59 protein-coding genes (1 of these 59 cut by a window edge) are annotated in these 57,103 nt (G+C 64.5%); 27 read left to right on the forward strand and 32 right to left on the reverse strand.

The genetic code is table 11. From position 1 onward, the window contains the following. From CH271_RS20745 to CH271_RS29125, 6 genes are all read right to left on the reverse strand, one after another. The coding region (locus CH271_RS20745) for a heavy metal translocating P-type ATPase (protein ID WP_094634687.1) at positions 1-2,073 on the reverse strand (2,073 nt) is incomplete at its 3' end. A gap of 34 nt (positions 2,074-2,107) precedes the next feature. Continuing rightward, positions 2,108-2,338, reverse strand: coding sequence for a heavy-metal-associated domain-containing protein (locus CH271_RS20750; protein ID WP_063216977.1), 231 nt, complete (start codon positions 2,336-2,338; stop codon positions 2,108-2,110). 156 nt (positions 2,339-2,494) lie between these two features. Continuing rightward, the gene (locus CH271_RS20755) at positions 2,495-3,400 is read right to left on the reverse strand and encodes a hypothetical protein (protein ID WP_094634688.1); all 906 of its coding nucleotides are present in this window, start codon (positions 3,398-3,400) and stop codon (positions 2,495-2,497) included. A 26-nt stretch (positions 3,401-3,426) separates the two neighbouring features. Continuing rightward, positions 3,427-3,759 (reverse strand): helix-turn-helix domain-containing protein, encoded by a 333-nt coding sequence (locus tag CH271_RS20760; protein ID WP_170945395.1) that lies wholly within the window; start codon positions 3,757-3,759, stop codon positions 3,427-3,429. A 3-nt stretch (positions 3,760-3,762) separates the two neighbouring features. Then, entirely contained in the window at positions 3,763-4,692 is a 930-nt protein-coding gene (locus CH271_RS20765; RefSeq protein ID WP_218828542.1) for a tyrosine-type recombinase/integrase, read from the reverse strand. Next, positions 4,689-4,919, reverse strand: a complete 231-nt coding sequence (locus tag CH271_RS29125; RefSeq protein ID WP_217901379.1) for a hypothetical protein — start codon at positions 4,917-4,919, stop codon at positions 4,689-4,691. Before CH271_RS29125 ends, CH271_RS20765 begins: the two co-directional genes overlap by 4 nt. A gap of 118 nt (positions 4,920-5,037) precedes the next feature. On the opposite strand from CH271_RS29125, the gene CH271_RS20770 reads away from it, so the two are divergent. Next, positions 5,038-5,946 (forward strand): ATP-dependent DNA ligase, encoded by a 909-nt coding sequence (locus CH271_RS20770; RefSeq protein WP_094629920.1) that lies wholly within the window; start codon positions 5,038-5,040, stop codon positions 5,944-5,946. An 89-nt stretch (positions 5,947-6,035) separates the two neighbouring features. Beyond that, positions 6,036-6,398 carry a histone-like nucleoid-structuring protein Lsr2 gene (locus tag CH271_RS20775; protein ID WP_094634689.1) on the forward strand — a complete coding sequence of 121 codons (363 nt, stop codon included), beginning with the start codon at positions 6,036-6,038 and terminating at the stop codon, positions 6,396-6,398. 151 nt (positions 6,399-6,549) lie between these two features. Here CH271_RS20775 and CH271_RS20780 read toward each other — a convergent pair whose 3' ends face one another. The 10 genes from CH271_RS20780 to CH271_RS20815 form a co-directional block, all read right to left on the reverse strand. After that, entirely contained in the window at positions 6,550-8,259 is a 1,710-nt protein-coding gene (locus CH271_RS20780) for a ParB/RepB/Spo0J family partition protein (RefSeq protein WP_094629922.1), read from the reverse strand. A gap of 102 nt (positions 8,260-8,361) precedes the next feature. Continuing rightward, the gene (locus CH271_RS20785; protein ID WP_094629923.1) at positions 8,362-8,649 is read right to left on the reverse strand and encodes a hypothetical protein; all 288 of its coding nucleotides are present in this window, start codon (positions 8,647-8,649) and stop codon (positions 8,362-8,364) included. 447 nt (positions 8,650-9,096) lie between these two features. After that, positions 9,097-10,431, reverse strand: coding sequence for a pentapeptide repeat-containing protein (locus CH271_RS20790; RefSeq protein ID WP_141214654.1), 1,335 nt, complete (start codon positions 10,429-10,431; stop codon positions 9,097-9,099). Continuing rightward, a complete protein-coding gene (locus tag CH271_RS28955) occupies positions 10,428-10,586 on the reverse strand; it encodes a hypothetical protein (protein WP_176459082.1) in 159 nt (52 codons plus the stop codon). The genes CH271_RS20790 and CH271_RS28955 overlap by 4 nt, the downstream gene beginning before the upstream one ends. 78 nt (positions 10,587-10,664) lie before the next feature. Then, on the reverse strand, positions 10,665-10,970 hold the full coding sequence (locus CH271_RS20795) for a hypothetical protein (protein ID WP_037154365.1): 306 nt from the start codon (positions 10,968-10,970) through the stop codon (positions 10,665-10,667). 198 nt (positions 10,971-11,168) lie between these two features. Further along, the gene (locus tag CH271_RS20800) at positions 11,169-11,777 is read right to left on the reverse strand and encodes a hypothetical protein (protein ID WP_052058739.1); all 609 of its coding nucleotides are present in this window, start codon (positions 11,775-11,777) and stop codon (positions 11,169-11,171) included. Positions 11,778-12,173: 396 nt separating this feature from the next. Then, positions 12,174-12,344, reverse strand: a complete 171-nt coding sequence (locus tag CH271_RS28960; protein ID WP_165839653.1) for a hypothetical protein — start codon at positions 12,342-12,344, stop codon at positions 12,174-12,176. Beyond that, positions 12,344-12,673, reverse strand: coding sequence for a hypothetical protein (locus CH271_RS20805; protein ID WP_037146804.1), 330 nt, complete (start codon positions 12,671-12,673; stop codon positions 12,344-12,346). Before CH271_RS20805 ends, CH271_RS28960 begins: the two co-directional genes overlap by 1 nt. 56 nt (positions 12,674-12,729) lie before the next feature. After that, entirely contained in the window at positions 12,730-13,029 is a 300-nt protein-coding gene (locus CH271_RS20810; RefSeq protein ID WP_037146805.1) for a hypothetical protein, read from the reverse strand. A gap of 48 nt (positions 13,030-13,077) precedes the next feature. After that, complete coding sequence (locus CH271_RS20815) at positions 13,078-13,314, reverse strand: hypothetical protein (protein ID WP_037146810.1); 237 nt, start codon at positions 13,312-13,314, stop codon at positions 13,078-13,080. A gap of 564 nt (positions 13,315-13,878) precedes the next feature. Between CH271_RS20815 and CH271_RS20820 the strand changes: the two genes are divergently transcribed. The 5 genes from CH271_RS20820 to CH271_RS20840 all read left to right on the forward strand — a co-directional run bounded on the left by CH271_RS20820 (position 13,879) and on the right by CH271_RS20840 (position 22,017). Continuing rightward, complete coding sequence (locus tag CH271_RS20820) at positions 13,879-14,388, forward strand: hypothetical protein (protein ID WP_052057729.1); 510 nt, start codon at positions 13,879-13,881, stop codon at positions 14,386-14,388. Between the two features lie 163 nt (positions 14,389-14,551). After that, positions 14,552-15,193, forward strand: coding sequence for a hypothetical protein (locus tag CH271_RS20825; protein WP_052057730.1), 642 nt, complete (start codon positions 14,552-14,554; stop codon positions 15,191-15,193). A 168-nt stretch (positions 15,194-15,361) separates the two neighbouring features. Then, positions 15,362-15,943, forward strand: a complete 582-nt coding sequence (locus CH271_RS20830; RefSeq protein ID WP_256986477.1) for a hypothetical protein — start codon at positions 15,362-15,364, stop codon at positions 15,941-15,943. A 216-nt stretch (positions 15,944-16,159) separates the two neighbouring features. Continuing rightward, on the forward strand, positions 16,160-21,085 hold the full coding sequence (locus CH271_RS20835; protein WP_094634730.1) for a DEAD/DEAH box helicase: 4,926 nt from the start codon (positions 16,160-16,162) through the stop codon (positions 21,083-21,085). Between the two features lie 155 nt (positions 21,086-21,240). After that, positions 21,241-22,017: a GIY-YIG nuclease family protein gene (locus tag CH271_RS20840; RefSeq protein WP_242640282.1), complete on the forward strand. Its 777-nt coding sequence runs from the start codon at positions 21,241-21,243 to the stop codon at positions 22,015-22,017. A gap of 14 nt (positions 22,018-22,031) precedes the next feature. On the opposite strand, the gene CH271_RS20845 is transcribed toward CH271_RS20840, so the two are convergent. Continuing rightward, positions 22,032-22,586 (reverse strand): recombinase family protein, encoded by a 555-nt coding sequence (locus CH271_RS20845; protein ID WP_037190569.1) that lies wholly within the window; start codon positions 22,584-22,586, stop codon positions 22,032-22,034. Between the two features lie 218 nt (positions 22,587-22,804). On the opposite strand from CH271_RS20845, the gene CH271_RS20850 reads away from it, so the two are divergent. The 3 genes from CH271_RS20850 (at position 22,805) to CH271_RS20860 (ending at position 24,805) form a co-directional block, all read left to right on the forward strand. Next, positions 22,805-23,248, forward strand: coding sequence for a bleomycin resistance protein (locus tag CH271_RS20850; RefSeq protein WP_237606111.1), 444 nt, complete (start codon positions 22,805-22,807; stop codon positions 23,246-23,248). A gap of 118 nt (positions 23,249-23,366) precedes the next feature. Beyond that, complete coding sequence (locus CH271_RS20855; RefSeq protein WP_094629840.1) at positions 23,367-23,801, forward strand: MerR family transcriptional regulator; 435 nt, start codon at positions 23,367-23,369, stop codon at positions 23,799-23,801. After that, the gene (locus tag CH271_RS20860) at positions 23,798-24,805 is read left to right on the forward strand and encodes an arsenic resistance protein (protein WP_094629841.1); all 1,008 of its coding nucleotides are present in this window, start codon (positions 23,798-23,800) and stop codon (positions 24,803-24,805) included. The genes CH271_RS20855 and CH271_RS20860 overlap by 4 nt, the downstream gene beginning before the upstream one ends. 236 nt (positions 24,806-25,041) lie before the next feature. On the opposite strand, the gene CH271_RS20865 is transcribed toward CH271_RS20860, so the two are convergent. The 6 genes from CH271_RS20865 to CH271_RS20890 form a co-directional block, all read right to left on the reverse strand. After that, a complete protein-coding gene (locus tag CH271_RS20865) occupies positions 25,042-26,283 on the reverse strand; it encodes an Nramp family divalent metal transporter (RefSeq protein WP_094629855.1) in 1,242 nt (413 codons plus the stop codon). Positions 26,284-26,382: 99 nt separating this feature from the next. After that, on the reverse strand, positions 26,383-27,231 hold the full coding sequence (locus CH271_RS20870) for a cytochrome c biogenesis CcdA family protein (RefSeq protein WP_094634691.1): 849 nt from the start codon (positions 27,229-27,231) through the stop codon (positions 26,383-26,385). Then, a complete protein-coding gene (locus CH271_RS20875; protein WP_094629843.1) occupies positions 27,228-27,797 on the reverse strand; it encodes a TlpA disulfide reductase family protein in 570 nt (189 codons plus the stop codon). Before CH271_RS20875 ends, CH271_RS20870 begins: the two co-directional genes overlap by 4 nt. A gap of 59 nt (positions 27,798-27,856) precedes the next feature. After that, positions 27,857-28,486, reverse strand: coding sequence for a TlpA family protein disulfide reductase (locus tag CH271_RS20880; RefSeq protein ID WP_094634692.1), 630 nt, complete (start codon positions 28,484-28,486; stop codon positions 27,857-27,859). Between the two features lie 55 nt (positions 28,487-28,541). Next, entirely contained in the window at positions 28,542-29,189 is a 648-nt protein-coding gene (locus CH271_RS20885; RefSeq protein WP_094634693.1) for a vitamin K epoxide reductase family protein, read from the reverse strand. Next, positions 29,164-29,823 (reverse strand): DsbA family protein, encoded by a 660-nt coding sequence (locus CH271_RS20890; protein WP_032370897.1) that lies wholly within the window; start codon positions 29,821-29,823, stop codon positions 29,164-29,166. The genes CH271_RS20885 and CH271_RS20890 overlap by 26 nt, the downstream gene beginning before the upstream one ends. A 135-nt stretch (positions 29,824-29,958) precedes the next feature. On the opposite strand from CH271_RS20890, the gene CH271_RS20895 reads away from it, so the two are divergent. From CH271_RS20895 to CH271_RS20905, 3 genes are read left to right on the forward strand one after another with little or no spacing between them, the layout of a single operon-like run. After that, a complete protein-coding gene (locus tag CH271_RS20895; RefSeq protein WP_094634694.1) occupies positions 29,959-30,357 on the forward strand; it encodes an ArsR/SmtB family transcription factor in 399 nt (132 codons plus the stop codon). Further along, complete coding sequence (locus CH271_RS20900; protein WP_094634695.1) at positions 30,350-32,554, forward strand: heavy metal translocating P-type ATPase; 2,205 nt, start codon at positions 30,350-30,352, stop codon at positions 32,552-32,554. The genes CH271_RS20895 and CH271_RS20900 overlap by 8 nt, the downstream gene beginning before the upstream one ends. Positions 32,555-32,560: 6 nt before the next feature. After that, a complete protein-coding gene (locus tag CH271_RS20905; RefSeq protein ID WP_256986478.1) occupies positions 32,561-32,902 on the forward strand; it encodes a DUF3703 domain-containing protein in 342 nt (113 codons plus the stop codon). Between the two features lie 9 nt (positions 32,903-32,911). Here CH271_RS20905 and ccsB read toward each other — a convergent pair whose 3' ends face one another. From ccsB to lnt, 3 genes are read right to left on the reverse strand one after another with little or no spacing between them, the layout of a single operon-like run. Then, the gene (ccsB, locus tag CH271_RS20910; RefSeq protein WP_094634696.1) at positions 32,912-33,874 is read right to left on the reverse strand and encodes a c-type cytochrome biogenesis protein CcsB; all 963 of its coding nucleotides are present in this window, start codon (positions 33,872-33,874) and stop codon (positions 32,912-32,914) included. Positions 33,875-33,878: 4 nt separating this feature from the next. Next, entirely contained in the window at positions 33,879-35,504 is a 1,626-nt protein-coding gene (gene resB / locus CH271_RS20915) for a cytochrome c biogenesis protein ResB (protein ID WP_179274839.1), read from the reverse strand. Between the two features lie 27 nt (positions 35,505-35,531). Continuing rightward, positions 35,532-37,013: an apolipoprotein N-acyltransferase gene (gene lnt / locus CH271_RS20920; protein WP_245154457.1), complete on the reverse strand. Its 1,482-nt coding sequence runs from the start codon at positions 37,011-37,013 to the stop codon at positions 35,532-35,534. Positions 37,014-37,304: 291 nt separating this feature from the next. Between lnt and lspA the strand changes: the two genes are divergently transcribed. Then, on the forward strand, positions 37,305-37,823 hold the full coding sequence (lspA, locus tag CH271_RS20925) for a signal peptidase II (RefSeq protein WP_094634698.1): 519 nt from the start codon (positions 37,305-37,307) through the stop codon (positions 37,821-37,823). Positions 37,824-38,028: 205 nt separating this feature from the next. Further along, positions 38,029-38,442 carry a Rieske (2Fe-2S) protein gene (locus CH271_RS20930; protein WP_057479439.1) on the forward strand — a complete coding sequence of 138 codons (414 nt, stop codon included), beginning with the start codon at positions 38,029-38,031 and terminating at the stop codon, positions 38,440-38,442. 196 nt (positions 38,443-38,638) lie between these two features. Here the strand turns inward: CH271_RS20930 and CH271_RS20935 are convergent, their stop codons facing one another. Next, positions 38,639-39,562 carry a cation diffusion facilitator family transporter gene (locus CH271_RS20935; RefSeq protein WP_032370892.1) on the reverse strand — a complete coding sequence of 308 codons (924 nt, stop codon included), beginning with the start codon at positions 39,560-39,562 and terminating at the stop codon, positions 38,639-38,641. Positions 39,563-39,798: 236 nt separating this feature from the next. Between CH271_RS20935 and CH271_RS20940 the strand changes: the two genes are divergently transcribed. The 7 genes from CH271_RS20940 to CH271_RS20970 all read left to right on the forward strand — a co-directional run bounded on the left by CH271_RS20940 (position 39,799) and on the right by CH271_RS20970 (position 47,982). Next, entirely contained in the window at positions 39,799-41,838 is a 2,040-nt protein-coding gene (locus CH271_RS20940) for a cytochrome c oxidase assembly protein (RefSeq protein ID WP_094634699.1), read from the forward strand. A 495-nt stretch (positions 41,839-42,333) separates the two neighbouring features. Then, on the forward strand, positions 42,334-43,131 hold the full coding sequence (locus CH271_RS20945; protein WP_094634732.1) for a M23 family metallopeptidase: 798 nt from the start codon (positions 42,334-42,336) through the stop codon (positions 43,129-43,131). A 24-nt stretch (positions 43,132-43,155) separates the two neighbouring features. Further along, complete coding sequence (locus tag CH271_RS20950; protein ID WP_057479441.1) at positions 43,156-43,509, forward strand: BlaI/MecI/CopY family transcriptional regulator; 354 nt, start codon at positions 43,156-43,158, stop codon at positions 43,507-43,509. Continuing rightward, positions 43,506-44,462 carry a M56 family metallopeptidase gene (locus CH271_RS20955; RefSeq protein WP_094634700.1) on the forward strand — a complete coding sequence of 319 codons (957 nt, stop codon included), beginning with the start codon at positions 43,506-43,508 and terminating at the stop codon, positions 44,460-44,462. The genes CH271_RS20950 and CH271_RS20955 overlap by 4 nt, the downstream gene beginning before the upstream one ends. A gap of 86 nt (positions 44,463-44,548) precedes the next feature. Further along, entirely contained in the window at positions 44,549-46,321 is a 1,773-nt protein-coding gene (gene ctaD, locus CH271_RS20960; RefSeq protein ID WP_052054829.1) for an aa3-type cytochrome oxidase subunit I, read from the forward strand. Between the two features lie 94 nt (positions 46,322-46,415). Continuing rightward, positions 46,416-47,015: a copper resistance CopC family protein gene (locus CH271_RS20965; protein ID WP_135047285.1), complete on the forward strand. Its 600-nt coding sequence runs from the start codon at positions 46,416-46,418 to the stop codon at positions 47,013-47,015. A gap of 10 nt (positions 47,016-47,025) precedes the next feature. Further along, positions 47,026-47,982 carry a cytochrome c oxidase assembly protein gene (locus tag CH271_RS20970; protein ID WP_032382576.1) on the forward strand — a complete coding sequence of 319 codons (957 nt, stop codon included), beginning with the start codon at positions 47,026-47,028 and terminating at the stop codon, positions 47,980-47,982. A gap of 84 nt (positions 47,983-48,066) precedes the next feature. On the opposite strand, the gene CH271_RS20975 is transcribed toward CH271_RS20970, so the two are convergent. From CH271_RS20975 to CH271_RS20985, 3 genes are all read right to left on the reverse strand, one after another. Next, positions 48,067-49,155 (reverse strand): M23 family metallopeptidase, encoded by a 1,089-nt coding sequence (locus CH271_RS20975; protein WP_235581815.1) that lies wholly within the window; start codon positions 49,153-49,155, stop codon positions 48,067-48,069. Between the two features lie 270 nt (positions 49,156-49,425). Then, positions 49,426-50,169 (reverse strand): DUF305 domain-containing protein, encoded by a 744-nt coding sequence (locus tag CH271_RS20980; RefSeq protein ID WP_094634702.1) that lies wholly within the window; start codon positions 50,167-50,169, stop codon positions 49,426-49,428. Next, entirely contained in the window at positions 50,166-50,957 is a 792-nt protein-coding gene (locus CH271_RS20985) for a DUF3105 domain-containing protein (RefSeq protein WP_057479448.1), read from the reverse strand. Before CH271_RS20985 ends, CH271_RS20980 begins: the two co-directional genes overlap by 4 nt. Positions 50,958-51,037: 80 nt before the next feature. Here CH271_RS20985 and CH271_RS20990 point away from each other — a divergent pair, with 80 nt between their 5' ends. Further along, the gene (locus CH271_RS20990) at positions 51,038-51,349 is read left to right on the forward strand and encodes a DUF4229 domain-containing protein (protein ID WP_008720486.1); all 312 of its coding nucleotides are present in this window, start codon (positions 51,038-51,040) and stop codon (positions 51,347-51,349) included. Between the two features lie 61 nt (positions 51,350-51,410). Here CH271_RS20990 and CH271_RS20995 read toward each other — a convergent pair whose 3' ends face one another. Further along, positions 51,411-52,439 carry a hypothetical protein gene (locus CH271_RS20995; RefSeq protein WP_053068873.1) on the reverse strand — a complete coding sequence of 343 codons (1,029 nt, stop codon included), beginning with the start codon at positions 52,437-52,439 and terminating at the stop codon, positions 51,411-51,413. Positions 52,440-52,787: 348 nt separating this feature from the next. Here CH271_RS20995 and CH271_RS21000 point away from each other — a divergent pair, with 348 nt between their 5' ends. From CH271_RS21000 to CH271_RS21015, 3 genes are all read left to right on the forward strand, one after another. Beyond that, entirely contained in the window at positions 52,788-53,513 is a 726-nt protein-coding gene (locus CH271_RS21000) for a YoaK family protein (RefSeq protein ID WP_048320416.1), read from the forward strand. Between the two features lie 332 nt (positions 53,514-53,845). Further along, positions 53,846-54,247, forward strand: coding sequence for a hypothetical protein (locus tag CH271_RS28965; RefSeq protein WP_057479449.1), 402 nt, complete (start codon positions 53,846-53,848; stop codon positions 54,245-54,247). Positions 54,248-54,325: 78 nt separating this feature from the next. Beyond that, the gene (locus tag CH271_RS21015) at positions 54,326-54,799 is read left to right on the forward strand and encodes a hypothetical protein (protein ID WP_032382580.1); all 474 of its coding nucleotides are present in this window, start codon (positions 54,326-54,328) and stop codon (positions 54,797-54,799) included. Between the two features lie 760 nt (positions 54,800-55,559). On the opposite strand, the gene CH271_RS21025 is transcribed toward CH271_RS21015, so the two are convergent. Continuing rightward, positions 55,560-56,153, reverse strand: a complete 594-nt coding sequence (locus tag CH271_RS21025; protein ID WP_306437414.1) for a recombinase family protein — start codon at positions 56,151-56,153, stop codon at positions 55,560-55,562. A gap of 116 nt (positions 56,154-56,269) precedes the next feature. Between CH271_RS21025 and CH271_RS21030 the strand changes: the two genes are divergently transcribed. Further along, a protein-coding gene (locus CH271_RS21030) for a Mu transposase C-terminal domain-containing protein (RefSeq protein ID WP_032389201.1) crosses the window boundary here: on the forward strand, positions 56,270-57,103 show its 5' end (the start). It continues 849 nt past the right edge of the window; 834 of the gene's 1,683 nt are visible here — the first part of the coding sequence; the start codon lies at positions 56,270-56,272; its stop codon lies off the right edge, out of view.

A 57,103-nucleotide genomic window follows, 5' to 3' on the forward strand; every position in this document is an offset into this window, starting at 1 on the left:
CGCGGCGACGATGATCGTCGACAGCGACATCAGGATCGCGCCGATCGACATGGGCAGCACGAACCCGACCGGCGCGAGCACTCCTGCCGCGAGCGGAACTGAGATGAGGTTGTATCCCGCTGCCCACCAGAGGTTTTGCTTCATCTTCCGGTACGAGGCGCGCGAGAGTTCGATCACCGACAACACCGACCTCGGGTCGTCGCTGGCGAGGATCACTCCGGCCGACGCGATAGCAACGTCGGTACCCGCGCCGATAGCGATACCGACATCGGCCTGCGCGAGAGCCGGTGCGTCGTTGACTCCGTCACCGACCATCGCCACGGTGCGCCCTTCCTGTTGAAGTTCAGCAACGTTGTGGGACTTGTCTTCCGGTTTCACCCCCGCGAAGTAGCGGTCCACACCGAGCTCGGTGGCGACGGACTTCGCGACGGCTTCGGCATCACCGGTGATCATCACCACCGCGATACCCCGAGCGTGGAGCGCATCGACTGCCGTGCGGGATTCGGGCCGGATCTCGTCGGCGAGCGCAAGGGCACCGATCACAGCACCGTCGGCCAGGACGTGCAGGATGATCGCCCCGTCGCCCCGCCACCGGTCGGCGACAGCAAGTTCGGATCCGCGCTCCTGCTCGAGCAGCGCGGGCCCGCCGACCTGCACGCGGGTGCCGTCGACGTCCGCAGCGACCCCGACAGCGGGAGACGACTGAAAACCGGCTGCAGCCGGGACGGTCAGGTTCCGCGCGCGTGCGGCGCCGACGATGGCACGGGCGAGGGGATGTTCAGAGTCGGCTTCTGCGGCAGCGGCCAAAGCGAGGACCTCGTCGGCGGTGCGCCCGTCTGTCACCTCGATTGCGGTGACGGTGGGTTCACCCTTGGTGAGGGTGCCGGTCTTGTCGAAGAGCACGGTGTCCACCGTGCGCATTGTTTCGAGTGCGAGCCGGTCCTTGACCAGGACACCGCCGCGGGCTGCGCGTTCGGTGGCGATGGAGACCACCAGCGGGATCGCGAGTCCGAGTGCGTGCGGGCAGGCGATGACCAACACGGTGATGGTGCGGATGACGGCGTCGTCGGGCATCCCGAATAGCGTCCACACCAACGCGGTGATGATCGCAGATCCGAGAGCGAACCAGAACAGCCAGCCGGCGGCGGTGTCGGCGATGCGCTGGGCCCGCGAGGTCGAGTTCTGGGCGTCGGCGACCAAGCGGCCGATGCCTGCGAGGGCGGTGTCCTCCCCGACTGCGGTGACCTGGACGCGCAGACCGGAGTCGGTGGCTACCGTGCCGGCGACAACTTGGTCGCCGTCGCTGCGGCGGACGGTGCGTGATTCGCCGGTGATCATGGACTCGTCCATGCTCGCCGATCCGGAGACGATGGTGCCGTCCGCCGGTACTCGGCCGCCGGGGCGCACGACGACGACATCACCGCGCTGCAGCTCGGCCGGGGACACCGGCACCACATCGTCGCCGTCGACGCGTTCGGCGGTGTCCGGAAGCAGCGCCGCCAACGAGTCCAGAGCGGAGGTGGTCTGCGCGAGGGATCGCATTTCGATCCAGTGCCCGAGCAGCATGATCACGATCAGCAGCGCCAGTTCCCACCAAAAGTCGAGCTGATGATCGAGCAGGCCGAGGCTCGCGCCCATCGACGCAATGAATGCGACGGTGATCGCGAGGGCGATGAGCAGCATCATTCCTGGTGCACGTGAACGGATTTCGCCAACTGCTCCGGTGAGGAAGGGAGATCCGCCCCAGGCGTACATCACGGTGCCGAGCGTCGGCGAGACCCAGGCGATCCACGACGCGTCCGGCAGTGAGTATCCGAGAAGCATCGCGAACATGTTCGATGCCACGATCACCGGAACGGCGAGGACCAGCATGATCCAGAACAGACGACGGAACATGCCGACGTGATCGCCGTGACCGGCATGGCCACCGTGCCCGGTATGCCCTGTGTGTCCTCCGTGTTCGGAGTGCTCGCCGTGTCCGGTGTGGCCTGCGCTGCGTTCGGACGTGTCGTGCCCCGACTGCGCGCCAGCTCTCTTAGCCGTTCCGACGTCAGAATGCGTGTGGTTGTTCATCGCGAAATACCTCTTCCTGCAACGACTTCAGCGGTTACGCGGTAGGCGAATCTGCGGTTTGCGGTTCGGCTGCGTATCCGGCATCGCGAACGGCGGCAATGACCCGGGCGTGGTCGGGCTCGCCGATGCTCGTCACCGTCAGCGTTCCTGCCGACGCTGATGCTTCGACCGTGTCGACCCCGACCACAGCACCGACTTCTTCCCGGACCGACGCTTCGCAGTGGCCGCAGGTCATGCCCGTGACTTTGTAGTGCGTGGTGATCATGTCGCGCTCCTCCGACTGTCTGCATACCCCCTAGGGGTATCTGGCTAACGTGTCGACCATACCCCCTCCCCGTATGTTTCGGAAGGCCGTTGGCTGCGTCGAGCGGTTTACGAACCTGCGGCGACGACCGGTCCGTTGGCTGAACTTCGAATCGAGTCAGGGTGCAGTGGGGTCTACGTCGAATCGGCCAGGGTGCGCGGTCCTGACATAGCGCACCGCTGTGGTGGTGCCGATACCGAACACGGTCATCAGGGCAACTGGGTCGCCGCTGTGGGCGGCCTCGTCGAGGATGCGATCGACACGCAGTTCGCGGGCGGTGATGCCGAGGTCACGGAATGGGCGGGTGATGTAGTGGCGACTGCCCGGCAGTGCGGTAGGCGCAGTTATCCGGGTGATCAGCAAGTACGGATTCGTGCTGGTCGGCCACCGCAGCTGACGGTAGATCAGCCAGTCGCGGAGCACCTCGGCGGTGAACTCGTCCAACCAGAACGTGTGGCGGGTGTGTGGACGGGTGACGGTTGCTCGTCCTGCCGAACGGTCGAGATGGTCGAGTCGGAAGCCGATGACCTCTTCGATCGTCAGCGCGTGGACCGCGACGAGCGCCAGAATCACCCGGTCATCGGGCCTGGTCAGCTGATCGAACAGCCCATGTACGCGATCGGATCGTAACGGTCTGAGGATCCTGCGGGTGTACCGACCAGCGACCTCTCGGGCAGGGTCGGCGAAGATGCGACGTTCGCGTTTGAGTCCGCGAAAGAGCGACCTCAGGGCCGTGTGCACGTTATGTCTCGACTGCCCTGAGTGACGGCTGAGAGCGCGCTCGATGTCGACAGTATCGACAGATCGCAGACTTTGGTGTGTCTCAGCCCATTCCTGCAAGACCGGTAGCGCGAAATTGAGATAGAGGGCAATCGTCACTGCCGTCAACGGTCTGGATTTACGTCGACCGCGGCCGCCCAGCGCAGTGACACACGCCTGCACGTCGTCACGGAACTGCGCGGGTGTCTGCTCGATCATCCGTATCGTGCGCTCGGTGTGCCGGGCGGCATTGCGTGCCGCCACCCCATCGGCAGGGTTTCGTCCCGACATCAGTTGGGAGGTGGAACGCGGCGGGCTCCGCGCTTCCGGGCCCCGGCAGTGGGTGCGGCAGGGCCCGACCGATCGCCGATTGCGCGTGCTGGAGCTGCGTCGAGATCCGCGTCGTGAACAGCTTCCGCCAGCATCAGATCACCGACAGTGCAGTTTAACGCCGCACAGATCTTGTCCAGGTCATCGAGTCGGATCGTGATCGGCGCCGAAGACCACAGGGCCGCAGTCTTGCTCAATGACGGATGGAAGTCGACCTGCTCGAATGCTTTGAGTAGCTGCGTCGGACGCCAGATGTCGCGTTGCGCCGCAACCATGCGCAAATTCCATTTCATCTTCTAATTCTCCGTACTCAAGCGCCGCACGGCGCGTTGTGTCGACTCGATGACGGACCGTTCCGGGTCGGCTCCTGCCGACGCCAGATAGCCCACAGTGGTGCTTGCCCATTCGTGACCGAGCATCTTCTGCACATCCCACAAGGGCATTCCTCGTTGGTAGTTGTGGGTAGCGCAGGCATGACGCAACAGATGGGGGTAGAGCTCGCGCACCGGGCCGTTGAGGTGATGGTGCGATGCAGCTTTGAGATTGCGGCGAAATGTCGAGGGTTGAATGGCGGGTGCAACGGCGAGGTTGAGCGCCGCGACGGCGGTCGGCAAGCGTTCCGATGGCCACAACGGTGCGCCCGCGTCGGTCGGGTCGTCGCAGAACTCGCCCCGGACCTGCTCGAGATACCACCACAGCAGCTCTCTCCCCTCTTCGAAGAGAAAAGCTTGCCGTTCGCGTGGACCCGATCCGCGGGCACCCTTACCCACGACGACGAAGCGGCCCCACTGTCCCGCTTCCCAATGGATGTCGCCGATCTTCACCGCACACAGCTCCGACGCCCGCACCCCGGACAAGTACGCAATCTTCGCCATGGTGTAGTCGCGTGCGCTCACGTGGTACTTGCGAGAGCGTGGCAGGGCGTCTCTCCAGTCGGCAAAGAACGCTGTCATCGCTCGTCGAGTGGGAGGAATCCGCAGCGCGAAATCACCCCTGTGCCTCGGCCGGTTGAACGGGTCGACCGGTGACTCGACACCGACGCCGAACGCTCGGAGCAGCTCGCCAGCGTAGCGGTGCTCGAGGAATCGGTAGTAGTTGTCGATCTGAACTGTCTTTTTCCGGATGGTCGCGTGACTGCGTTTGCCGGGACCGGCGAAGTACTGATCGAACTGCTGCTGGGTCAATCGCCATGGCACGCAATCGAAGTAATCGCATATCTCGATCACGGGATACATGATTCTCTGCAGCGTCGCGGGCTCAGACCCGCCACATCTCTGGCCCATCCGTATTCGACCAGCGTGTTACGGAAGAAGTCGTGTTCGTCGTCCCCCGACGCCGACGCCAGCCGCTGCAGCGATTCGACGTCCGCAAGTTCCCCGCTGCCGACCCCCGCGGCACTCGATGCGCCGTCGGCAGCGATGCGCTGCTGCCGACGAGTAGCGAAATCTGACACGAACAGTGAACTTATGCGAGGAACTCGCAGAATCCACGAGTAACTGATGAAATTTGAGCGACCACGGAATGAAGAAGAATCGTTGCTCTGACCAGGAACCCTGGGCTCACACCGGTTCCTGGCAGCCGATCGAACCCGCGCGGACTCCAGTGGCCAACGCGGGGTCTGCGTTGTCGGCGGCACATCGTGGGTGAAGCTGTTCTCGCGCAACGGAAACGACATCTCCGCCTCGTTCCCGGATGTGGCGGCTGCGTTGTCGGACACGACTGCGGGTCGATCGGTGACCCTGGACGGCGAGTTGGTGGCACTGGATTCGGGCGGTCGGCCCGATTTCGGGCTGCTGCAACGCCGAATGCATGTCGCGCGCCCGTCGGCGGCGTTGCTGCGGTCGACCCCGGTGACGTATTTCGTGTTCGACGTCCTCGACATCGACGGCGAATCTGTCCGGACGCTCCCCTACACGCAGCGCCGTGAGCTGCTAGAGGGCCTCGGCGTGGCCGACGGGCGGCGAGTGCAGGTGCCGCCGAATATGACGGGAATCGACGGGGAGACGTTGATGGGCATTGCCGCCGACAACGGCATCGAGGGGGTCGTGGCGAAGAAAGCGGAGTCGGTGTACCGATCGGGGATCCGGTCGCCATCGTGGGTCAAGGTTCCGATCCGGAACACACGCGAAGGCGTGATCTGCGGATGGGTTCCCACTGGCGGGCGCGCCGGTGGGACACTGGCGGCGCTGCTACTCGGAGCGTACGACGAGGCGGGCGAGTTGGTCTACATCGGCCGTGTGGGAACGGGTTTCACCGATCGGATGCGCCGAGAGCTGCGAAGCACACTCACCGAGCGCACCCGTCCGGACAGTGCGCTACACGGTCCGGTTCCACGCACCGACGCAGTCGGAGTGTCCTGGGTGACACCGGAATTGGTGGCGACCGTGGAATACCGAGAACAATCGGCAACGGGGCGTTTACGGCATCCCGCATTCAAAGGAATCCGATCCGATATCACTCCCCGCGATGTCGTGACATGAAAGGGTGCAGCTTGTCGTCGCATTCTTTGGTTACGCTGGCCGGTACCCGAGTCCGTGACAAATGTGTGTGATCGAAAGGTTTTCCGGCTGTGGCCAAACGAGTGACAACCCAATTGGTGGACGATATCGACGGGTCGGTCATCGACGACGAATCCGGCGAAACGATCGAATTCGCGGTGCGCGGTGTCGAGTACTTGATCGACTTGAAAGCGAAGAACGCCACCGAGTTTCACAAGAAGCTCGACCACTACATCCAGCACGCGACGCGGGTCGGTGGCCGCAAGCGTAAGCCCTCCCCGAGTTCCGGGTCGACCGCGGCCGGCGGATCGGCCAAGCGCGATCCGGAGCAGACACGCGCGATCCGGCAGTGGGCGTTCGACCAGGGCTACGAGATCAGCGAACGTGGCCGAATTCCGGCCGACATCGTTGAGGCGTACAACGCCGCACACTGACGGGCGGTGAGCCGCCTGCGCGTCGTGAGCAGTGCGGTGGTGGGGCGTCGAGCGGGGGAGCTCGAGGGCGGCGGCAGCCCCCTCGACCCGGACCGGGGACGAGGCCACCGGCGGCGGGCACCCGGAGAGGTACCCGCCACCGATGCCGGTTCTAGTCGGTGATGCTCTCCTCGCTGGGTGCGGTGAGTGCGTCGTATGCCTGCTCGGGGGTGAGCGTTCCGGCCCCGACCTGTTCGACCACGGTCAGCACGTGGCCGTGCTGGTCGAGAAAGCCCAGGTAGTTGTCCTGGTTGGAGCCGCCGACTCGCTTCCACCAGTCTTTACCGGTCCCGCTCATCCGCGCTTCGTAGGCGGCGAGGATCTGCGCGAGCGCGATCACCTGTGCGCGTGCGTCGCTGGCCGTGTCGATCACCGGAGCCAGAGCGGTACGGGCGGCGCGTTCTTTCCAGTCGCCCCACAGGTGGCCTTCGGGCTTGCCGATCGTGATACCGAGCAACTCTGCGAGGTGCTCGGACGCTTTGTTCTGGGTGAGCAGTCCAGGCTCGTCGACGAGTGTGTCGGTGATCCACTTCGCGGCACCCTTCGGCAGGGTCTTGCGGGTGAGGAACTTCGCGAGCCATTCCTTGCGGACGATCGTGGCGGCGGCGCTGGCCTTGTTGAGTGCGATGGTGCGCCGACGTGCGAGCTTCTCGGCCTCCTTCGCCGCGAGCACTTTCTGTGCTGCTTCCTGCTCGCGCACTCTCTTTGCGGCTGCATCGGAGGACTCGTCGGCGGCGGGTTCGGCCGATGCGGCGGCGAGGATCGGACCCAGTTTCACACCGGCGGCATCGGGGTCGGCGGTGAAGTACTCCGGCACCCACACTTCGACGGACCCGACGTCCTTGTAGTGGTGCAGTCCCTCCTCCGCGTCCCCTGACAGATCGACCTGGGTGTCCCAGTCGATACTGTCCTTGTCGATGAACTCGCCCGTCGCGACGAGGGTGAGCTTCTCCTCTTTCGTCAGCCACACCGCCCAGTGCTCGGCCGCGGCCTCGATGATCGCTTCGGTGATCGGGTCTCCATCTGTAGTCACCAAGTCCTCAGCGGCGGTGTAGGGGTCGCCGTAGTAGGGCTCTTCCTCGAGGACCGTCAGTCCCTTCTCGGCGTATGGTGCGCTTGCTGCGGTGCGGGCCTTGCGCTCGGCGCGGTCGGCGAGCAGCTGCTGCGCTTCGGACCGGAACCACGACCCGGCATTGAGCAGTTGTGCGACGGCGTCGGTGTCGCCCTCGGCGTCGAACACGGCCACGATCGCGGCCTGGTCGAGGGTGAGCTGTCCCGCGTCGAGGGCATCGATCGCAGCCTGCGACCGGCCCGCTGCCCCTGCTGCTTTGACGGTCTCGCGCTTGACCTGGACGGCCTTGGCGATCTTGGGCACCGAGACACCGAGTTCGAGCATGTCGGTCACGGCCTTCGCCCGCTGGCCTGCGGTGAGGTCGATACGGCGGTCGTTGGCGACGACCTGCCGAGTGAGACGCTCGATTTCCCGGTCCTTCGCTGTGCTCGCGTCGGGCCGGATCAGCACCGGCACGCTCTCGGCCCCGGCTTCGATTGCGGCGAGGGTGCGAACCTGGCCGTCGATGACCACGATGAGGTCGCCGTCGCGGCGCGCGAGAATCGGTAGCAGCACTCCGTGTTCGATGATGGAGGCGACCATGTTTCGGAATGCCGTTGTGTCGGTGACGACCTCGTCGCGGACGTTCGGTCCGACCTCGAGGGCGGTGGGGTGCAGGCGGGCGTACTCCTCGCCCGCCCCCACGACCGGCGTGGTGCCGGTCGTGGGGGCTTCGGTTGCGGCGGTGGTGGTTTCGATGCTTGCGGTCATGGTGGTGTCTCTCTCCCTGGTAGATTCTTCGGTTGGAGACACCGGGCAGTTAGGAGCTGTCCGGTGTTTCTTGTTTTCCGGGGGCGGTGTGGGCCTCGGGGGTTACTGCCGGGCGGTGGCCACGTGGTGGTGGCCTGCGAGCCGTGCGGCGTGGATTTCGGCCTCACTGGCTCCGTGTTCGCGGGCGGTGCATGCCCAGAACGCGGCCCGCTCGAGGTGCGCGTCGACGGTGGTCGAGTTCGCGTCCGATGCGGCTCGGTTGACCTGCTCGGTGTAGGCGGTGACCTGTGCGAGTGCGTGGGTCTTGACCTGTACCGGGACTCCGGCGATCGCGGTCATGATCGCGGTGCGCAGTCCCACCGTCCTCGGTCCTGTGATGGTGTCGTGCATGTCGTGACGTCCCTTCTCAACTGGTGGCCTGGCCCTTTGCCCTGCCACGTTTTTCGCCGTTTCTGGCGTGAGGAGAGAAGTCAGCGCACGGGGACGACGGGGCAACCCCTCGGCCGGACAGTTTTCGTGGGAGCGCAGCGACTGCTCTACGAAAAGTGTTCGGAGCCTTCGGTCGTAGCGCAGCGGAGCGAGGGGTTGAGGCGGCGGTCACGGGTGATGGATGCTCGCCGGTAGCCAGAACCGCAGTGAAAAACGTCTTTGCTCTTCCACGGTGCGGAGCGCAGCGGAGCTCCATCCAGGGGACGCCCGCAGGGTGGCCGGCACCGCCGTCAGGCGGAATGCACCCAGCTCGTCGACGCCGGCGGAGTGCCCACCTCCCGGCCGCGGAGCTCGCGAGGCGATTGTGCGGGAGCGACGGAGACCGCCACGCTCGGTGTCGCGGTAGCGCTAGGGCGTCGGCTCCACGACGGTAGGTGGCCAGTCGTGTGGTTTGACGTTGTCCGGTTTGGATCCTTCGGCGGCGTAGGGGACTTCGGTGTCCCAGTCGAAGTAGACGTTATTCCACGCTCCCGGCGAGTTGAATAGCGTCTCACCGTGGAACTGCGCCTCGCTGAACGTCGTCTCACCGTGGAACTGCGCCTCGCTGAACGTCGTCTCACCGTGGAACTGAGCCTTTCCGAACGTCGTCTCACCGTGGAACTGCGCCTTTCCGAACGACGCCTCACCGTGGAACTGCACCTCACCGAACGACGCCTCACCGTGGAACTGTGCCTTTTCGAACGTCAACGCACCGTGGAACTGCGCCTCACCGAACGACGCCTCACCGTGGAACTGCGCCTCACTGAACAACGTCAACGCACCGTGGAACTGCGCCTTTCCGAACGACGTCCACATACCGTGGAACTGCGCCTCATCGAACGACGTCCACATACCGTGGAACTGCGCCTCGCTGAACGTCGTCTCACCGTGAAACTGCGCCTTTCCGAACGTCAACGCACCGCGAAACTGCACCTCACCGAACGACGTCCACATGCCGTGAAACTGCGCCTCGTCGAACGTCGTCTCACCGTGGAACTGCGCCTCACTGAACGACGTCCAATCACCGTGAAACTGCGCCTTGTCGAGGGTGGTTGTGCCGTAGAAACGGGCGTCGTTGAAGTCGGCGTTGTGGAAGTACGCGCCGGTGAAGTCGTAGTTGTAGTTGCTCCAGTTGTGTTGGTGGTCGGGTTTCAGGTGGGTGGCGATGGTGCGGGTGATGGCTTGCCGGACCGTGAGGTCGTCATGGGGGTGCTGGTAGGTGCTTTCGACGGTGGTGGCTGCGTCGACCGTGACGACGGTTTGGCGTAGGTGGGGGTCGTGGGTGGGTGGTGCGTATGGGCGGGTGAGGTAGCCACAGAGGTAGTTGATGCAGGTTTGGGCGTCGGTGTTTCTGTTGTGGTCGATCCAGTCGTTGGTGAGTGCTTCGAGGGCATAGACCCCGGCGAGTCGGACTTCGGGAGATGGGTCGGCGAATTGTGCTGAGGTGGTGACGAATCGCCGGCGTAGCTCTTGAATGTCGGCGAGCGTGTGGGTTGCTTTGTGGTGCCGATCTAGCTGTCTGCGACTGAGATAGCCGATGATGAAGGTTATGACTGCAGCGACGATGATTCCGACGCTGGCGAGAACAGTAGCGGCGGGTTGTGTGAGGTTGTCGAGGAACCACACGCCGATGCCTGGCGGGTCAACTGCTTCGACCGGCACGGTTGGAGTGGCCGGGGCAGGGGCCTGGGCGTGGAAGCTCACGGGGGTGACAGTAGCGGCTTGACCGTAGTTTTCCTGGTGGAGTCAACGCCGGTCGCGTACTGCTGACCGAGGCCGTGGCGGAGGGCAATTGCGCGGGCTGCCTGTTCGGCTATTTCGCCGGGTAGTGGTGGTCCGTCGAGGGTTCTGATTCGCATGGTGCCGAGTGTGGCAGTGGGTACCGACAGAAATGGTTCTCTTGCAACGACTTTAGCGGGGTCCGCGGCCGCACGGTTCTAGAGGTAGAGCAGGTGGGTGGCGGTGCCGTCGAAGTGTTCGAGGTTGTCGAGGACGCCGGTGTAGTTGGCGGGTCGGCAGGCTCCGAGGCTGACGATGAGGGCGCAGGCTCCGTCGATGGTGACGAGGTAGGTCGGTGGGGTGTTGGTGGGGCTGGCATCGGCGTGGGCCTGGGCGTCGAGGAGGGCGTAGCGGACGGCGTCGGCGGCAGCTCGTTTCGCCGCGTCGAGGCTGGGTTCTGCTCCTGCGGCGGTGATGGTTTCGGGTCGTCGGTCGGGGCGGGTGGTGACGGTCCAGGTGATCATCGGTGTCGTGTTCCTTCGGTGGGTGAGCCGGGCGACCTGCGGGTGCGGGGGTTCTTCCAGCATCGCGTACCGAGCGCCAGCGAGGTCCGCGATGCACAGGCATTTTCCGGAATCTGGGGATAGAGAGTTTCCCTGTGGATGGATACGACTCGGCCCCGGAGCCCGTGTCGGGTCCGGGGCCGCGTCCGTGCGCCGGGGTCAGAGGCGTCGTCGCCAGGGTGCGGCCATGTCTTCCTGGTGTTCGCGTTCGGCGTCGTCGAATGCGTCGGTGAGGGTGGTGGGGTCGCTGAGGTACTGGTCGCCGTCGGTGAAGATCGCGACGGCCATGCGGTGGACGTTTCGGAGCTCGTCGAGCATGGTGACGTAGCCGAGGCGGTCGATGATGCGCCAGGTGACCGGTCCCATGTGGACCTCGACCCAGTGCATGGTGCGTCGACGTGCGGGTACGTACTGCTCGCGTGGGGTGACGGCGGTTTCCGGTGGCGCGATCCAGACGACGGACATGGCGGCGCGGGCGTAGTCGTCGCCCGGTCCCCCGGGCTGGGGTGCCTGGTTGTCGATGCGGCCGATGAGGGTGCGGGCGTCGGCCAGTCCGGCGATGAACGCGTGGACGGCGGCGGCGGAGCGGAAGGTCATCATCAGGCGGCCCATGGTGACGATCATCTGGGCGTCGTCGGTGGCGGCGGCGTGGACGTTGACCACGGCGTTCTGGCGTCCGACGATGGTGGCGGTCGTGTGGGTGACCACTGCGCCGTAGTTGTCGGTGTCGGTGCTGCTGTGGGCTTTCTGGGCGGTAGTCTTCGGCATCTCGCGCTCCCCTACTCAACGTGGCGACCTCGCGGCCCGCCAATTTTTTTGCCGTTCTGGCAGAGGAGAGTTGGACCGGCATGAGGGGGCCGGAGTGCAATGGTCGGGCCGGAAAGTTTTCAGCCGGAGGCGTCTGTGAAAAGTTTCCGGAGCCCTTCGGGCCGGGAGCGCAGCGGACGCCGGCGGTTGCGCGGAGGTCACCGCCGGTCAAAATCGGAAGGCCAGAAGGGAAAACAAGAATTCTTTTCACAGGACGGAGCGCAGCGGAGTTCGATGCGGTGGACGCCCGCAGGGTGGCCCGGCCCCACGCGAGCCGCTGAGCCCTTATTGCGCAACGGATAAGGCCCGCACCCTGTGTCGGGTGCGGGCCTTATCGGTCTGCGGCTGGTGCCTGTGTCAGGTCAGCTCGGCGGGTGGGGTGGTCGGGCGCCCTTCGGCGGTGTCACGGAGCCACTGCGGCACCTCTCGGCCGGTGCGTTCGCGGAGCGCGATCGAGGCGCGGGCTGCTGCGGCGGCGACTCGGGGACGCTCGGCGGGGCGGTCGGTGCGCTTTTCGGTGGTGGTCATCATGGGTCCTCCTGATCGTTCTGGTTGTCAGTGTCCTCGGTTTGGTCCTGGTCCGCCAGTGCACGTCGGGCTGCAGCTCGATCGGAGACCGCGACCAGGACGTCCTGCTCGGTTCGGGTGATCAGTGCGGAGTCGGTGACGGTGGCGTAGATGTCCCATCCGAGTTCGGCTTCGGTGTCGTTGTCGCTGGTGGTGCGCTCGAGGCACCAGGTGATCCGTTGCCAGGCCTGGGCGCGTTTGTCGGCCACGGTGCGTTGGCGGACGGTCAGGGCGACGCCGACGACGGCGAGGACGCCGACGATCAGGGTGACCCATGCTTGAGCGGGCATCAGGGGCGTTCCTTCCAGGTGGTGCCCCGGTGCCGTCTGGCACCGGGGCGGGTGTTCTACCGGCGTGAGGTTCCGCGGACGATGTCGCCTTCGATGTAGGTGAATCCATCTCCGCGGCCGTCACGGAGCGCGAAGTGGTAGTCCGCGTGAATCCAGACGGTAGCGAAGTGTCCGGCGTCGGTGAGTGTGCCGAGTAGGTCTCGGTCGGCCCCGTTCGGGAAGAACGCCACTCCGGACGAGGGCGGGTAGTAGCGGTTGAGGGTGTCGATCAGCGATTCGACGCTCCGACATTCGGCGGCCGCGTCGAGGGCCTTGTCGTAGGTGGTCCAGTAGTCGTCGATGTCGTTGGCGGTCATGGCTTCTGCTCCTCGGTCGGTGCGGTTCGGATGGGTGAGCGGGCAGGGTCAGTAGTCCTCGTCCCAGTGCTCGCCTGCGTAGGTGGGGTCGAAGTCGGCGGGTGCGTGGGCCGGGTAACGGCGGCGGAGGTCGTCCTCGAGGTCGAGACGGCCTTGCCAGTGCTTGTCGCACCTCGGATGCGATACCCCGGTCCCGGACAGTGCGTCCCGGTATTCGACGTCACCGGTGCAGTCGGGGCCGTCCGCGATGCAGGTGACGGCGTCGGTGTTCGTGGTCTCGGTCATAACTGTTGCTGCCCTTCGGAACTCGTGCCGGGTCGGTGTTGCGTCCTCCCCTGCGTTCTTTCGCCGTCATCTGGCGTGGGGAGAGTAGGCGGCGCACGGGAACGGCGTCCTGCCCCTGGGCCGGGAAGTTTTCAGCCGGAGGCGTTCGTGAAAAGTTCTCGGCGCGCCCGCAGGGCCGGAGCATCGCGGAGTCAGGGGTGGGTAAGGCGGGCACGGGTGACGCAGACTCGATGGCAGCCAGATGCCCGAAAGAACGATGCTCTTCTACGGTGCGGAGCGCAGCGGAGCTCCACTCAGGGGACACCGCAGGTGGCCGGCACCGCCGGCAGGCGGAATGCGCGACCGCTCGTCGATGTCGTCAGATGGCAACCTTCCACCTGTGGAGCACTTCGGGTAACTGTGCGGGAGCGACGGGGACCGACCACGCTCGGTGTCGCGGTAGCGCCGCGAGGCTCGCTGGTGAGGCATACTTCTGCGTGCTCCAACAGGCATGATGCTTCAGACTATTAATAAAACTAGCTATAGTTCGTGCCACGAAGCTGGATAGTTTGCTACGTTCTCGGCATGACAACCAACGAAGACACAGTGGCAGTGTTCACCGGCAAGAGCCTCGACTCGATTCTGGGTGAGGGTGGGTCGCAGTCGTGGAAACTGGATGCAGCGCGAGCCAGGAAGTGCCAGTACGTGGTGTGCACGCAGAATGCACACAACGTCGAGGCGTATGCGGACGGCACCGAGGATCATGGGAGCGCTTTTTTGGTGGGGCGGATTTCTCGGCTGGTTCCCGCGACGGACGATAGGCCCGACCGGTGGAAGATTCAGTTCAGCGAGTACGCCCACATCAGCGTCCCTGATGTCTGGACGGGTGACCGAAATCCGGTGCGGTACACCACGTTGGACGATCTGGGAATCGACCTGGCGGATGCGAATTTCGAGAAATTCGACGATCAGTCCACGAGTACGCAAGCACCGACGACGGAGGTCGCCGCGTTGACGATCCGGCAGGCGAAGGCCGGTCTGGCGAAGACGTACGACGTCGATGTCGACGCCATCGAGATCGTCATCCGCGGATAGCCGAACGTCCGCCTGACTGTCGCAGGCGGCACCGGAACGTGTGTCGACTGCCTTACCCTCGCCCGTACGACGGACTGTGGGCGTCGATGACGAGATCTGTGTAAATAGGTCGGCGCTGGCCGGTAACGTCCGCTCTCATCGACCCAGAAGGGATCCACCGTAAATGGCGACGACGGACGCAGGCGATGTCGAGGTGCTCGTCGGTTACCTCACGGCTGAGATCACTGAGATGCACGCTGCCCCGGACGGATGGCCGGGGCATGTGGAATTGGCGTTGATCGATGCGGTCCTGTCGATCAGAGCGGTCTACGGAGTCTCTGCCGACACGGGCGTACGCGGCGCGATCAAGCGGTACAAGGCCGAGTCCGGCAGGCAAAGTTGGGACGACCTCGGTGTACTGGGCGAGGCCGACCCGCAGTGGCTTCAGACGGTGCTCGGCAATAAGCAGAAGACCGGGGGTGTGCCGAAGGCTGAGGCGATTGTCTCTGCTGCCGGCCGGCTCGCAGCGTCGGGCGCGCGCCACGCATCCGACATCGATCGGGACTCGGCAGCGCAGCGAGCCGCGTACTGCGGAACTCGCGGCTTGGGCCCGGTGACGTGGGACTACTTCCTCATGCTGGTCGGCCACGACGGCGTCAAAGCCGACACTCTCGTCACTCGATTCGTGGTGGAGGCGTTGGGTCGCAGACTCGGGAGCGAAGAAGTCTCACGGCTGGTGACCGACGCTGCGAGGCGAATGGACATGCCGGTGTCGGCACTCGACCACTCGATCTGGCGGCACATGAGTAGACCTCGGAAGAGCTAGTTCCGTTCACCTGTCCGATCGAGGGAGAATTTTCATGGCCATCGATTTCGAGTTCATCGGCATGTCGACCCATCGAGTGCGATGCTGCACGACCACCACGGGACCCGGTATGCGGCCGACGTGGCCGAATGCTCGTCGATCGAGCTCACGAACCGCTTCGACTCACTCGTGACAGCACCGAAGAGTGGCGACGAGCCCTTCACGCAGCAGGGGCAGTCGATCGGATCGGATCTTCACCAGTTCTGGCGTTGGGCGTGCTCGGATCTCATCGGGAACGCCCAACGCGGTGTTCTCGCCGAATACATCGTCGGACTCGCACTCGGATGCGTAGCCGATGGAGTCCGAGTGGAGTGGGATGCTTCTGATCTACTGACCGAAGGGGGAATTCGCGTCGAGGTGAAATCGTCTGCGTACCTGCAAAGTTGGAAGCAGGAGAGGTTGTCGACGATCAGCTTCGGGATCCAGCCAACGAACGGCTGGGACGCGACGACGAACACAATTGCCGCGCAACGGAAGCGGCAGGCCGACGTCTACGTCTTTTGCGTCTTCAAACAGACTGATCGGTCCACCGCTGACCCGCTCGACCTAGACCAGTGGGACTTCTACGTGATGTCCACCCAGCGCCTCAACTCCACGTTCGGGGAGCAGAAGTCGATTGTGTTGAGCAGTCTGCTCTCGCACGATCCCGTCGAATGTTCGTTCTCCGGACTCGCCAGTGCTGTCCAGGCCGCCGCGCGCGAACAATCCTGACTCCGACCGAGCAGGCTTCGTGGCGGCACGCCCCTTCGCACTCGAGGATTCGACACCGGAGCGTCCTGCGTCTGCGGCTCGACCAGGAAGACTCCGCTGGGCCACGACCTCTTCAGTGACCGAAACGCCGAAGAGTCCCCGTGGATGGCGGTTGTCGTCGATGTAAGCGGCATACTCGGTCTGATCGTCCCCGACGTTGAGGTGGTTTCGGTAGTCATGGCGAGTGTGCACGAGGTTATCGAAGCGTTCCGCGGTGAGCCGTCGAATTCGGAGCGGGGCACCAAGTTCGAGCAGCTGATGGTTCGATACTTCGAGCTCGATCCGACGCTGGCGCAGCAGTACGAGCAGGTGTGGCGGTGGATCGACTGGCCCGACCGTCAAGGTAAGGCCGACACCGGCATCGACCTGGTCGCCCGCGAACGCGACACCGGCGACTACACCGCGATCCAGTGCAAGTTCTACGAACCGACCACCACGTTGAGCAAAGGCGATCTCGACTCGTTCTTCACCGCCTCCGGACAAACATTTCCCACCGCCGATGGGGATCGGTCGTTCACCAACCGCGTGATCATCTCCACCACCGACCGGTGGGGAAAGAACGCCGAAGACGCCATCAACCACCAGACCATCCCCGTCCAACGGATCGGTCTGGCCGAGATCGCCGAAGCCCCGATCGACTGGGACATCGCATGGCCGCAGGGCGAACTGACGGTCGAGTTGAGTGAAGCGATCCGCAACGAACCCCGCCCACACCAGGTCGAGGCGATCGACGCTGTCTTCGCCGGATTCTCCGCCGGCAACGACCGCGGGAAACTGATCATGGCCTGCGGAACCGGAAAGACGTTCACCGCACTCAAGATCGCCGAACGCACGGCAGCCGAAGCCGGCGGCAGTGCACGCATCCTGTTCGCCGTCCCCTCCATCTCCCTGCTCTCGCAGACACTCCGAGAGTGGACCGCACAAACCCAGCTCGACATTCGCGCGTTCGCCGTGTGCTCGGACTCGAAAGTCTCCCGCTCCGCCGAGGACTACAGCACCGTCGACGTCGCGATCCCGGTGACCACCGACCCCGACAACCTCGCATCGCACATGGCGCACCGCAAACGCTCCAAAGGACTGACCGTGGTGTTCACCACCTACCAGTCCCTGCCGACGGTCGCTGCGGCGCAAGGACTGGGGGTGGATGCGTTCGATCTGGTGATCTGCGACGAAGCGCATCGCACCACCGGTGTCACCGTCGCCGGCGCGGACGAATCGAACTTCGTCCGCGTCCACGACGCCAAGTTCCTCAAAGCATCACGGCGGCTGTACATGACGGCCACGCCCCGGATCTTCGACGACGCCGTCAAGGAAAAAGCCGCCGACCACTCCGCCGAGTTGTCGTCGATGGACGACATCGACATCTTCGGCCCCGAGATGCACCGATTGTCCTTCGGTGACGCCGTCGAGCGCGGGTTGCTCACCGACTATAAAGTCATCGTGCTCACCGTCGACGAGGACCTCGTCGCAGCCCCTATGCAGAAACAGCTCGCCGGCAACTTCGCCGAACTCCAACTCGACGATGCCTCCAAGATCGTCGGCTGCTGGAACGGTCTCGCTAAGCGCGCCGGCCGCTCCCCTGACGGCGACGGGTTCGCGATCGGCGCACCCCCGATGAAACGGGCCGTGGCGTTCGCCAAGGACATCGCCGCCTCCAAGCAGGTCGCCGAAGTGTTCCCCGACGTAGTCGACGCCTACCGCGCCCTCCTCGAGGAAAACGAGAACGACGGCGAACAGGTCGACGCCACCAACCGAGACCTCGTCGTCTCCGCCCGCCACGTCGACGGCACATTCAACGCTCTCAAGCGCAACGAGCAACTGTCCTGGCTCAAAGCACCCGTCCCCGAGGGTGAATGCCGCATCCTGTCCAACGCACGCTGCCTGTCCGAGGGCGTCGACGTCCCGGCCCTCGACGCCGTGTTGTTCCTGCACCCCCGCAACTCCGTCGTCGACGTCGTCCAGTCCGTAGGCCGCGTCATGCGCCTTTCCCCCGGAAAGGACTACGGGTACATCATCCTGCCCGTCGCCGTGCCCGCCGGAGTGTCACCGTCGCAGGCCCTCGCTGACAACCGCCGCTTCAAGGTGGTGTGGCAGGTCCTCAACGCCCTTCGAGCGCATGATGATCGGTTCAACGCGATGGTCAACTCCATCGCCCTCAACGCCACCACAAAACAAGCAAAAGCCGGCCAGGGGAACGATCGCCTCCTCGGCGGACACATCGGCCCGACCACCGACTCCGACGAAACGATCGGCGACGGACACCCCACCCCGGACACGGATCCGAAGCAGGACAACGGCGAAGGTGGCGGTGGCGGGGTGGCGTCGCAGATGGCGTTGTTCGCACTCTCGGAGTGGCAGGAAGCTATCTATGCCCGCATCGTCGACAAGGTCGGCACACGCGTCTACTGGGAACAATGGGCCGCCGACGTCGCCGACATCGCCGCCGCCCAGATCGCCCGCATAAACGCGCTTCTCAGCGGTGCATCCTCCCAAGTGACGGAGCAGTTCGAGAGGTTCCTCACCGGACTACGTGACAACCTCAACGACTCCATCAGCCGCGACGACGCAATCAGCATGCTCAGCCAACACCTGATCACCAAGCCGGTGTTCGATGCCCTGTTCGCCGGCCACGACTTCGCCGCGCACAACCCCGTCTCGATCGTCATGCAGCAGATGCTCGACACTCTCGGCGACGCCAACCTCGAATCGGAGACCAACGGTCTCGACTCGTTCTACGACTCGGTGCGCATCCGGGCCTCCGAAGTGACCAGCGCTGAAGGCAAACAGCAGGTCATCGCCGAGTTGTACGAGCGATTCTTCCGTGTTGCGTTCAAGAAGCAATCCGACGCTCTCGGCATCGTCTACACCCCCGTCGAGATCGTCGACTTCATCCTCCGCGCCGCAGACCACGTCTCGAAGGAGCATTTCGGGAAGGGCCTCACCGACACCGGCGTACATGTCCTCGACCCGTTCACCGGGACCGGCACTTTCCTCACCCGACTCCTGCAATCCGGGCTCATTCTCCCCGACGACCTTGCACGCAAGTACCGGGAAGAGTTGCACGCCAACGAGATCATGCTTCTCGCGTACTACATTGCGGCAGTCAACATCGAGACCACCTATCACGCTCTGGCTACCCCAAATGGCGAGGACGGGCAGTACGAGTCGTTCGAGGGAATCGTACTCACCGACACGTTCCAGATCTCCGAAGACGGCGACAGTATGGACGCGATCATGTTCCCGCAGAACAACGACCGCATCGTCAAACAGGTCGAAGCCCCGATCAATGTCATCGTAGGTAACCCGCCGTACTCGGTCGGGCAGGACAGCGCCAACGACAACAACGCCAACCTCAGCTACCCCACTCTCGACGCCCGTATCGCCGCGACCTACGCCGGCCGCTCGACGGCGCAGCTCAAGAACAGCCTCTACGACTCCTACTACCGCGCCTACCGATGGGCCACCGACCGCGTCGGCGACCACGGAATAGTCGCATTCGTCTCCAACGGAGGATGGATCGACGGCAACACGGCCGACGGAGTGCGGCTGAGCATGGCCGACGAGTTCGCCCACCTGTGGATTTACAATCTACGCGGTAACCAACGCACAGCCGGCGAACTTTCCCGACGAGAAGGCGGCAAGGTGTTCGGCTCCGGAAGCCGTTCCACCATCGTCATTTTCGTCGGTGTTAAGAACGAAAAGCACACAGGACCCGTACAGATCCACTACCGAGATATCGGCGACTATCTCGACCGCGCCGAAAAACTCCGTCTCGTTGACACGAGCACTATCGAGAACCTCGAATGGCAGAGTGTGCAGCCGAACGCGCATGGCGACTGGATCAGCCAGCGAGACAGTGCTTTCAGCTCATGGCCGGCGATCGCGAGCCGCGGTGCTACGGGAGCCGTCGTCTTCCGAACTTTCTCGGGCGGACTTAAGACCAACCGAGATAGCTGGGTTTACAGCTTCTCCTTGAACTCGCTTCACGAACAGGTCGGCAGGACGCTCACCTTCTATCAAGCGGAACTTCATCGCGCAGAGGCTCAACGGGGGAACGAACGCCTTCAGGACGTGGTGAACCGCGATCCCCAAAGTATCTCGTGGAGCAGCTCGCTGTTGTCATCTATCGACGCGCGCAGGGTCATTCGCGAAGAGACTTCTGCATACCGCGAAAGCGCCTACCGGCCATTCCAAGGAAGCCATGTCTACTTCGACAAGTCCCTGAATGACCGCCCTGGCAGGCTCCCTTCGATGTTCCCAACGCCCCACCACCGGAACTACGGCATCGTTCTGACTGGACCGGCATCACACTTCGACTTCACTCCATTTGCGACCAATCTGATTCCCAACCTGCACCTCCTGGACACTGGTCAGTTCTTCCCTCGCTACACCTACGAACGCATCGACGGTGCTGCGGGCGGCGGGTTCGACTTCGGATCGACGGCCGATACTTTTGGGGTCGATGAGTGGGGTTACCGGCGGGTGGACAACATCACCGATGAGATCCTCGAGGTCTACCGGACCGCGCTTGACGCTTCGGTGACCAAGGATCAGGTTTTCTGGTCGGTGTATGGGCAGCTGCATGTCCCCGGCTACCGGGAGACGTACGCGGCGGATCTGAAGAAAATGCTCCCCCACATCCCCACCCCTGAAAGCTTGGAGCGCTTCACCCAGCTCGCTAACGCCGGCGAGCAGCTCGGCACCCTTCATATGCAGTACGAGGACGTCGATCCCTACCCACTCGATGTCGAGATAAAGGCCGGTGTCGACGAACACGATCGTGAGACATGGCGAGTACAGAAACTGAAGTGGCGCAACAAGTCCGACCACACCGCAATCGTCTACAACTCGAAGGTCAGCCTCACCGGCATTCCACCCGAAGCCGAGGAGTACATGCTCGGTTCGCGGTCAGCGCTGGCATGGATCATCGACCGCTACCAGGTCAAGACCGACAAGCCATCGGGCATCGTGAACGATCCGAACCTATGGTGCGACGAGCACGACAACCCCACCTACATAGTCGAACTGATCAAGAAAGTCACCACCGTCGCCGTCGAGACCATGCGCATCGTTCGCGAACTCGACATCGAGAAGGCTGCCTGATGGTCCGGGCTCAGACAATCCAGATCTATCTACCCGGTGGGGATCCCGCCGGTATTCGGGTCGCGAGCCTGACCACTAGGACTGTCCGGGTCTTCGACATCCCGCGATCGCTGCTGAGCGAATTTGCAAAGCTACCGGCATCGACGCAGGTCGGGGTGTACTACCTGTTCGGAGGTAGCGATGACGAGCGGACCGCGTACATCGGCCAGACCGGGAACGTCGGTAAACGCTTAGGTGAGCATGGCGAGAAGAACTGGACCCGCGCGATGGTTGCAGTGTCGTTGACCAATGAATGGACGTCCACGCACGTCTCCTATCTGGAGTGGTTGTCGATCCGAACCGCCCAACGCGCAGACCGGTACACGCTGACCAATGGCAACGATGCGAGCAACCCGTTCACACCAGCACCGCTCGAGGCGGATTGCCACGAGTTTCTGGACACGATCTCCGTCCTGCTGACCACCCTTGGTGCACCGATCCTCGATTCGATTCGTCCAACGAAGGGTGAATCCAGAGCAGGTGAAGAATCGCCAAACCAGCCTCTGTTCTTCCGTGAGTCCGGATGCGACGCGCAGGGATACTTGACTTCCGAAGGCATTGTTGTGCAACGAGGTTCCCGTGGCCGACCGGATCTACGTGGCGCAGCTACCGAGCGCGTCAGGACTACCCGCGAGTCTCTTATCGCCAGCGGCCGCGCGACGATCGAAGATGACGCTTTCATTTTTCGCGACGACGAGCTCTTCGACAGTCCATCCGCTGCCGGCGCAGTGCTCGTAGGTGGAAGCAACAATGGACGCATCAGCTGGAAGAACGAAGCCGGCGAAGATCTGAACGTGTTAGAGGCCCGTGAGCTGGCCAGCGCTCAGGCGCAGCGTGAGGCGTCACCGGCGAGTGATTCCGTCGAGGTCGGAGCGGGAGTGCCAACCGCGTAGTTCTCCCCTCAGCTCTAGGATTGCGCAAAATGGCGGTACAGGGTTCGCCGACTCACTCCGAGGATTTCAGCTATGTCGCCGATAGTGCTGCCCTGGTTACGCATTCGGGTGGCTTCACGCTTCTTGGCGGTCGACAGTGCGGGTGGCCGGCCACCGATCTTGCCGCGTTCGCGCGCGGCGGCGAGGCCAGCGTTCGTGCGTTCGCGGAGCAGCTGCCGCTCGAACGAGGCGAGGGCACCGAAAATGTGAAAGATGAGTTCACCCCCGGCGGTGGCAGTGTCGATCTGTTCGGTGACCGATGCGAACCCCACTCCCCTGGATTTCAGCTCGGTCACGAGTTCGATCAAGTGCGGGAGGTTACGGCCGAGCCGGTCGAGCCGCCACACGCACAAGGTGTCTCCGGGCAACAGGGTGGCCAGGAGCTCGTCGAGCGCGGGCCTCGTGGTCGTGGACCCACTCGCAGTGTCGACGAAGAGCCGTTCACACCCGAACGCAGTCAGAGCGTCGCTCTGTAGCGCGGGTGTCTGATCAGTGGTCGAAACCCTGGCGTATCCGTATTTGTGCCCCACAGGGCTAGAGACTGCCACAACTCACTGACACGGCAGGTTCTGACACGATCGGTTTAGCTCACGTTTTTGGCACGACATTCGGGCTGGTCGCTTCCGCACCGGATGTCAGTTTCAGAAGTCGCGTTCACTGTGTCAGAAGTCGAATGCACTGAGCGCCAGCAATATGAGGCGGGGTCGGCTCGCCCTCCGGCTCGTCGGCGTTAGTGTTGCCTATGGGCATGTCGAAAGTGGTACCTGCGCTGCCGGTACGAGACATCGACACCGCTGCCGAGATATACGTCCGATCGTTCGGCTTCACGACCCGGTACACCGACCCGACTTTCGCGAGGCTCACCCGCGACGACGTCGAGATCCACTTGTGGGCCGCCGACGACGACAGCTGGGATACCCGTTCAGACCACGCGGCATGGCCGGTGTGCAGCGGAGCCGAGACGTTCCTTGCCGGCACCGCCAGCTGCCGCATCGCCGTGGACGAGATCAACGACCTTTACGCCGAGATGTCCCGCGCGGGGGTGCTTCACCCCGCAGACGTAGGCCGTCCCGTCTCGACAGGCTGGGGAACGACGGAGTTCGCAACTGTCGACATCGACGGCAATCTGATCACGTTCCATACCGAGAAGAGGCAACACGAGCCCAACACTCCAGGCGACGGCGCACCCTGACCCCACCCCCCTTCGAGGCAGCAACGAGCCCGACGTCCCTTGTGCTGCCGCGGACTCGATGGCGGGCCGGACTCGGCCGGTTTGCCTTCGAGCCGACTCGAACCTTTAGTCTGCGGTCATGTCTGCTCTGTTGATCTCGCAACTGTCCTCGGCAACCGGGGTGCCAGCGACAACGCTGCGCTTCTACGAGAGCGAGGGCCTACTTCCGGCGGACCGAGCCCCGAACGGCTACCGTGTCTACGACGAACGAGCACAGCAGCGATTGGCGTTCATCACCGCCGCGAAGAGCCTGAATCTCGCTCTGCCGCAAATCAAGTCGATGCTGCGTGTGTGGGAGAACGATTCGTGCGCCGCGGTGAAGTCCGGGCTGCGACCGGCACTGCGTGAACACATCGCCCGAGCAGAGGAGTCGATCGCGCAGCTGACCGTGCTGCGGGACGCGCTGACCGCCGCGCTGGTTCGTCTCGACGAGACCCCCGACGCGTCGACACCGTGCGACCCGCAATGCAGCTGGTTGGCGTCGACTTTGACCGCACCCGTGAGCGCGTCATGACCGAAACAGCGCGAACGTCGGCGGTGCAATGGTGGGACACCCACCAGATCGGCCTGTATCTACTCGCACTCGTCGCCGGCGCAGGGGTGGGGTTGTCCTTCCCCTCCGCAGCACCGACGTTCGAGCACGCCATCAATCCGGTGCTGATCGTTCTGCTCTACGCGACGTTCCTCGCAGTGCCGTTCGCCGCGATCGGCCGGTCCCTACGTGATGCCCGGTTCACCACCGCGGTGGTCGTTCTGAACTTCGCAGCCGTCCCCATCGTGGTGTTCGCACTGACCCGCATCATCGCAGGGAACGAAGCTGTCCTCGTCGGTGTGGTACTGGTGCTGCTCGCCCCCTGCATCGACTACGTCATCGTCTTCAGCGGACTGGCCGGCGCGGCATCGGAACGCCTCCTCGCCGGGGCACCGCTGCTGATGTTGCTGCAGATCGCCCTGCTGCCGTTGTGGCTGTGGTTGTTCGTCGGGGCCGAGACTGTCTCGATCATCGACATCGCCCCCTTTGCCGAGGCGTTCGTTCTACTCATCGTGATCCCGCTGGCGCTGGCTGCGGCGACGCAGCGGTGGGCGCGACGTCGACGTCTGGGCGAGCAAATCATCGAGGCGATGGCAGCGGCGATGGTGCCGGTGATGATGGTGACACTCGCGGTCGTCGTCGCCTCCCAGATCGACTCGATCCGCAGCCGTATCGACCAACTCGCCGCTGCTGCAGCCATCTTCGTGGTGTTTCTGATCGTGATGGCGTTCGTCGGTGTCGGTGCCGGGAAGGTGTTCGGTCAGGACGTGCCGGCGACGCGGGCGTTGGTGTTCTCCGGCGCCACCCGTAACTCGCTGGTCGTGTTGCCACTCGCCCTGGCGCTACCACCGGCGTTGAGCCTGGCCGCCGTGGTGGTCGTGACGCAGACCCTCGTGGAGTTGATCGGAATGGTGCTCTACGTCCGCTACGTGCCGCGTCTGGTGCCGGGCGAGACCACCGCCGCGACAGGACAGTCGACGCAGTGAGGGACGTCATCACACGCGCCGAGCGAGCATCGATGTCATGGACAAGGCGTGTGTCGAGCAACGTCCGGTCGACTGCTTCTACGGCGGGGCAATCGGTGTGCGGCGGTTCGTCCTGCTAGACCCCGACTTCGGCGGCAGAACCCACTCATGCTGATTCACCGTGCACAACACCATCACCACACGAGCGGTGATCGTCCTGAAATACAGGCGTGCAGGACACGTTCACCCGCGCGCAGTCAGGCCACGGTCAGATAGATCAGTGCAATGTTGAGTGCGACGACGATTCCCGCGATGAGCCATGCCGCGTATGCGGTGATCCGGTGATTGACATCGCTGCCCATCAGGATGCGGTCCGATGTGAACCGCACCAAGGGAATCAACGCGAACGGGATACCGAACGACAGCACGACCTGCGAGACGACCAGTGCCCGACTGGGGTCGACTCCTGCTGCCAGAATTGCCAGTGCGGGAACAAGGGTCACCAGTCGTCGCACCAGAATCGGAATGCGCTTACGTAGTAGGCCGTCCATGATCATCGCGCCGGCGTAGGCCCCGACCGATGTCGATGCAAGGCCCGAGGCCAGCAGGCCCACCGCGAACAGCAGCGCTACGACCGGCCCCAGGGTGTCCCCTACCGCTGCGTGGGCTCCTTCGATGGAGTCGACGCCCTCGCGGCCCCCCAACGTCGATGCCGCCAACAGCAGCATCGACATGTTCACTGCCCCGGCCAGCAGCATCGCCAACCCGACATCGATCCGGGTGATCCGCAACAACCGCTGACGGACAGGCCCTGCCTCGGGGTGTCCGTGCCGGTCACGTGCAAGGCCGGAGTGCAGGTACACCGCGTGCGGCATGATTGTCGCACCGAGCATCGCGGCGGCGATCAACACGCTTTCCGCGCCGTCGAACCGCGGAATCAGACCGGCCGCGGCCTCGGTGAACGATGGCGGTTCCACGACGACGCTGGCAAGAAATCCGACGGCGATGACACCGAGTAGCCCGAGAATCACGAACTCGAAGGGCCGTTGGCCCCGCCGATCCTGGACCACCAGCAAGATCATCGATACGGCCCCGGTGATGAGGCCGCCGATCAGGAGCGGCAGGTCGAAGAGCAGGTAGAGGGCAATTGCACCGCCGACGATTTCGGCGAGGTCGGTCGCCATGGCGACCACCTCCGCTTGCCCCCAATATGCCAGTCGCACAGTCCTGCTCGACTTCTCGCGGACTACTTCGGGCAGTGTCATTCCGGTGACGATGCCGAGTTTGGCGGAGAGGAACTGGACGAGACCGGCCATCACGTTCGCGGCAACGATCACCCAGACCAGCAGGTATCCGAACTGCGCACCGGCACTGACGTTGGAGGCGACGTTGCCGGGGTCGACGTAGGCGATCGCTGCGACGAAAGCCGGGCCGAGCAGAACCAGGCCCGACCGAAACCTCGAGGGCGGCCGAGACGATCGGCGCTGCAGCACAGACATGACCACACCCTCCAGCACCAACAGTATGTCAGGACCCTGAAAATATAGTTCGGCTACCCGAACAATGCAATGCGGCGTGGTGGTTCGGCGACATCTCGATCAGATGGGCAGGATCACTGCACTGACGAATTCGTTGCGGATCCAGGCGATGAACAACCCCCACACTCCGGTCAGCAGCGCCACGCCGACGGCGATCATGATGACACCGCCAGCGATCTTGATCTTCTGTGAGTTCCTTCGAAGCCACCCCACCCCGCGCATCGCCGAACTCGAACCGAACGCGAGGACGACGAACGGTAGGCCGAGTCCCATGCAGTACGCGACGATGAGAGTGACCCCGCGGGCTGCGGTTGCACCTTCGGTTCCTGCCGCGACAGACAGAACGCCGGCGAGGGTGGGGCCCAGACACGGTGTCCAGCCGAGCGCGAACACACCGCCGAGCAGCGGCGCTCCGGCGAGGGACGAGATCTGCTGAGGTGCGAATCGGGTGTCGCGTTGCAGTGCGGGTATCAATCCGATGAACGCTGCACCCATGATGATCGTGATGACGCCGCCGACTCGTTGAAGTACTTGCTCGTTGATGCGCAAGGTGCCGATGACTCCGAAGATCGAGGCTGTGGCGAGGACGAAGACGATCGTGAATCCGGCGACGAACAACGACGCTGCGCCGGCCACACGCCAGCGATTCGCCAGCTCCGTCGACGACGTGCCGGTGGTCGACGTGCCGGTGGTCGAGGTGCCGGGCGATCGGGTATCGGCCGATTGGGCGTCGGCACCGGCGATTCCTGCCAGGTAGGACAGGTATCCCGGCACCAGCGGCACCACGCACGGTGAGGCGAACGAGACCAACCCGGCGAGCATGCATGCCGCGATCGCGAGCAGCAGTGGCCCGCTCGATGCCGCGTTCTGGAAGGCCGAACCGATGTCCTGGGCGAGAAGAGTCGTCATTCCGCGGCTATCCGTTCGACGACGGGAAGGAGGTCGTCGGTGAGCAGGGCGCGCATGAAGACCGCGGCCACGCGGTGCTGACGGTCGAGTACCAGCGTCGAGGGGATCACGCTGGTCGGGTAGTTCCCGCCGAGAGCGATCAGGGTCCGCATCGAAGGGTCGTAGATCGAGGGGTAGGAGACGTCGTTGTCGACCACGAAGTCCTGCGCTTTGTCCTTCTGTGGATCTCTGACGTTGAGGCCGAGGAACTGCACGCCGCGCTCGCGGGTGGTCTCGTAGACCTCTTCGAGGTCGTCGGCTTCGCCGCGGCAGGGGCCACACCACTGACCCCAGAGATTGATCACCACCACCTTGCCGTCGTAGTCCGACAGAGCGGTCGTCTTGCCTTCCTCCATCAGATCGGGGCCGGCGAGTTCGCCTATGGTACCGCGTGTTTCGGGGGGATCGTAGACGATGTCGGTTCGACCGCCGGGGGCGACGAAGTCGAAGCTACCTCCCGTGGATGCAGCCTGTGCGCCGTCGGAGCATCCGGAGATCAGTAGTACGACGGCAAGAATCGATCCCATTGCCGCGGTGGGCGTGGAGCCTTGACGGCGCGCACCGACCCGCGCAGGGAAAAAACGTGTCATGAGGTGAAATCCTTTACTGCAGTGCGGATCTGGTCTGTCGTCTCGAACACTGTCGGGTCGGTGATGCGCTCGATCGTTCCGTCCGGGTGGAGGAGAAAGCTCAGGGGAAGGACCGGCGGTGCCGAGAGCGCGTCCAGGACGCTGCCGCCGTCGATGTAGTTCGGATAGCGGACGCCCAGTTGCGTGAGCAGCGCGGCCGCGTCCTCGGGTCGGTCCTCGACGTCGATTCCGATGACTGGGATCGCGTCGGGTTCTGCGGCGTAGGCATCGAGTACGGGCATCTCGGTGCGGCACGGGCCGCACCAGGATGCCCACAGGTTGATCAGCGTCGCCTCGCTGCCGAGAACGTCGGCGAGATCGACATAGCTGTCGCTGCCGATGCAGCGCGCTATCACTCCCGCCAGCGGACCGCCTTCGCGTGGTACCGGCGGCGGACACATCGGTAGCGCTGTTGCTCGTGCCGCGTCATCCGGCGGGCGGGACAATGTGGGTTCGGGTCCGACCGGAGCGACATTGTTGGCGATGACGTCGGACGGGCCGCCCTCGACGCCACCGGAGCGGGGCCACAGTGCGACGATCGATGCAACGACAACGACGAGCATGACGATCGACCAGCCGCGCGTCATCGCCGTGACCTTCTTTCTCGAGAGGGCGGCAGAGGGGCGAACGGTACGTCGCGGATCATAGGAGCGTGGACCAGTACGACCAGAAACGCTGCGCGATCAGGGCGATGAGGACGAGAAACCACACGGTCAGCGGAATCGAGTGATTGCGAATCAGCGAGTCAAGCCATAGCCGAAACCATTGCCCAAGAGCGGATTTCGACCTGGCGCGGTCGAGGTTGCGCAGCGTGACGTACCAGAAGATCGGTACGGTGACCGCCCACACCGCCATGCAGTAGGGGCACAGGGCGCCGATCTCGTACAGGCTCTGCGCGATCAGCCAGTGCACGAAGACTGCGGCAGCAGTGACACCGACCTGCACTGCGCCCCAGAACCACTGTGCGAACACCGCACCGGCGAGAAGGGCGGCACCCACTGCCGCCACGACGGCGAAGCCTGCGATCCCGAGAAGGGAATTGGGAAATCCGAACGCAGACGCCTGCGGGGTGTCCATCACCGATCCGCAGTTGAGCACCGGGTTGATGCTGCAGGTCGGGGCGTAGGCGGGATCGAGCGCCAGAGCGAACTTTTCTACCGTGAGCACGAACGCGGCAGTCAGGCCGATCAGGCCGCCCACCAACAGCAGCCAGGGCAGGCTCCGGCCGAACGATCCACCTTGTCGGGTCTCGTTCGCTGGGAGGTCAGCCGAGTGCAGCGTCGAGGGCATCGGCGAGGTCTCCGTAGGTGGTGGGTTCGATCTTGGTGCCGTTGAGGAAGAACGTCGGGGTGCCCTGCACGCCGAGCGCGATCCCGTCCGCGACGTCGGCCTCGATGCGCGCGAGCGTCGCAGGGTCGGTGTAGGCGGCATCGAAGGCGCTCATGTCGAGCCCTTGCTCGACGGCGAAGCTGCGGAACAACTCGTCCTGCGGAACCTGCTGTTCGCCCCACTGCGCCTGCGTTTCGTACATGCGCTGATACATCGCCTCGAATCCGCCCTGCTGGGCCGCGGCCTCGACTGCGCGTGCGGCTCGTTCGGCATTGAAGTGCGAGGCGATCGGAAAGTAGCGGGCCACGAAGCTCACCCGGTCGCCGTACTCTTCACGCAATTGCTCGATCGCCGGGTAGGCCGATCGGCAGGCCTCGCACTCGAAGTCGAGGAACTCCACGAACGTGACCCGGCCGTCGGGCACCGAGTTCAACCGATGACTGTTCTCGCGCACCGCAATCGAGGCAGGGTCGGTCGCGGCCTGCTCGGCGGCGGCAGCATCCGGAGACCCCGATCGATCCACCACCAGAAATACAGCCAACGCGGCGGCGAACACGATCACCAGGGACAAGGAAATCTTCAACGCTCTGCTCATACAACCACCTTCTCGATTCGTTCGGATTGATCAATGGGCCCGATATGGGCGTTTCGACCGCTATGACACTAACAATCGTACGAACGTTGACTAATGGTCCTTCCCTAACGATCGCATGATTGTTAGATTGTGCCCATGGCCTTGGAACCTCTGGACTCGTGCGATCTGTTGTGTATGGACCTCCCTTACGCCGAGAGAGTGCGCGCTACTCTGCCCGCGGTCGGCGATATCGAACCGGTAGCCGACGCTGCCCGAGCATTCGGCGACCCCACCCGACTGACCATCGCGCTCGCGTTGAACGCCGGCGGGCAGATGTGTGGCTGCGACATCGCGTGGATCGTGGGACAGAGCCAGAAGCTGGTCTCCCACCATCTCCGCAAACTCAAAGCCGCGGACGCCGTCACATCGAACAGAGACGGAAAGTTGGTCATGTATTCGCTCACCGACCGCGGCACCCGACTGCTCACGACACTGACCGAGGCACTGCCCACCGCCTCGGCCACCACCGAAGTCACCGGGGTCGATCATGGCTGACGCGTGCTGCGGACCTACCCCGGCAGCGCCGACCACCGAATCCACTGCTGACGGTGCGGGCACGGGAGGTCCGGCTCCGACCGATGCACTCCCGAGGTTGTGGCAGGTCCGCGAGCTGCAACTCGCCTCGGCCGCCGCGATCATCCTGGGCGCATCGTGGTTGCTCGGTCGAACGGGTGCCGATGCGGTTGCGACCGTCGGCGCTCTGATCGCTGCCGCGATCGCCGCCGTCACCTTCGTTCCCGCGACGGTGAGAAATCTGCGACACGGACGCATCGGTGTCGGCACGCTGATGACGATCGCGCTCCTCGGTGCCATCGCATTGGGCCAGATCCCCGAGGCCGCGATGCTCGGCATCTTGTTCTCCGTCGCCGAGGGACTCGAGGAATACGCGGTCACCAAGACCCGTCGCGGACTGCGCGCACTCCTGTCCTTGGTGCCGCCGACGGTATCTGTCCTGCGCGGTGGAACCGAGCAGGCCCTGTCCCCCGACGAGGTCGTGATCGGGGACATCATGGTGCTGCGGCCGGGTGAGCGAGCTGCCACGGACGGCACCATCGCTCGCGGTTCGACGAATCTGGACGTATCTGCGATCACCGGCGAGTCCGTGCCCATCGAAGCCGGTGTCGGTGACGAGGTGCATGCCGGTGCCATCAACGGCGGCGGGGCCATCGAGGTCACCGTCACCGCGCCGGCATCGGAGAGTTCGCTTGCTCGCATCGTCCGCATCGTCGAACAGGCCCAGGACCGCAAAGGGGCCGGCCAACGGCTCGCGGACCGTATCGCACGTCCGCTCGTGCCCTCGATCATGATTCTCGCCGTACTCGTCGCCGGCGTCGGTGCGGTGCTCGGTGACCCCATGTTGTGGCTCGAACGCGCACTGGTGGTCCTGGTCGCGGCATCACCGTGCGCGTTGGCCATCTCGGTGCCGCTGTCGGTGGTGGCGGCGATCGGGGCTGCGAGCCGCAACGGGGCATTGATCAAAGGCGGTGCAGCAGTGGAAGAGCTGGGCCGCATTCGCGTCGTCGCCTTGGACAAGACCGGCACCCTCACCGCAGGACGACCGGAGGTCGTCGACGTCGTCACCGCTGCGGGAATCAGCCGCGACGACGCGCTGGCCGTTGCTGCTGCGCTCGAAGCGCGCAGCGAGCATCCACTCGCCCGCGCCGTACTGGCCTCCGTATCGACCGTCGCGGCAGCCGATGATGTCACTGCCATCGCCGGGCACGGCCTGACCGGCACCCTCGACGGAGCCGCGATCAGGCTCGGGAAACCGAGCTGGTTCGACACACACCCCAGCTCCGAGGAGTTCCACGCCGACGTCGCTCGTCTCCAAAGCAGCGGTGCCACAGTCGTTCTCGTCGAACGCGCCGGAGTTCTGATCGCTGCGATCGCCGTCCGCGACGAACTGCGGCCCGAGGCCGCCGAGGCTGTCCGCCAACTCACCGCGCTCGGTATCGACACTGCGATGCTCACCGGCGACAACGCGCTCACTGCGCAGGCTCTGGCGACCCAGGCGGGCATCACCGCCGTCCACGCCGAACTACTGCCCGAGGACAAAGCGGCCCTGCTGACCGACATCGCGGCCGGACGCAAGCTTGCCATGGTCGGCGACGGCATCAACGACGCTCCCGCCTTGGCGACCGCAGATGTCGGTATCGCCATGGGCGCGATGGGAACCGACGTTGCCATCGAGACCGCCGATGTTGCCCTCATGGGGGAAGACCTCCGGCATCTACCGCAGGTGCTGGCCCACGCTCGACGCGCCCGGCGCATCATGATCGAGAACATCGCCTTGTCGATTGCCATCATCGGCGTGCTCGTCCCACTGGCTGCTACCGGTGTCCTGGGCTTGGCCACCGTGGTGCTCGTCCACGAACTCGCCGAAGTCCTGGTCATAGCCAATGCGATTCGCGCCGCCCGCACCACGCCCTTGGACGGTTTCGTGCCCCCGCCCGCGGCGTCCGGTGCCCTCAACGTAACGATCGCGCCCGCAGCGGCCTTCGCGGATGCCTGCTGCGCTCCGGCTCCGACGCCGAGGAACACCGCACCTGCATCTGGGAACCTACTGGCCTCCACCACCGCAACGTCACCGTCGGCGATCGGAGCAGACGATGGCAGCTCCGGGTGCTCGGATGGATGTACCTGCTGCACATCGACCCCCGCGTACGGCGAACTCTTCCGCGGAAAGAGGTAGAGACCGGTGAGCGGTGATCGAACTGCACGCAGGCTCTACGGGATAGAAATGACCGCAGCAGCAGGGGCATCGACAACAGAGGTGCGCTGGTACCACCTCGAACGAGCACACATCCTCTCGCAGCCCTATCCGTGGTTGCATACTCGCAACCACGCCGCGATGTTGAAAGCTGCGGTGACAGAACATGATCGGCGCGAATCCTGGGGCCAGTTGATTCGGATCGTGGTCGCTGCTCCAGGATCGTGGTCGGGGCGATACCCGGCCGGTAACACCGGCCGGGTCGAGGCGGGACTGATGTCGCCGATGCCCATTCCGCAGGACCTTGCGGACGCGCTGGGGGGCACGTAGCGGGAGTCATCAGTTCAGGCCTGCGTAGGAGTGCAGGCCTGAGACGACCATGTTGATGATGAACAGGTTGAACAGCATCGCCACGAATCCGGCGATGTTGATCCATGCTGCGCGGGTGTTGCGCCATCCGCTGGTGGCTCGGGCGTGCAGGTAGGAGGCGTACACGATCCAGGTGATGAAGGAGACCGTTTCTTTCGGGTCCCAGCCCCAGAATCGGCCCCATGCGGCTTCGGCCCAAATGGCACCGAGGATGACGCCGACGCCGAAGAGTGGAAATGCGAAGATCGTGGTCTTGTACGCCAGGATGTCCAGTGTCTGCGCGGAAGGCAGACGGGCGACGATTCGGCTCATTCTGCTCCCCGAGGCCTCGGGATGCTTCATGCGGATCAGGAACAGCGCGCTCGCAACCCCGGAGATCAAGAACACCCCGCTGCCGAGCGAGACGATCGAGACGTGCACCGGCAGCCAGTACGACTGCAGTGCCGGTACCACCGGTGCTGCGTTGGCGTACAGCACGGTGCCAGCGACGAACAGGAGGATCAACGTCGGCACCAGGACGAACAACCACAGGGTGCGCAGTTGCTTGGAGCGCAGCACCACCAGTGCAGCCAGTACACCGGCCGCGCAGGTGACCGAGACGAATTCGTACATGTTGCCCCACGGCGGGCGGCCGGCGGCGATCCCGCGAAGAACGATCGACCCGACATGCAACGTCAGCGCCACCATCACCAGCCCGAGTCCGGTACGGCCCATGCGTTCGGACGGAACCCGCCGGGGTGCGTCGGGAATGCGACCGGGCGTCGACGATGTCACTGCGATCACCCGCGTGCGCAGTCGCTCCATATTGTGCAGCTCCGCGCTACGGGTCGACGCGAGCTGACCGAGGAATGCGATTGCTGCGAGGAGATAGACCACGAAGGCGGTCTCGAAGCTGATGTCGCTCCAACGAGCGAGGGTGTCGTCGATCGGCATGGTGCTACACCGTTTCTCTGTCGTGGGTCTCGGAGTCGCTCGGGGTTGCCTGCGGCCAGATCTGTGACCGGAGGGTCTGGAATTCGGGTCCCCAGCCGGCGTGATCTGTGCGAGCCAGGCCGCCCATGTCCACTCGCGAGAGACCGGGTTCGCCAAGGTGGGCCCGGAACCAGATGCGACGGCGTGTGATGACCAGGGACACCAGCAGTCCGGTCATCATCGTGACCGCGAACACGAGCACCCACCGCTGCGCGGGGTCGTATCCGACCTGCAGGTTCGCGAATTCCTTGGCACCGTCGAACCGGACGAGAGTGCCGTCGGAGAGGGTTGTCGATTCTCCGGGCCGCAGGTTGACCCGGTCCTGCTTGACCAGCCGACCCTGGTTGATCATCTCCTGGTCCAGGGAGAAGATCGACTGCGGGATGCCGGTGTCGAGACCGGTGTCGCCCTTGTAGATGTCCACTGCCACAGCGGGATCGACCAATTCCGGGAAGCGAGAGGAGAGCAGATTCCCGTTGAATTGCGCGGTGGGCGCGAAGAGTCCTTCGATGGCGATCTGGCCTCGGCGGCGTTCGTCGGCGGTGGCGTAGGTCCCCCCGGGTGGGTCGAATCGCAGCGCGCCGCTGCTGAGGAACGTGGTGGCGTCGTCGGGGCGGAACTGCAGGGCTTCGGTGCGGGTCTGGCCGTCGGGGAAGGTGACGGTGAACTCGGGGGCATAGCCGTGTCCGGTGAGGTAGATGCGTTCGTCGCCGAGCCGGAGAGGTTCGTTGACTTTGAGTTGATAATCGCGCCAGGTGTCGGCGGCGATGTCGTCGGCGCTCTGGTAGGAGATGTTCGAGGTGAACATCTCGGCCTGACCGTTCTCGAGGTAGTCGGCGGTGAAGTCCTTGACCCGGATACAGAACGGCTCGAGTCCGGTGCCGTCAGTGCTGTTGCCAGCACGGAAGGAGTCGTAGACGGCGGGAGAGGTGTTGCAGAAACCGGGTCCGTTGTCGGCGATGACGATGACCGAGCCTTCGTAGCCGAACAGTTTGCCGATGGCGATAGCGGCGAGCAGACCGATCAGCGAGAAGTGGAAGAGCAAGTTCCCGGCCTCGCGGGTATAGCCCTTCTCGGCCGAGAGAGTCAGTGCCCCATCGGGCTCGGGCCGAACGACGGTACGCCACCCTTTCAAGTGCGGCGCGATGTCGGCAATCACCTTCTCGGGGTCACCGGCGAGGGTGCCCGAATGATGCAACGGTAGTCGAGTGAGATTTCGGGGCACTCGAACAGGTTGTGCGCGAAGAGCTTTACCGTGCTCGATCAACCGCGGAGTCAGACAGCCGATCAGCGACACGAACAGCAGGACGTAGATCGCGGTGAACCAGGAACTTGCAAACACGTCGAACAATTCCAGTGTGTCCATCACCGGCCCGAGAGCCGGGCGCGCGGCGATGTAGGCATCGACGGCCTGGGTATTGAGATTGCGCTGCGGCAGCAGTGCGCCGGGGATTGCTGCGGCGGCGAGAAGAAACAGCAGCACCAACGCTGTACGCATCGACGTCAGTTGTCGCCACCGGTTGCGCAGCATCGCCACCGTTCTGCGCACCAGTCTCGGCGAGTGCGCACCGGGGTGTTCGTCGATCGTCATCTCCGCACGCCCTTCACCGACCACCATCTAAATACTACGCGACATAGTAGTTTGCGGGTTCGGTGCGGTGGGGCGTGGTCGGCGCAGCAGCGAGAACGCCAGTGCCGCAACAGCGCCGGTGGCGGCAATCCATTCCGGAACGCTGCCGGTGATCGTCGCCGGGGTGAGCGTGGTGCTCAGTGACACCTCGGTGACGACAGCTGCGGGGGTGAACAGCTCCGTGCGCTCGACGACCTCCCCGCGTGCATCGATGACGGCGCTGACGCCGCTGGTGGCCGAAACGACGACGCTGCGCCCGTGTTCGACCGCTCGTACCCGCGACATGGCGAGTTGTTGATAGGTCATGTTCGTCCGACCGAAGGTGGCGTTGTTGGTCGGCACTGCGATCAGCTGGGCACCGGCGCGAACGGAGTCGGTGAGCAATGCGTCGAAGGCGACCTCGTAGCAGGTGGCCACCGCCACGGGCACTCCGGCGAGGTCGACGACGCCGTTGCCCTGACCCGGAACGAAGCGTCCTGCTTGGGCGGCGTAGGGAGAGAGTGCGGTGACGATCGTGCGGAGCGGCAGGTATTCGCCGAACGGCACCAGTTGCCGCTTGTCGTGCCTCTGCCCTGGGCCGGTGACCGGATCCCACACGATCGAGGTGTTCGTGGTGGTGCCGTCGCCCTGGCGTAGTACCGTGCCGACGAGAATGGGCACACCGACGGCGCGGGCCGCGGCGTCGATACGTGCGGCGGCATCGGGGTTGCGCAGGGGGTCGATGTCGGAGGAGTTCTCCGGCCAGATGACCAGATCGGGTGCGCGTACGCGGCCGGAGTCGATGTCGTCGGCGAGCTCGATGGTGCGCTGAACGTGGTTGTCGAGCACCGCTCGTCGTTGGGCGTTGAAGTCGAGACCGAGCCGCGGGACGTTGCCTTGCACCAAGGCGACGGTGACCGTGTCCTGCTGCGGCGGAGCGAACAGTGGAGCTACCACCGTGAGCGCCCCTACAGCAGTGGCCGCACCGATGCACGACGCTGCTGCAGTTCTGCGGGTGATGCGATCGGAAGCGATGGCACCGGCCAGAGCGGACCCGATCAGCACCACGACGAACGACAACCCCGGCGCGCCGATCAACGCAGCCAGAGGCAGCAGCGGCCCGTCGGATTGACCGAATGCGATGCGGCCCCAGGGGAATCCGCCGAACGGGATCCTAGATCGTGCCGCTTCCATCGCCACCCAGGCGCTCGCCACCCAGACCGGCCCCCACGGCAGTCGCGACATCCGATCCGCTACTGCGCCGAACATCGCCACGAAGAGGGCTTGAACCACGGCCAGCGCCAGCCACGGCACCGATCCGACGTACTCCCCCACCCACGGCAGCAGAGGCACGAAGAACGCCGAGCCGGCAACGAAGCCGTAGCCGGCCCCCGCACGCGCCCCTCGCCCGCGCACAGCCAACAGCAGCATTGCAAGTGCTACCGGAGCGAGAAACCACAGATCTAGGGGCGGGAACGTGGCGTACAACATCAGCCCGGATGAGGCAGCCGCGAGGAGCCGGATCCAGGCACGGACTCCGTTGCTGCCGGTCACCCACCGCGCCCGGTTCGGGTCGTCGCCGGGTCGTCGAGGTCCGGGTTCTGTGTCAGGAGCGGCCCTCATGACGACATGAGCGTGCAGCCGGTACCGGAGAAATCTCTGCCGTTCATCAACTACTATGGTGCATAGTATTTTATGTGATGGCAACTCTGCGGCGGTGACCGATCCCCTTCCGTCGACACCCAGCACCTGTCCGAGGTACACACCCGAGAACGAGGATCCGTGAACCGCTCCCCCACCACGTCTCCCACGCGGCTGCGTGCTTACGCAGTGACTCTCGTGCTGACATTGGTCGTTACCGCGCTGACCGTCGACTACTGGGCGCAAGAAGCATTGGTCGGCTCTCCGATCCCACTACCGATCCTCGAATTGCGACTCGCCTTCAACCGCGGAATGGCCTTCAGTCTGGGCAATTCGCTGCCCCTATGGGTGATCGTGTCGGTCACGGCGACGATCACCGCCGGGGTCGCGGCCTACGGATGGCACAGCGCTCGGCACGGGGAGCAGTGGACCACGGTGGCGCTGGCGTTGATCCTCGCCGGCGCGCTGTCCAACGTTCTGGACCGGCTTGTCGACGGTGCGGTCACGGACTACTTTCACACCGGTTGGTGGCCGACATTCAACCTCGCCGACATCTACATCACCTGCGGGGTGGTGCTGATGATCGGGGCGGCACTGTTCACGCGAGAGGCCACAAAGATTACCCCTCGGCCCGCAGTGCCCGACAGCGCCGAATCGTGAACGTGCATGAGATACCTCGGCGGTCGAATCGAATGCCCTGCAGTGCAGACACATTCGCGACAGGACAATCTTGCTGATTCGCTCGAACAGTGAGAGTGATCGACACCGGAACGGCTCGAAACATATTCGACCACAACCACCGACAAGCGATCGTCGCCTCTCGCTCACCGAGGCGCACCGAGGCGCACCGAGGGGAACCTGCTGCATGAGCGACAACATCCCGGCGCTACCGCGCCGTATTTTTCTCGCTACGAGCTGCGCTACAGCGTGCCTGGCTGCCGCCGGATGCAGCGTCGGCGAAGCCCCGTCCGGTGAGGACACCGCTTCCGACGGTCCCATCACCTTGTCGGTGAACGATGTTCCTGTCGGCGGTGGAATCGTGCTCGCCGACCGGCAGGTCGTCGTCACCCAACCGGAACCCGGTACCTTCCGGGCCTTCTCGGCTATCTGTTCTCACCAAGGGTGCACAGTGAACCGAGTCCGCAACGGCACGATCGAGTGCCCCTGCCACAACAGTGCCTTCTCGATCACCGACGGGGTGGTCGTGCGCAGCCCCGCTACCGAGCCACTGCCGAACCGCGCCGTGACCAGAACCGTAGATACCCTCACAGTCGACTGATCCATCACCGGGCGGCCGAACATGCGAGGTGGACGGGTTCGGGGTGAACGGTGTCGACCGGGCCGATGTGCGGCAATCGAGGACCCACTCTGTGCCCCCACCCGACTGGTGCCGGTTCGGTACATCGCTGCCGTGTCGACGACAGCACGGCGTGCCGATCGCGCACCGGGTCGAGACCTGCCTACCAGAGACCTGCCTACCAATTGACCTCTCGGCAACGGCCTTCGCCTTCCTGAGGTTCGACCTGCACAGTGGCGTGTTCGAGACCGAACTCGTCGCGGAGAACCTGCTGCGCTGCAGCGAGCACCCGGGGTGTCTCGGCCTCCGGGGCGACCGTCAGATGCGCCGAAGCGACCTCCATCCCCGACGTCAGTGTCCAGATGTGCAGATCGTGTACCTCTTCGACATCGTCGACACCGGTCAGGGCCTTTTCCACGGCGGCGACATCGATGCCCGACGGAGCGTGTTGCAGCAGAATTCGTACGGCATGACGCCCCAGAGTGAATGCACGCGGCAAAACGAACAACCCGATGGCGACCGCGATGACCGGGTCGGCGTACCGCCACCCGAACACGACGGTGACCAGTCCGCTGACGAGCACTCCGATCGAGCCGAGCATGTCCGCCATCACCTCCAGATACGCACCCCGAACATTGAGGCTCTCTTTCGCACCACTACGCAGAAGGAGGAACGCGATCAGGTTCATGGCCAGACCGAGCAGCGCCACCAACATGACCGGAATCCCGGGCACCTCCGGTGGGTTCGTGATGCGTTGCGCGGCTTCGTAGAGAATCCACCCAGCGACACCGAAGAGCAGCACTGCATTGAACAGAGCCGCGAACACTTCGGCTCGATACAGTCCGAACGTGCGGCCGGTCTTGCGAGACTGCCGCTGTGCGAGTGTGATCGCCACGATCGCCATCAAGACCCCGAACACGTCGGTGAACACGTGTGCGGAATCGGACAACAACGCCAGCGACGAGGTGGACAGACCCACTACCACCTGCGTCACCAACGTAACCGCCCCGAGACCGACAGCAATCCACAGTCGCCCGAGGTGCTTACCGGACGCGCTCGCCGGCGATCCCGGCTCTATCCCGTGGCCATGTCCGTGTCCCATCGTGGGTACCCCTTCTCGGCGAGATTCGATAACAGGAACACAACATATTGCGATATGCGCATATATGCAAGTGTTGTGTTCGCCGGAAGCTGCTGCCCGCGGCCGCACTGCGTCGGCGCAGAACTATGATTCGTAGTAGTTCGATCTCGGTTGCGCGACTCGGTCGCGCAGCCGTGCCGATATTGCCGGCCGACAGTTGTCCCGCCACACATCATCCACGTAAGGGGTGCCGCGTCATGGCCACCGACGACATGGCCACCGAAGCCGCACTCTCGACCCGCGGTCCGGTGAATCGACGCTCCGGTTCGCAGGTGATGCTGCTGTGGGCCGCGATCGCGGCAGTGGTGGCCGCTGCGCTCGCGGCGTTGTCGACGTCGCAGGCGCTGATTCTGCTCGGGCTTCCCGATCCGGGACCGATCACGACCTACGGTATTCCGGCGCTGACCGCGCTCGGAGAGGTAGCCGCGGTCGTGGCGGTGGGGTCGTTGCTTCTCGCAGCGTTCCTCGTTCCTCCCCAAATGTCGGGTGTGCTCGACATCGACGGGTACATCGCCGTCCGCACCGCGGCGAAGGCCTCCGCAGTGTGGGCGGTGTGCGCAGCGGCGTTGGTGCCGCTGACACTCTCGGACGCGTCGGGTCAACCTGTCGGATCCGTTGCGGCGCAACCGGTGCAGTTCCTCGGTGCGATCGGCGATGTCGAGGCCTCCACTGCATGGGCCATCACCGCCGCGATCGCGGCGATCACCGCCGCAGCATGCGCGGCAGTGTTGCGGCATCGATGGACCCCCGCCTTGTTCGCCCTGTCGATGCTCGCGTTGATCCCGCGCGCGGTCACCGGCCACTCCTCGACCGGCGGCAATCACGACATCGCGACGAACTCGTTGATCCTGCACATCCTCGCCGCCGCACTGTGGGTGGGCGGACTCCTCGCACTTCTCGCTCACGCGCTGCGCGGGGGTGGACACCTTGCCGTCGCGACCCGCCGCTACTCGACGCTCGCTCTGGTTGCGTTCGTGATCATGGCGGTCTCCGGAGTGGTCAACGCTGCCGTGCGAGTACCCGTGACGTCGCTGTGGGATTCGACGTACGGCGCTCTGATACTGGCGAAGATCGCAGCCCTGGCGATCGTGGGGACCCTCGGGTGGATACAGCGACGACGAACGGTCGGCGCTCTGGCCCACGATCCCGAGAACCGCAGATCCCTGATCACGTTGTCGATGATCGAGACCCTCGTTCTCGTCACCACCGTGGGCCTGGCGGTCGCACTCGGTCGCACCCCCCCGCCCCCGCCGCAGAACGCCTCGCTACCTCAGGCGCACGAAGAAGCCTTGGGCTACGTGTTGGACGGCCCGCCCACCGCAGCGCGGTTGGCGTTCGAGTGGCGTTTCGACCTGGTGTTCGGCTCCGCGGCGGTGATCGCGGCCGTCCTGTACCTGGTGGCCGTGCGGCGCCGCCGGCGGGCAGGCCTGCCCTGGCGGCGGCGGTGGACCGCGAGCTGGTTGATGGGCACTGCGGTGCTGCTCGTGGCGACCTCGTCCGGGGTCGGGCTCTACAGCCCGGCGATGTTCAGCGTGCACATGGCGGGACTGACCGCGGTCGCCATCGCCGTGCCGTTGCTGTTGGTCCTCGGCCGACCGGCCACCTTGTTCGCCTCGGTCCTGCCGACCGCGCCGGCAGCCGACGCACCGGGCTCGCGCGAATGGCTCCGGGCTGCATGGCACAGCCGAGCAGCCCGGATCGCGATCCACCCGTGGGTCAGCACCACGGTGTTCCTGAGCAGCTTCTACCTGCTCTACCCCGGCGGAGTGTTCGACACCGTCGCCGACTCGCATGTGGCACACATGGTGATGAAGGGCTGGTTCCTGACCGTCGGGATGGTGATGTTCTGGGGCACGGTCGGCGAAGACCCGGTACCGAGACCGATCGCGGGACTGACGAAGTTGCTCGCGAGTATCACCGCGTTGGCCGGGTTCGCATTCTTCCTCGTCGTGACGATCGATCTCGAGACCGCGCTCGGAGCGAGCTTCTACAGCGGACTGCGTCTGGATTGGAACGCAGACCTGCTGGCCGACCAGCGGCGCGGCGGCACTCTTGCGTGGGGCATCGGCGAGTTGCCGTTGCTCGCTGCCGCGGTTCTCGCCGCGGTCCGGTGGTCGGCGGCCGACGAGAGCGCTGCACGGCAACGAGATCGCCGAATCGACGATCAAGGCGATACCGAACTCGAGGCGTACAACACCATGCTCGGTGGCCTGTCCTCTCGGCGGGATCACCCCTGATACCCGAAGAATCCGTTCTCGGTCAGGGTCGCCGCAGCCCGCGGGATGTCCTCCCAGGACCGTGACCAGCGGTATGGGCGAATCCGGGTCGAGTGGGATGGAAAAACTATGCTCGATAGTAGTAACCTGTGGCCTGACCGTCACCATTTCGTTATCTCGAGCGAGGCCTCGGCCTCGTAGCCACCAAGGATTGTGATCTTGGCCCGACACCGCACACCCGATCCGATCGACGACGACTGCGCAGCGACGGCGCGCGGCGGCGTGATGTCGATGCCCGTCGGCACCAGGCCGCTGGCGCTCACCGATCGCCCCCGTCATCGACGGGCCGACTTCGCACCCTCACGTTTCGTGACCGAGTCGCCCGCCGATGCCGGGTACTCCGAGACTCTGCCGGAGTACGAGCGCACGCCCTCGGCGCAGACGCCCGCACCGGATGGAACCGCTCACGCGGTCAGCGACGCCTGGGACACCGCGGGCGCGGGCGCTACCGCGTCGATGTGGGCGGCGCACGTGGCCGGTCCGGACGAGACGACGCACAGCGAGGGTGACCGCGATGTAGTCCAGCCCGTGTCGCGAAGTGCTCGCCGCGGACTTCATCGCCGCCGGGTGCCGAAGCCGGGTGGCCGCGCCATCGCTGCGTCGGTCGCGGTCGGTGCCTTTCTTTCCGCGGCAGCGACGGCTCCGAACACCGGGTCGCAGGACAGTGTGGCGCTCAGCGCTGCGAGTATCGATCGACCTCCCGCCGGCGTCCTGCCGCCGAGCCCGGTCGTTGCCTCACCCCCGCAGGTGTTGCAGTTGCCCGATCTCGACGTCGGCCGACTCGCGCAGCGCATGACCGAGCAACTCGCCGAGGGGGGAGTTCGGGCGGCGGAGCGCGCAGCACGCGACGCCGAGGCGCGGCGCCCGCTCTCGGTGGTGCCGGTCTCGGGCACATTGACCTCCAGTTCTGGGCCACGTTGGGGGACAACGCATTACGGACTCGACATCGCCAACACGATCGGGACGCCGATCGTATCGGTGACCGACGGCGAGGTCATCGAAGCAGGTCCGGCGCAAGGGTTCGGCCTGTGGGTGCGTATACGTCAGGACGACGGCACGATCGGGGTGTACGGCCACATAGACCAGGCGCTCGTCACCGCCGGTCAACGCGTGAAAGCCGGCGAGCTCATTGCTACGGTAGGCAACCGAGGCCAATCCACCGGACCCCACCTGCATTACGAAGTGTGGCAACCCGACGGTGCCAAGTCCGACCCGACGGCGTGGCTGTCGGCACGCGGAGTCGATATCAGCTGACACGACAAGGAAGAAGAACTGGCGATGAAAAGGCTCGGTGATCTCGAAGCGGAGGTGATGAACGTGCTCTGGGAATGCGATGGACCGCAGTCGGTCCACGACCTGCGTGAACTCATGGCCGACAGAAACCCCGCCTACACCACGATCCTGACCGTCGTGACCCATCTCCACGAGAAGGGGTGGGTCGAGCGGACCAAGCAGTCACGCGCGTACCTGTACTCCCCGGTGCAGTCGCGCGCGGAGGCCACCTCGCAGGCGCTGCGCGAAATCCTCGACACCAGTACCGATTCGGCCGCGGTGCTGATGCATTTCGCGAAAACCGTCACCGACGACGAGCTCGACGCTCTGCGGGGGAACCTGCCGGACGTGAACCGGTGATCGTCGCGCTGGCGTTGCTCCTCGCTGCGATCATCGCGGCCGTCGCCCTGCCGCAGCCGTTGACCTCTCTCACCCGCACCGTGAGCCCCACTCTCGCCTTGACCGCATGGATCGGCAGCATCGCCGGGGTGCTGTTTCTCGTGGGATCCGCGGTGACCGTGTTGCTCTGGCCCGGCCATGCGCCCGCCGAGGGCATGGTCGAACTTGCCGTCCGCTGTCTGGGATCGCTGCAACACGCGGCGCAGCCGTGGATCGGGGAAGCTGTAGCCGGGGCATCGGTCGTCCTCGCGGCGTCGGCGTCGGCGCGCGTCCTGCGCTCGACTCGCCGTCAGCTTCGAGCCCGGTCCAAAGTCCGCGACTATCACCGCGATGTCATCGCCGTCGTCGCGCGCACGGACCCCGGACCCGAACCGATCATGTGGCTCGACCACCCGCTCCCGCTGGCCTACAGCATCGACGGTCGCCCCGGCTACGTCGTGGCCACCGAAGGCCTGCTCGCCCATCTCGATCCCGATCAACAGCGAGCTGTGATCGCACACGAACGTGCCCACCTGCGCGGGCGACACCACCGCATCGTCAACATCTGCGAGATCCTGGCCAAAGCACTTCCTCGCGTTCCCCTGTTCGCCGCAGCACCTGCAGCGGTGCGGGTTCTGGTCGAGGTCGCAGCCGACCGGACCGCGGCCGCGGTCACCAGCGCCGACACTGTGCGTTCGGCACTGTCGACGGTCTCGCAGGCGCATTCAGCGCGGCCACTGTGGGCACTGGGCCTGATCGGGGACTCGACCGCCGCGCGGTTGCATCACCTCGACACGAGCGCGCAAACACCGAGCCGAACCGGAGCAGGCGCTTACGCTGCCGCCGCCGTGCTGCCGCTCGTGGTGCCGGCCGCCATTGCAATCCTCACCCTCAGTGCGGTCTCCGCCGCAGCGTGCGCGGTCCTGCTGACTTGAACCACCCCTAAATACTATGGTGCATAGTATTTGAGCTAGGCTGTCGGACGCGTCCTGTAATTCGCGTGCGATTCGAAGGTGGTTCCATGACGGCGCTGACATCTCCTCCGGCTGCGCCGGCGGTTCGCCCCTATCCACCCCGCGGGGCACGCAAGGGGTCGTTCCTGCACACGATGGTCACCACCACCGATCCGAAGGTCATCGGATTGATGTACCTGGTGACCTCGTTCGGATTCTTCCTCGTCGGCGGCCTCATGGCCTTGATCATGCGCTCCGAACTCGCCGTTCCGGGAATGCAGTTCCTCTCCAACGAGCAGTACAACCAGCTCTTCACCATGCACGGCACGATCATGCTGCTGCTCTACGCCACCCCGATCGTCTTCGGCTTCGGCAACTACATCTTGCCGCTGCAGATCGGCGCACCCGATGTCGCCTTCCCCCGGCTCAATGCCTTCTCCTACTGGCTCTATCTGTTCGGCGCACTGGTCACCACCGCCGGGTTCATCAGCCCCGGCGGTGCCGCCGACTTCGGCTGGACCGCGTACACCCCGTTGAGCAGCGCCGTCTACTCCCCCGGTATTGGATCCGACCTGTGGATCGTGGGCTTGCTCGTCGCAGGCCTGGGCACCATCCTGGGCGGGGTCAACATGGTCACCACCGTGGTGTGCCTGCGCGCACCGGGAATGACGATGTTCCGCATGCCGATCTTCACCTGGAACATCCTGGTGACCTCGATCCTGATCCTGCTGGCGTTCCCACTGCTGACCGCAGCACTGATGGGCCTGCTCGCCGACCGTAAACTCGGCACCCACATCTTCGATCCCGCCAACGGCGGAGCGTTGCTCTGGCAGCACCTGTTCTGGTTCTTCGGTCACCCCGAGGTCTACATCATCGCGCTACCGTTCTTCGGCATCGTCTCGGAGATCTTCCCGGTCTTCTCCCGCAAACCCATCTTCGGGTACAAGGGTCTGATCTACGCCACCGTCGGCATCGCAGCTCTGTCCATCGCGGTGTGGGCGCACCACATGTATGCCACCGGCGCCGTGCTGCTGCCGTTCTTCTCGTTCATGACCTTCCTCATCGCCGTGCCGACCGGGGTGAAGATCTTCAACTGGATCGGCACCATGTGGCGCGGGCAGGTCACCCTCGAATCCCCCATGCTCTTCTCCATCGGATTCCTGATCACGTTCGTCTTCGGCGGATTGTCCGGAGTGCTCCTGGCGAGCCCGCCCATCGATTTCAACGTCACCGACACCTATTTCGTCGTCGCGCACTTCCACTACGTCGTCTTCGGAACGGTCGTGTTCGCGACCTATGCGGGGATCTACTTCTGGTTCCCGAAGATGACCGGCCGCATGCTCGACGAACGACTGGGCAAGTGGCATTTCTGGATGACGTTCCTCGGATTCCACGCCACCTTCCTCGTTCAGCACTGGCTCGGAGCGCAAGGAATGCCGCGCCGCTACGCCGACTATCTCCCGTCCGACGGGTTCACCACCCTCAACCAGGTCTCGACCGTGGGATCGTTCGTTCTCGGAGCCTCGACGCTGCCGTTCATCTGGAACGTCTTCAAGAGCTACCGCTACGGCGAAGTGGTCACCGTCGACGACCCCTGGGGATTCGGTAACTCCCTCGAGTGGGCGACCAGTTGCCCACCACCGCGGCACAACTTCACCGAGATGCCCCGAATCCGCTCCGAGCGGCCGGCGTTCGAGCTTCACTATCCGCACATGGTCGAACGCATCCGCGCCGAGCAGCACGTCGGTGGCCCGCACTCGGATTCGATCGCGCCCTCGGAAGTGATCACCGAAGCCATCGCCGGCCGTGAACGATCCGATCCGCCGGACCCGGTGAAATAACCATCGCCGCAGAAGTGACCCACCGCTAAACCGCCCTCCCTACTACTATGTCCCGTAGTTGTTGGGTCGGGCTCGATACAGAGGAGTACCCCACGTGAGACGTCTGATGCTGATCGCTGTGATGATCTGCGGGACAGCATTGTTCGCTGCAGCGCCGGCGTCGGCGCACAGTGAGCTGGTCAGCTCCGACCCGCCCGCCGATGCCACACTCGAGTTCGCGCCGATCGGTGTCGGTCTGGTGTTCAACCAGGACATCAACGAATCGTTCGCGACCATCAGCGTCGTGGGTCCTGGCGACACTCAGTGGGCACAGGGAACGGCCACGGTCGAGGGCCCCGACGTATCGGTCCTGCTCCAGGACGGACTCCCCAACGGGGAGTACACCGTCGGCTACCGTGTCACCTCCGCGGACGGGCACCCGATCACCGGGTCGTACGGTTTCTCCGTCGACGTTGCGGCGACCGCCACCCCTCAGGACGCCGCTGCACAGCAATCGCAGAGCGGTGCGACCTCGACCTCGCCGACTCCTGCTACCACGGCAACGCAGCCCTACGATCCCAACAATCCCTCCGCCAGCGAAGACCGGCCACCGAAACAGAACACCATGATGCTGCTCTCCATCGTGGGCATCACGGTTATCGCGCTCGCCGCTATCGCCCTGACCCTGGTGATCCGAGGCAAGAACAAACAATGACAGGGTGCCGATGAACATCGCTGCCGTCGATCCCCCACAGGCTCCCCCGACGCTGGCAGCGCTACTGAGCTGGGATCTTCCACCGCTCCCGATCCTGCCGATCGCCGGCATCGTGATGGCCGGGCTGTACTGCTGGGGACTGATTCGGATCCAACGCCGCGGTATCGAATGGTCGCGCGGGCGCAGTTTCAGCTTCCTCATCGGCTGCGCGGCGCTGGTCCTGGTGACCGGACTGCAGATCGAACGCTACGGCTACAGCCTGTTCAGCGTGTTCATGTTCCAGCATCTGACGTTGTCGATGCTTGTTCCACCCTTGCTGGTGGTCGGCTCCCCTGGACGGCTACTGCTGCGGGCCACCTCCCACTACGGCGTCGGCCGATGGGTACTCATCGCCGCCTTGACAGGTTTGCGGAGCCGCGCCGGGCGCATCGCACTACATCCAGGTCTGACGATCCCGCTGTTCCTCTTCAGTTACTACGGCCTGTATCTGTCGTCGATCTTCGATGTTCTCGCGGTCACAGTCATCGGCCACGTGTCGATGGAGATCTTCTTCTTCGCCAGCGGGCTGCTGTTCATCATCCCTGTGCTCGCCGTCGGCCCCCTCCCCGTTCGGCAGAGCAATCTGGGCCGTTTGTTCGACCTGTTCGTCGAGATGCCGCTGCATGTGTTCTTCGGTGTCATCTTGATGATGTCGAGCACCCCCATGCTGGCCACATTCGCCTTCCCACCCCCGGACTGGGGTGTCGATCCGGTAGCCGATCAGAAGCTCGCCGGAGCGCTGGCGTGGTCCTACGGTGAGCCGGTGGCATTGCTGGTCGTGCTCATCTTCTGTATTCGGTGGAACCGGGACGAAAAAGAGGAATCGGCTGCCGCGGACCGGCACGCCGAAGAGGACGGGTACAGCGAACTCAACGCCTACAACGATTTCCTGAAAAAGATCGGTAGCGAGACCAGTCAACGCACCTGAGCTGTCGCGGCCGTCCTGCGCTCGGGGACTGCCGCGACCTCATCGCCTGATCGCGCTTACTGGCAAGGGCACGATCGGGCGCATTCATCGCGCACGTGTGCCCGCCCCGATTCTGGCTCCCCGCTCACCGAGCCAGGCTTGCGGATCGACCTTCTGCCCCGCGGGAGATGTGGTCTCGAAATGCAGGTGCGGACCCGTCGAATTACCGCGGTTCCCGACCTCTGCAATCCGATCGCCCTTACGGACGCGCTGACCCACCGTGACCGAATTTCCGTTGTTGTGCCCGTAGGTGGTGATCGATCCATCGTCGTGTCTGATCCGAACCCACAGCCCGAAGCCCTGCGCGGGCCCGGCGCTGATGACAGTCCCGTCGGCCGCGGCGACGATCGGCGAGCCCAGTGAGTCGGCGATGTCGACACCGCCGTGTTGTGTCCCGCTCCGGGTGCCGAAGTTCGAGGTGACCAGTCCACCGCTGGGTGCGACAGCAGACGCAGTACCTCGGGAGGTGGCCGAGCCACCGGACGTGGAACCTCGCTGCTGTGCTGCATCAGGAACAGAATCTTCGGGCGCAGTCGTCTCAGGCACACTCGTCTCAGGCGCAGTGGTGTCTGGCACGGGCGAATCGCGGCCGGTGTTGCCCGTCACCGGATCCTGTTCCCCCCCTCGGTCGCCGTCGTGCGGGACCGCGGGGTCGAGGGCGTCGACCTGGAGCGATGTGGCGATACGAAGGGCCAGGAGTGGGTCGAGAGTAGCCAACGGGGCCAGGCAGGACAGGGACTGCGCCGGGGCATTCGACACTCCTCGGGCGATGGCGTCGACGATGCATCCTGCCGACGCGGACACGGGGCCGGCGGTGTCCGCGATGACACCGCCGGCCTGGGCGGCGGCCCACGACGAGGATGCGAAAGCTGCGAGATCTGCCACCGCGATCGGATCGGTACCGATTGTCGCGGCCCGATCGGCCAGGCGGATCAACCGGCTGACGGCGTCGGCGGTCTGCTGACCTTCGACCTCGTCCCCGGACTTCGCGGCCGGTTGACCCGGATTCGCTCCGGCTACCGGGGCGTGCAGGAACACCGCACCGAGTGCGACACCGACGATCACGTATGTCCGCGCACCTCGGCATGCGCGACGTCGACCGCCGCTCGGCGTCGTCTTTCCCGCGTTGTTCACGTGGTCACCCTTCTCGTTGAATGCCGGTCGCGACCGCAGTGGATGCCGTGTCGGCCGTGGGTCAGTGTTGCGTGGTCCCATCGACACCACAAGCCCCTTCTGTCACACGCTCGACTGAATTCATCGCTGTTTCGCCTATCGCGTCGGCGTCGAAAGTGAGTGCATTGCACAGTAACTCGACGATTCGACGCCGTTCCATGCGTGCCGGTGCCGGTCATGGGGGTCATCCCAATCGTTATTACTATGCAACATAGTATTTCGATATGGGCGTCAGCTCTCCGGCAACGGTGAGACCCCGTGTGCGCTCAGTAGGGCATCGATCTGACCGACCTCGGCGGTTTGGGTCGAGGCGATCGAGCCTGCGAGCGCGGCGACAGCGGGAACTGTCGCGTTCGCCGCTCCCAGCTCTGCCATCGGGATTCCCCCACGATGGTGGCGGCGGAGCAGTTGCAGATACCGGCCGTCGAATTCTTCGGCGTTCATCCGGCGAAGTGCCGTCAGCTCGGCGGTACTGGCCATGCCGGGCATCGACCTCGCGTCCTGTCCGCTGTCGTTCGCGGACGCGCTCATGTCCATCGGGTGACCCTCTGTCGAGCTGGCCTCGGTCATCCACGTCATCGGCGGGCCGTCTGGCAGATATGGCCTGTCCCACAGTGTCAACCAGCCTTGCATAGTGCCGACTTGGCTCTGCTGCGAGGTCAACACGTCGAAGGCGAGGGTCCGGATGACCGGATCCGTCGAGCGTCCCAACGCCATCGCCGACATCTCGATCGCCTGGTTGTGATGGAGCGACATGTCCTGCGCGAAACCCACATCCACCGAATCCGATGCGGGTACGGCCACTCGTGCGCCGTCCGGTGTGAGCAGTACGCCGATGAGGACGCCGGACAGGACGAGGGCTGTCACCGCCAAGCCGATGAGCAGTGCCCTGGGCCTGGATCTGGGTCCCGTTTCCGCGGCGTCATTCTGTGCATCGTCGATCTGGGCATCGTCGGTCCGGCCGTGCACGGTCATCGACTCCCCTCCCCCATCGGCGCTGGCGCACTGTCGAGGGCCGGGTCTTCCTCGAGGGGCACCGCGTCCGGTCCTGGCTCGCTGGCGTCGAACGGCGGCGGGTTGTCGGGATCGAACGCGCCGGGAATGGTCGAGCAACTGGCTCCGCTCTCGGGGTGGGTCGAGGGGTTCTGTCGCAGAGCAGCGACGAACTGAGTGATGCGCCGGTCGGAGGCATTGTCGAGCTCGAGTCGATGACCCCACGACTGCAGCGTGATCGGTGCCGTCAGGCCCGGGTAGGGCGACATCATCGTGTAGGGCTCGCCCTCGACCCGCCCGGCGAGTGAACCGACCTCGTCGGAGGAGACCCGGTTCGGGTCGTACGTCACCCACACCGCCCCGTGTTCGAGCGAATGAACCGCGTTCTCGCTGCGTAGCGGGACGGGGTACACCACTCCGGTACACGTCGCCCAGGTCTGGTCGTGAGGGCCGCCGAACGGCGGACTCCGATCGTAGGCAACTCTCTGAGCTGGTTCGACGTGCCGCGCTGCCGGATACTCGACCTCGACGACGCCGTCGATGCCGCGCGAGGGGTCCGGGTCGTCGGCGGTCGGCGCGAACCGCTCGGCCTGATTGCGTTCGAGGACGCGGGGGGCCAGGTTGTATCCGATCGCACCGACGAGCACGACGATGACGACACCCGCGCCGATCACCGTCCAGGGAGCGCGTACGCCCCCGGGCACTCCGGCTGGGCGTGATCGCCGAGTCGAGCTCCGTCGGCCTCGGGCGGGGTTTCTGCTGCTGTTCATATTGCTCCTCCGTCAAATACTATGCACCATAGTATTTGATGGAAGGTCCAAGAAAGTCCCTACGCACGACAGGACGGCCCATGCCGGTGTTCCGCGCACCCTCAACTGCTCGCGGGCAGCTTGCCCTTCATGTACTGGCGTACAACGGTGCACGCCTGCTCTTCGTGTGTGTCGCCGCAGGAGTACTTTTGGCCGTCGACGCGCTGACGAGCCTTGACATTTCCTTCGTGTTGGTTCTTCTTGGCGCACTTGCAGCAAGCCTGCCGCTGTCGGCACTGACCCTGAGGAAGCTTCGCCGAACCATCAATGCGGACATCGAAGCAGTCGATCGCACGCGCTCGATCAAGAAACGAGGCCCCGCGGCGGGACGACCCGGCACCGACAAACCGTGACGTCGGCGTACGGACTTCGGCGTTGGCGTTGGCGTTGGCGTTGGCGGATCGTCCGTGTCGGTCACTGTTCGCCAACCCACTCGATGGGTGCTTCGGCGTCCGGCTCGATGTCTAGTAGTTCCAGGGTGCGGTGCATCAGAGCCTCGATTCGATACTCGAGATCGTCGACGAGGTCAGGCACATCAGCCAGAGCGGCGTGGGCACGGCCGCGGGCTTCGACACCGATTCGGTAGTAGTCCGAGCCTGGTGCAGCTGACACCGGGTGCGGTGGTGGGACGGTCACGTCCGTTTCCCGCTCGCCACGACCGCGTCGCCACGACAGGGGCGGGCGCGGGTCGTGCCGGGGCGGTCGCCCGGAGCGGTGAGCAGCGATGACCGCCCCGACCGCTGCCGGGGTCATCGGGTCGGCGGGGAACGGCATGTGACCCCACCGGTCGATCGGAACGGCGACGGGGCCTGGACGCACCGGCCACCTGGACATATCGGGAAAAGTGTCCCCCTGTACGTGCTCTGTGAGTAGTGCCGTCGAGGGGTAGCGATCCGAGAACCGCAGGACAGTACGCCAGCGTTCCCAGATCTCGGCGGGGTTGAAGCCTTCCGACTCATCGGCTGCGATCCAGATACTGTGCCGCCCATCGATCCACACACCATCGCCGTCGACTGCGATGTCCGAGCGATCGAGCGACGCAATAGCTCTGTGCGACAGGCCAGCTCCGGACAGCAGAAGTAGAACTGCGTCCCTGCGGCCGAACAGCGCCTGCGTCGATCCCAGGAAGGGCAGCGCTGTGGCCAGTTCCCGGTAGTGTTCGGCGCGACGTGCCACGCGTGCGGTCCGTCCGGAGTCGAGCGCCATACGCAGCGCTGCCGCACGCCCGGGCGGGGTGTGACCGGCATCGAGATGTCGGCGGTTGATCGCGGCGACCCTGCGGAGCTGCACAGGATCACTGGCTGGATTACCGGTCAGGAACTGCGCCAACGTCATAGCCGAGGCAGGGAGTGGCTCGACGTCGGTTGCGGCGCACCAGTCGGCAAACAGTGACCACTCGTAGCGGTAACCGCTCGGCGGAGTAGCGCTGCGTTCGGGCGACACGGTCAATGACGCTACCCACCTGCACCGACACCGCTGAGTCGAAACACTCAAAACTCGTTTCCCGCCAGAGCAGATTCCGACCATCCCCGGGGGTGCTGCGCCGGTCTGGCGCAATATTGAACCGCCGAACATGCCCAGGGATGGAACTGACCACGCGCGGTTGGGCGGCGAGTTCGTGTTGCGTGAGCACGCAAATCACACCCCTGGGTGGGCTTGTCACTGTCGTCGGCAGGCGAGGGCCAGGCGGCAGTTCGATTGCTCCCGAAGTGAATACGAAGACCGAAGAGCCACCGAGTGAGCTGCACCTCATCGACTTGCGGCACCGTCCACAGCCCGGAGACTCGAAACATGACATCTTTTGTGGCGCTCAGCCGCGAAACAGCCATCGGCGCGGAGGCTCGACTGTCGTGGATACTGTCCGCGCTGGCCGGAATGGTGGGTGCTGTCGCATTTCTGCATTCGGCGGGGTATTTCGTGACGTTCATGACCGGCAACACCGAACGCGCCGTCATCGGCCATTTCGGCAGTCCGGAAGGAAAGCCCGTTGCACCCGGCGCATCGCCGTGGGCCGCACTGGCGTTGATGGGTGCCTTTCTGGCGGGAGTGGTGATCGCGTCGATCTGCCGCCGCCGATACTGGTCAAATCACCCGCACGGAGCAACGGTTGTCACGACCATCGCGCTCGCCGTGGCAGGACTCATCGACATCGGAGTTTCCGGCTGGTCGTCCGACGGCGTAGATTTTTATCCCATTTTGTTGGTTGCGTTCGCCCTCGGCGCGCTGAACACTGCATTCACGAAACGAGAAGAAACCTACATTCCCCTGAGCTACGTCACCGGCACCGTCGTCAAACTGGGCCAAGGGATCGAGAGACACCTACTGGGAGGCGGTACCTACCTCGACTGGCTTTGCTACGCAATGCTTCTCGGCTCCTTCGCAGCCGGAGGTGCAGCCGGGGCTCTGATCGGTGTCGTGATCACCGGACCTCAAGTACTCCTGGTTACCGCAGCCATCAGCCTGCTGGCAACCATCTTCACCTTCACCCACACCGAGCGACGATCCCTGTGGGGATAGGCCCTCTTCCCGTCCGGCGAAAATCTACGGGTCCGCACTCCCGAGACTGTTCTGCTCGAACCGGTTGAACCCGCCCGGACTCGACCGACGTAACACTGGCGCAACGTGAACCGATCGGTTCGGACGTGTGGAGAGGATGCTCGGCTCGATACACATCATTTCTCACTTGGTCCTGATCTCGATGCCACGCGTCAGCGATGCCGTTAGTTGCATCGGATGGAGTTGCGCTCGGCCGTCACGGACCGAGTTCGGTGACGGCGTTGCCGACGAGCGGAGCGTTCTCGCGGGCATAGATTTCGACCAGGCCCGGGGTGGCGTGTCCGGTTTGACGCATGATCGCGTGTGCGTCGGCGAAGTTCCAGATCAGGCCGTCGGTGAGGACGACGTCGGCGTTCTTCCTGGTGTCGTTGTGGAATGGCGCAGAGGGAGTCGTCGACGCCGGCAGCGAGCTCGACTTCAAGATCTACAGCAACCAGAGTTCGGTTGCCCCGGGTGGATTGCGGTCCTGCTCGTGCGCCAGCCGCGCGGTTCTGCGCGACAACGACAACTACGACCACAATGCTCGCGCCGAAGTCAGCGTGAGCATCCAAGGCCAGCAGGGCTTCTGGTACTTCTACGTGCGTAGCCCCGTCGCGCACCGGGACGGCCCGCCCGCCGGCCAGGCGACGATCTACCGGTTCCGGCCGGCGGACCATTTGTCCGGCGACTCACTCGGTGGGGACCACTCGTTCTAGCAATCAGGTGTGGGATGCGACAAGATCGTGGTCGCATCCCACACCTGTGCATGACCTTCGGATGGAGAACTGGTTCAGATGGCCGACTACACGTTGCTCCTCCCTGCGTCCGGACTCGTCGCGCAGTACCGCAGTGACGACGACACGATGCGCGTGGTGCCGGCCGCTGCCGTCGACAGTGACCTGGATTGGGGCTCTACGACCGACCTTTCGACGACCGACCCGGAGTCGTTTCCCTTCGAGCTGAAACAGCAGGTGTGGCCCGGTGACGCACCTGGACCTACCTGGTGGGTTCTGATCACTTCTTTGCCGCCCGCAGTCGGGGTGAAAGCGCATGCCGTCGACGGCGAGGAGCTCGCGGTGCTGAGAATGGGTCCGGTGACGGTCATCGAATGGGTGAGCACCCCGAAGACCATCATCGTCACAGCGGGGTCTCATACCCACAAAATCTCGCCGTTTCGTTCGGGATCTCGCGGCCCAGCCGCGTACTCGTTCGACGAGAAGCCCAAGTCGGAAGACGACAATGGGGTGGATTTCGGAAGACTGGACTGACCGCTACGGGTACCCGGCATGCCGGGGACGCAACGCCTCTCAGACGCACCGTCCCACATCAAGTACGCACTCCATATGTGCCTCTACACAACACTTCTCGCGCATTCGTTCGATAGCGAGTGGAGGGGCAGCCTCTTTCTGGTGGGCGGTAACGTCAGCGTCGACCGCTCACGTTCCCGTCGGCCGATGCGGAGGCCTCTGCTGCCGGGTCGGTGGTCGGTGCCGGCGTCGCCGCCACCTGAGTTCGGCCTTCGCCACGAGCGGAACACGCATAAGCCGTTTGGGTAGTCGACCTCGATACGGTCCAACCCAGAGTGGGCTTTGGAAGTGCCCATCGGCCCACTTCTGCCATGCGTAGCCGTCCGAGTCGGTGAAGCCGACGTTCGCTCTGAGTTTGTCGTTACCGTCGACCGGGTAGGGATCGGGCTCCGCGAGAAGGAGTTCGTCGTAGTTCAGAGTCGCTCCGGGTTCGACGGTGTGTGCGCCAGTGAAAGGCGTTTGACCAGGCTTGACGTACTGACTATCGACCCACAAGGTTACGGCCGTGATAGGTCTGTCCCCGTGGTTTGTGACGCTGCTCTGGGCTCGCACGACGCCTTCGCCCGCGCTCTGGATGTGCGTCGGTGAGACGGTCACAGCTTCGACGTGTCGCTGCATTCTTTCGCGTACTTCTCTCCGCGATTTGCGGACGTTGTGCACTTGAAAGCTGACTGTTGCCACCAGTGAGATGACAGCAACTATCAGGGAACACACTGCAATCTCAGTGGGCGTCATTGGAAACTCCAGTCCGGCTTTGGTGTGCGGCTTTCTCGAAGTGGCGATAGAGGGTGCGTTTGCTGACCCCGAGTGCGTCGGCGATGTCACCGATTGTGTTGCCTTGGTTCCGCATTCGCGTTGCCTCCCGCTTCTTCGTAACCGTGAGTGCAGGTGGGCGGCCGCCGACCTTTCCTCGTTCGCGGGCTGCTGCGAGGCCGGCGTGGGTGCGTTCGCGGAGTAGTTGGCGCTCGAAGCTGGCGAGGGCCCCGAAGATGTGGAAGGTGAGTTCTCCGCCGGCGGTGGTGGTGTCGATCTGTTCGGTGACCGACGCGAACGCCACTCCCCTGGTTTTCAGGTCTGCGATGAGTTCGATGAGATGTGGGAGGTTGCGGCCGAGTCGGTCGAGTCGCCAGACGGCGAGCACGTCGCCGGGCAGAAGGACGTCGAGGAGTTCGGTCAGTGCCGGCCGGGTGGTGGTGGATCCGCTCGCGGTGTCGGTGAAGATGCGTTCGCAGCCGAAGGCGCTCAGGGCGTCGCTCTGTAGGTCGAGGTTCTGTTCGGCGGTTGAGACCCTGGCGTATCCGTATGTCAGTTTCAGAAGTGGGCGTCATGTTTTCCTGGGGTTTCACCTCCGATTGCAGTGGTCTTCTGACATTCTGAGTGCAGAAGTGGACTGCACAATCGGTCACCTGGGTCGGGTGTTCGGAGGCTGCAATGGATGCGGAGAAGTTCGACGTCGTCGAGGCTGGTGTCTTGACCGCGTCGGCCGAGCAGTGGGAGCAGGCACGGGCACGGTTCGCAGTGCTCAACGAGCTGATGAATCGATCCGCGATCGGTACCTCCGCGGTCGAGGATGCAGCGCAACAGTTGAGTGTCTCGCCCCGGCGGGTGTACGCGCTGCTGTCCATACTCCGGAATGGGGAAGGGGCGGTTACCGATCTACTGGTCTCCGCGCCCGCAGGCGGACGTGGACGCTCCCGCGTGCCAGACGAGGTGGAAGACGTGATCACCGAGCACATCAACCGTGAATTCCTGGCTCGTCAGAAACTCAGTGTCGCTGCACTACATCGTCGTATCGCGCAGGCCTGTCACCGCGCCGGACTCCCGATCCCAGCCCGCAACACAGTCAATGCCCGGATCGCAGCAATGCACCCGGGCCGTGTCGCACGCTCACGTGGCGGACCGGACGCCGCCAGGTCGCGGCAATCCGCGGGCGATGTCCCGCCGCCGGTGACGGCCGTTCTCCAGCAAGTACAGATCGATCACACCGTGGTCGATCTGATGATCGTCGACGAATACGACCGGGCGCCGATCGGACGTCCTTATCTCACGATTGCCATCGATGTCCTCAGCCGCTGCATACCTGGGTTCGTGGTAACTCTCGATCCGCCGTCCGCAGTGTCGGTCGGGTTGTGTCTGGGCCGGGTGTGCTCGGACAAAAGCGTATGGATCGACTCTCTGGGCCTCGGCGCGGATGTGCGGTGGCCGATGGCCGGAAAGCCGCACCGCCTGTACATCGACAACGCTTCCGAGTTCAAAAGTGAAGCG

The organism is Rhodococcus sp. 05-340-2, from assembly GCF_002258915.1.
In the GTDB taxonomy this organism is placed as follows: Bacteria; Actinomycetota; Actinomycetes; order Mycobacteriales; family Mycobacteriaceae; genus Rhodococcoides.

Coding starts and splice junctions, on each gene's coding strand:
- CH271_RS20750 (WP_063216977.1), bottom strand. CDS start 2,338: ATGATCACCACGCACTACAAAGTCACGGGCATGACCTGCGGCCACTGC.
- CH271_RS20760 (WP_170945395.1), bottom strand. CDS start 3,759: ATGAAATGGAATTTGCGCATGGTTGCGGCGCAACGCGACATCTGGCGT.
- CH271_RS20780 (WP_094629922.1), bottom strand. CDS start 8,259: ATGACCGCAAGCATCGAAACCACCACCGCCGCAACCGAAGCCCCCACG.
- CH271_RS20785 (WP_094629923.1), bottom strand. CDS start 8,649: ATGCACGACACCATCACAGGACCGAGGACGGTGGGACTGCGCACCGCG.
- CH271_RS28955 (WP_176459082.1), bottom strand. CDS start 10,586: ATGCGAATCAGAACCCTCGACGGACCACCACTACCCGGCGAAATAGCC.
- CH271_RS20795 (WP_037154365.1), bottom strand. CDS start 10,970: ATGATCACCTGGACCGTCACCACCCGCCCCGACCGACGACCCGAAACC.
- CH271_RS20800 (WP_052058739.1), bottom strand. CDS start 11,777: ATGCCGAAGACTACCGCCCAGAAAGCCCACAGCAGCACCGACACCGAC.
- CH271_RS28960 (WP_165839653.1), bottom strand. CDS start 12,344: ATGACCACCACCGAAAAGCGCACCGACCGCCCCGCCGAGCGTCCCCGA.
- CH271_RS20805 (WP_037146804.1), bottom strand. CDS start 12,673: ATGCCCGCTCAAGCATGGGTCACCCTGATCGTCGGCGTCCTCGCCGTC.
- CH271_RS20810 (WP_037146805.1), bottom strand. CDS start 13,029: ATGACCGCCAACGACATCGACGACTACTGGACCACCTACGACAAGGCC.
- CH271_RS20815 (WP_037146810.1), bottom strand. CDS start 13,314: ATGACCGAGACCACGAACACCGACGCCGTCACCTGCATCGCGGACGGC.
- CH271_RS20820 (WP_052057729.1), top strand. CDS start 13,879: ATGACAACCAACGAAGACACAGTGGCAGTGTTCACCGGCAAGAGCCTC.
- CH271_RS20825 (WP_052057730.1), top strand. CDS start 14,552: ATGGCGACGACGGACGCAGGCGATGTCGAGGTGCTCGTCGGTTACCTC.
- CH271_RS20835 (WP_094634730.1), top strand. CDS start 16,160: ATGGCGAGTGTGCACGAGGTTATCGAAGCGTTCCGCGGTGAGCCGTCG.
- CH271_RS20850 (WP_237606111.1), top strand. CDS start 22,805: ATGTCGAAAGTGGTACCTGCGCTGCCGGTACGAGACATCGACACCGCT.
- CH271_RS20855 (WP_094629840.1), top strand. CDS start 23,367: ATGTCTGCTCTGTTGATCTCGCAACTGTCCTCGGCAACCGGGGTGCCA.
- CH271_RS20860 (WP_094629841.1), top strand. CDS start 23,798: ATGACCGAAACAGCGCGAACGTCGGCGGTGCAATGGTGGGACACCCAC.
- CH271_RS20865 (WP_094629855.1), bottom strand. CDS start 26,283: ATGTCTGTGCTGCAGCGCCGATCGTCTCGGCCGCCCTCGAGGTTTCGG.
- CH271_RS20870 (WP_094634691.1), bottom strand. CDS start 27,231: ATGACGACTCTTCTCGCCCAGGACATCGGTTCGGCCTTCCAGAACGCG.
- CH271_RS20875 (WP_094629843.1), bottom strand. CDS start 27,797: ATGGGATCGATTCTTGCCGTCGTACTACTGATCTCCGGATGCTCCGAC.
- CH271_RS20880 (WP_094634692.1), bottom strand. CDS start 28,486: ATGACGCGCGGCTGGTCGATCGTCATGCTCGTCGTTGTCGTTGCATCG.
- CH271_RS20885 (WP_094634693.1), bottom strand. CDS start 29,189: ATGCCCTCGACGCTGCACTCGGCTGACCTCCCAGCGAACGAGACCCGA.
- CH271_RS20890 (WP_032370897.1), bottom strand. CDS start 29,823: ATGAGCAGAGCGTTGAAGATTTCCTTGTCCCTGGTGATCGTGTTCGCC.
- CH271_RS20895 (WP_094634694.1), top strand. CDS start 29,959: ATGGCCTTGGAACCTCTGGACTCGTGCGATCTGTTGTGTATGGACCTC.
- CH271_RS20900 (WP_094634695.1), top strand. CDS start 30,350: ATGGCTGACGCGTGCTGCGGACCTACCCCGGCAGCGCCGACCACCGAA.
- ccsB (WP_094634696.1), bottom strand. CDS start 33,874: ATGCCGATCGACGACACCCTCGCTCGTTGGAGCGACATCAGCTTCGAG.
- resB (WP_179274839.1), bottom strand. CDS start 35,504: ATGACGATCGACGAACACCCCGGTGCGCACTCGCCGAGACTGGTGCGC.
- lnt (WP_245154457.1), bottom strand. CDS start 37,013: ATGTTGTACGCCACGTTCCCGCCCCTAGATCTGTGGTTTCTCGCTCCG.
- CH271_RS20930 (WP_057479439.1), top strand. CDS start 38,029: ATGAGCGACAACATCCCGGCGCTACCGCGCCGTATTTTTCTCGCTACG.
- CH271_RS20935 (WP_032370892.1), bottom strand. CDS start 39,562: ATGGGACACGGACATGGCCACGGGATAGAGCCGGGATCGCCGGCGAGC.
- CH271_RS20940 (WP_094634699.1), top strand. CDS start 39,799: ATGGCCACCGACGACATGGCCACCGAAGCCGCACTCTCGACCCGCGGT.
- CH271_RS20945 (WP_094634732.1), top strand. CDS start 42,334: ATGTGGGCGGCGCACGTGGCCGGTCCGGACGAGACGACGCACAGCGAG.
- CH271_RS20950 (WP_057479441.1), top strand. CDS start 43,156: ATGAAAAGGCTCGGTGATCTCGAAGCGGAGGTGATGAACGTGCTCTGG.
- ctaD (WP_052054829.1), top strand. CDS start 44,549: ATGACGGCGCTGACATCTCCTCCGGCTGCGCCGGCGGTTCGCCCCTAT.
- CH271_RS20970 (WP_032382576.1), top strand. CDS start 47,026: ATGAACATCGCTGCCGTCGATCCCCCACAGGCTCCCCCGACGCTGGCA.
- CH271_RS20980 (WP_094634702.1), bottom strand. CDS start 50,169: ATGACCGTGCACGGCCGGACCGACGATGCCCAGATCGACGATGCACAG.
- CH271_RS20985 (WP_057479448.1), bottom strand. CDS start 50,957: ATGAACAGCAGCAGAAACCCCGCCCGAGGCCGACGGAGCTCGACTCGG.
- CH271_RS20990 (WP_008720486.1), top strand. CDS start 51,038: ATGCCGGTGTTCCGCGCACCCTCAACTGCTCGCGGGCAGCTTGCCCTT.
- CH271_RS21000 (WP_048320416.1), top strand. CDS start 52,788: ATGACATCTTTTGTGGCGCTCAGCCGCGAAACAGCCATCGGCGCGGAG.
- CH271_RS28965 (WP_057479449.1), top strand. CDS start 53,846: ATGATCGCGTGTGCGTCGGCGAAGTTCCAGATCAGGCCGTCGGTGAGG.
- CH271_RS21015 (WP_032382580.1), top strand. CDS start 54,326: ATGGCCGACTACACGTTGCTCCTCCCTGCGTCCGGACTCGTCGCGCAG.